The organism is Rudanella lutea DSM 19387 (genome assembly GCF_000383955.1).
Lineage (GTDB): Bacteria > Bacteroidota > Bacteroidia > Cytophagales > Spirosomataceae > Rudanella > Rudanella lutea.
In genome coordinates this window covers 5,751,844-5,809,514 of the sequence record NZ_KB913013.1, presented here as the reverse complement: position 1 = coordinate 5,809,514, position 57,671 = coordinate 5,751,844, and the positions used below count along the sequence as shown (strand labels likewise).

The 57,671-nt window shown below is 52.6% G+C and carries 52 protein-coding genes and 1 pseudogene (1 of these 53 running past the window's edge); 16 read left to right on the top strand and 37 right to left on the bottom strand.

What is annotated here, in order from left to right; genetic code table 11:
* A protein-coding gene (locus tag RUDLU_RS29785; RefSeq protein ID WP_157580381.1) for a hypothetical protein crosses the window boundary here: on the bottom strand, positions 1–229 show its 5' end (the start). The gene continues 1,394 nt to the left of window position 1, outside the view; 229 of the gene's 1,623 nt are visible here — the first part of the coding sequence; its start codon is at positions 227–229; its stop codon lies off the left edge, out of view.
* Between the two features lie 250 nt (positions 230–479).
* Here RUDLU_RS29785 and RUDLU_RS28060 point away from each other — a divergent pair, with 250 nt between their 5' ends.
* Entirely contained in the window at positions 480–1,469 is a 990-nt protein-coding gene (locus tag RUDLU_RS28060) for an IS110 family RNA-guided transposase (RefSeq protein ID WP_019990966.1), read from the top strand.
* Between the two features lie 33 nt (positions 1,470–1,502).
* Here the strand turns inward: RUDLU_RS28060 and RUDLU_RS0123860 are convergent, their stop codons facing one another.
* The 10 genes from RUDLU_RS0123860 to RUDLU_RS0123815 form a co-directional block, all read right to left on the bottom strand.
* A complete protein-coding gene (locus tag RUDLU_RS0123860) occupies positions 1,503–1,901 on the bottom strand; it encodes a hypothetical protein (RefSeq protein ID WP_019990965.1) in 399 nt (132 codons plus the stop codon).
* 30 nt (positions 1,902–1,931) lie between these two features.
* A complete protein-coding gene (locus tag RUDLU_RS0123855) occupies positions 1,932–2,840 on the bottom strand; it encodes a hypothetical protein (protein WP_019990964.1) in 909 nt (302 codons plus the stop codon).
* Between the two features lie 29 nt (positions 2,841–2,869).
* On the bottom strand, positions 2,870–4,033 hold the full coding sequence (locus tag RUDLU_RS28055; RefSeq protein WP_342663163.1) for a type IIL restriction-modification enzyme MmeI: 1,164 nt from the start codon (positions 4,031–4,033) through the stop codon (positions 2,870–2,872).
* An 18-nt stretch (positions 4,034–4,051) separates the two neighbouring features.
* Positions 4,052–5,149 (bottom strand): ISAs1 family transposase, encoded by a 1,098-nt coding sequence (locus tag RUDLU_RS0123845; protein ID WP_169578073.1) that lies wholly within the window; start codon positions 5,147–5,149, stop codon positions 4,052–4,054.
* 90 nt (positions 5,150–5,239) lie between these two features.
* A complete protein-coding gene (locus RUDLU_RS0123840) occupies positions 5,240–6,922 on the bottom strand; it encodes a DNA methyltransferase (RefSeq protein ID WP_019990961.1) in 1,683 nt (560 codons plus the stop codon).
* Between the two features lie 207 nt (positions 6,923–7,129).
* Complete coding sequence (locus RUDLU_RS0123835; RefSeq protein WP_019990960.1) at positions 7,130–7,588, bottom strand: hypothetical protein; 459 nt, start codon at positions 7,586–7,588, stop codon at positions 7,130–7,132.
* A 25-nt stretch (positions 7,589–7,613) separates the two neighbouring features.
* Entirely contained in the window at positions 7,614–8,192 is a 579-nt protein-coding gene (locus RUDLU_RS0123830) for a hypothetical protein (protein WP_019990959.1), read from the bottom strand.
* A gap of 35 nt (positions 8,193–8,227) precedes the next feature.
* Entirely contained in the window at positions 8,228–8,572 is a 345-nt protein-coding gene (locus tag RUDLU_RS0123825) for a hypothetical protein (protein ID WP_245581711.1), read from the bottom strand.
* Between the two features lie 79 nt (positions 8,573–8,651).
* Positions 8,652–9,620, bottom strand: a complete 969-nt coding sequence (locus RUDLU_RS0123820) for a site-specific integrase (protein WP_027303345.1) — start codon at positions 9,618–9,620, stop codon at positions 8,652–8,654.
* A gap of 13 nt (positions 9,621–9,633) precedes the next feature.
* On the bottom strand, positions 9,634–10,020 hold the full coding sequence (locus RUDLU_RS0123815; RefSeq protein WP_019990956.1) for a hypothetical protein: 387 nt from the start codon (positions 10,018–10,020) through the stop codon (positions 9,634–9,636).
* Between the two features lie 177 nt (positions 10,021–10,197).
* On the opposite strand from RUDLU_RS0123815, the gene RUDLU_RS0123810 reads away from it, so the two are divergent.
* Entirely contained in the window at positions 10,198–10,551 is a 354-nt protein-coding gene (locus tag RUDLU_RS0123810) for a hypothetical protein (protein WP_019990955.1), read from the top strand.
* An 18-nt stretch (positions 10,552–10,569) separates the two neighbouring features.
* On the opposite strand, the gene RUDLU_RS0123805 is transcribed toward RUDLU_RS0123810, so the two are convergent.
* Positions 10,570–11,553 carry a replication initiation protein gene (locus RUDLU_RS0123805; RefSeq protein WP_019990954.1) on the bottom strand — a complete coding sequence of 328 codons (984 nt, stop codon included), beginning with the start codon at positions 11,551–11,553 and terminating at the stop codon, positions 10,570–10,572.
* Between the two features lie 638 nt (positions 11,554–12,191).
* Here RUDLU_RS0123805 and RUDLU_RS0123800 point away from each other — a divergent pair.
* From RUDLU_RS0123800 to RUDLU_RS0123775, 5 genes are all read left to right on the top strand, one after another.
* The gene (locus RUDLU_RS0123800) at positions 12,192–13,073 is read left to right on the top strand and encodes a hypothetical protein (RefSeq protein WP_019990953.1); all 882 of its coding nucleotides are present in this window, start codon (positions 12,192–12,194) and stop codon (positions 13,071–13,073) included.
* A 146-nt stretch (positions 13,074–13,219) separates the two neighbouring features.
* Positions 13,220–13,681 carry a hypothetical protein gene (locus RUDLU_RS0123795; protein WP_019990952.1) on the top strand — a complete coding sequence of 154 codons (462 nt, stop codon included), beginning with the start codon at positions 13,220–13,222 and terminating at the stop codon, positions 13,679–13,681.
* 27 nt (positions 13,682–13,708) lie between these two features.
* Positions 13,709–14,965 carry a sensor histidine kinase gene (locus tag RUDLU_RS0123790; RefSeq protein ID WP_019990951.1) on the top strand — a complete coding sequence of 419 codons (1,257 nt, stop codon included), beginning with the start codon at positions 13,709–13,711 and terminating at the stop codon, positions 14,963–14,965.
* Complete coding sequence (locus RUDLU_RS0123785; RefSeq protein ID WP_019990950.1) at positions 14,934–15,671, top strand: LytR/AlgR family response regulator transcription factor; 738 nt, start codon at positions 14,934–14,936, stop codon at positions 15,669–15,671. Before RUDLU_RS0123790 ends, RUDLU_RS0123785 begins: the two co-directional genes overlap by 32 nt.
* 226 nt (positions 15,672–15,897) lie before the next feature.
* A complete protein-coding gene (locus RUDLU_RS0123775; RefSeq protein WP_044129676.1) occupies positions 15,898–18,984 on the top strand; it encodes a lantibiotic dehydratase in 3,087 nt (1,028 codons plus the stop codon).
* Positions 18,985–19,163: 179 nt separating this feature from the next.
* On the opposite strand, the gene RUDLU_RS0123770 is transcribed toward RUDLU_RS0123775, so the two are convergent.
* Positions 19,164–20,753, bottom strand: a complete 1,590-nt coding sequence (locus RUDLU_RS0123770) for a DUF6035 family protein (RefSeq protein ID WP_019990947.1) — start codon at positions 20,751–20,753, stop codon at positions 19,164–19,166.
* An 81-nt stretch (positions 20,754–20,834) separates the two neighbouring features.
* Here RUDLU_RS0123770 and RUDLU_RS0123765 point away from each other — a divergent pair, with 81 nt between their 5' ends.
* Positions 20,835–21,698 (top strand): DUF2726 domain-containing protein, encoded by an 864-nt coding sequence (locus tag RUDLU_RS0123765; RefSeq protein WP_019990946.1) that lies wholly within the window; start codon positions 20,835–20,837, stop codon positions 21,696–21,698.
* A 26-nt stretch (positions 21,699–21,724) separates the two neighbouring features.
* Here the strand turns inward: RUDLU_RS0123765 and RUDLU_RS0123760 are convergent, their stop codons facing one another.
* Together RUDLU_RS0123760 and RUDLU_RS0123755 are read right to left on the bottom strand one after the other, a co-directional pair.
* Positions 21,725–21,991 (bottom strand): hypothetical protein, encoded by a 267-nt coding sequence (locus RUDLU_RS0123760; protein ID WP_019990945.1) that lies wholly within the window; start codon positions 21,989–21,991, stop codon positions 21,725–21,727.
* A 25-nt stretch (positions 21,992–22,016) separates the two neighbouring features.
* The gene (locus RUDLU_RS0123755) at positions 22,017–23,267 is read right to left on the bottom strand and encodes a hypothetical protein (RefSeq protein WP_019990944.1); all 1,251 of its coding nucleotides are present in this window, start codon (positions 23,265–23,267) and stop codon (positions 22,017–22,019) included.
* Between the two features lie 177 nt (positions 23,268–23,444).
* Here RUDLU_RS0123755 and RUDLU_RS0123750 point away from each other — a divergent pair, with 177 nt between their 5' ends.
* Both RUDLU_RS0123750 and RUDLU_RS0123745 read left to right on the top strand, forming a co-directional pair.
* Positions 23,445–24,068: a DUF305 domain-containing protein gene (locus tag RUDLU_RS0123750; protein ID WP_044130799.1), complete on the top strand. Its 624-nt coding sequence runs from the start codon at positions 23,445–23,447 to the stop codon at positions 24,066–24,068.
* 47 nt (positions 24,069–24,115) lie between these two features.
* Positions 24,116–24,706: a DUF305 domain-containing protein gene (locus RUDLU_RS0123745; protein WP_044130797.1), complete on the top strand. Its 591-nt coding sequence runs from the start codon at positions 24,116–24,118 to the stop codon at positions 24,704–24,706.
* A 79-nt stretch (positions 24,707–24,785) separates the two neighbouring features.
* On the opposite strand, the gene RUDLU_RS0123740 is transcribed toward RUDLU_RS0123745, so the two are convergent.
* From RUDLU_RS0123740 to RUDLU_RS0123725, 4 genes are all read right to left on the bottom strand, one after another.
* Complete coding sequence (locus RUDLU_RS0123740) at positions 24,786–27,611, bottom strand: multicopper oxidase domain-containing protein (RefSeq protein ID WP_027303343.1); 2,826 nt, start codon at positions 27,609–27,611, stop codon at positions 24,786–24,788.
* A gap of 129 nt (positions 27,612–27,740) precedes the next feature.
* The gene (locus RUDLU_RS0123735; protein ID WP_019990940.1) at positions 27,741–28,253 is read right to left on the bottom strand and encodes a DUF305 domain-containing protein; all 513 of its coding nucleotides are present in this window, start codon (positions 28,251–28,253) and stop codon (positions 27,741–27,743) included.
* Positions 28,254–28,395: 142 nt separating this feature from the next.
* Positions 28,396–28,617 carry a heavy-metal-associated domain-containing protein gene (locus RUDLU_RS0123730; protein WP_019990939.1) on the bottom strand — a complete coding sequence of 74 codons (222 nt, stop codon included), beginning with the start codon at positions 28,615–28,617 and terminating at the stop codon, positions 28,396–28,398.
* Between the two features lie 46 nt (positions 28,618–28,663).
* Positions 28,664–30,961 (bottom strand): heavy metal translocating P-type ATPase, encoded by a 2,298-nt coding sequence (locus RUDLU_RS0123725; RefSeq protein WP_027303342.1) that lies wholly within the window; start codon positions 30,959–30,961, stop codon positions 28,664–28,666.
* Between the two features lie 118 nt (positions 30,962–31,079).
* Here RUDLU_RS0123725 and RUDLU_RS0123720 point away from each other — a divergent pair, with 118 nt between their 5' ends.
* A complete protein-coding gene (locus RUDLU_RS0123720; RefSeq protein ID WP_019990937.1) occupies positions 31,080–32,183 on the top strand; it encodes a hypothetical protein in 1,104 nt (367 codons plus the stop codon).
* 4 nt (positions 32,184–32,187) lie between these two features.
* Here RUDLU_RS0123720 and RUDLU_RS0123715 read toward each other — a convergent pair whose 3' ends face one another.
* Entirely contained in the window at positions 32,188–32,826 is a 639-nt protein-coding gene (locus RUDLU_RS0123715) for a helix-turn-helix domain-containing protein (protein ID WP_245581710.1), read from the bottom strand.
* Positions 32,827–33,062: 236 nt separating this feature from the next.
* Here RUDLU_RS0123715 and RUDLU_RS0123710 point away from each other — a divergent pair, with 236 nt between their 5' ends.
* Complete coding sequence (locus RUDLU_RS0123710; protein ID WP_027303341.1) at positions 33,063–35,195, top strand: heavy metal translocating P-type ATPase; 2,133 nt, start codon at positions 33,063–33,065, stop codon at positions 35,193–35,195.
* Positions 35,196–35,204: 9 nt separating this feature from the next.
* Here RUDLU_RS0123710 and RUDLU_RS0123705 read toward each other — a convergent pair whose 3' ends face one another.
* From RUDLU_RS0123705 to RUDLU_RS0123625, 17 genes are all read right to left on the bottom strand, one after another.
* Positions 35,205–35,747 carry a Pycsar system effector family protein gene (locus tag RUDLU_RS0123705; protein WP_019990933.1) on the bottom strand — a complete coding sequence of 181 codons (543 nt, stop codon included), beginning with the start codon at positions 35,745–35,747 and terminating at the stop codon, positions 35,205–35,207.
* A gap of 14 nt (positions 35,748–35,761) precedes the next feature.
* Positions 35,762–36,760: an adenylate/guanylate cyclase domain-containing protein gene (locus RUDLU_RS0123700; protein WP_019990932.1), complete on the bottom strand. Its 999-nt coding sequence runs from the start codon at positions 36,758–36,760 to the stop codon at positions 35,762–35,764.
* Positions 36,757–37,527, bottom strand: coding sequence for an adenylate/guanylate cyclase domain-containing protein (locus RUDLU_RS0123695; protein ID WP_019990931.1), 771 nt, complete (start codon positions 37,525–37,527; stop codon positions 36,757–36,759). Before RUDLU_RS0123695 ends, RUDLU_RS0123700 begins: the two co-directional genes overlap by 4 nt.
* Positions 37,528–37,774: 247 nt before the next feature.
* Positions 37,775–39,589 carry a DUF3347 domain-containing protein gene (locus RUDLU_RS0123690; RefSeq protein WP_083940631.1) on the bottom strand — a complete coding sequence of 605 codons (1,815 nt, stop codon included), beginning with the start codon at positions 39,587–39,589 and terminating at the stop codon, positions 37,775–37,777.
* The gene (locus tag RUDLU_RS0123685; protein ID WP_027303339.1) at positions 39,579–41,003 is read right to left on the bottom strand and encodes a heavy metal-binding domain-containing protein; all 1,425 of its coding nucleotides are present in this window, start codon (positions 41,001–41,003) and stop codon (positions 39,579–39,581) included. The genes RUDLU_RS0123690 and RUDLU_RS0123685 overlap by 11 nt, the downstream gene beginning before the upstream one ends.
* Positions 40,981–42,291: a TolC family protein gene (locus RUDLU_RS0123680; RefSeq protein ID WP_019990928.1), complete on the bottom strand. Its 1,311-nt coding sequence runs from the start codon at positions 42,289–42,291 to the stop codon at positions 40,981–40,983. The genes RUDLU_RS0123685 and RUDLU_RS0123680 overlap by 23 nt, the downstream gene beginning before the upstream one ends.
* On the bottom strand, positions 42,242–44,185 hold the full coding sequence (locus RUDLU_RS0123675; protein ID WP_019990927.1) for an efflux RND transporter permease subunit: 1,944 nt from the start codon (positions 44,183–44,185) through the stop codon (positions 42,242–42,244). Before RUDLU_RS0123675 ends, RUDLU_RS0123680 begins: the two co-directional genes overlap by 50 nt.
* Before the next feature lie 10 nt (positions 44,186–44,195).
* On the bottom strand, positions 44,196–44,825 hold the full coding sequence (locus tag RUDLU_RS0123670; RefSeq protein ID WP_019990926.1) for a class I SAM-dependent methyltransferase: 630 nt from the start codon (positions 44,823–44,825) through the stop codon (positions 44,196–44,198).
* Positions 44,806–46,149 (bottom strand): efflux RND transporter permease subunit, encoded by a 1,344-nt coding sequence (locus RUDLU_RS0123665; protein ID WP_019990925.1) that lies wholly within the window; start codon positions 46,147–46,149, stop codon positions 44,806–44,808. The genes RUDLU_RS0123670 and RUDLU_RS0123665 overlap by 20 nt, the downstream gene beginning before the upstream one ends.
* 77 nt (positions 46,150–46,226) lie before the next feature.
* Complete coding sequence (locus RUDLU_RS0123660) at positions 46,227–46,439, bottom strand: heavy-metal-associated domain-containing protein (RefSeq protein ID WP_019990924.1); 213 nt, start codon at positions 46,437–46,439, stop codon at positions 46,227–46,229.
* 91 nt (positions 46,440–46,530) lie between these two features.
* Entirely contained in the window at positions 46,531–47,058 is a 528-nt protein-coding gene (locus tag RUDLU_RS0123655; protein WP_019990923.1) for a Spy/CpxP family protein refolding chaperone, read from the bottom strand.
* A 38-nt stretch (positions 47,059–47,096) separates the two neighbouring features.
* A complete protein-coding gene (locus RUDLU_RS0123650) occupies positions 47,097–47,678 on the bottom strand; it encodes a helix-turn-helix domain-containing protein (protein ID WP_019990922.1) in 582 nt (193 codons plus the stop codon).
* 57 nt (positions 47,679–47,735) lie between these two features.
* Positions 47,736–48,212 carry a DUF3347 domain-containing protein gene (locus RUDLU_RS0123645; protein WP_019990921.1) on the bottom strand — a complete coding sequence of 159 codons (477 nt, stop codon included), beginning with the start codon at positions 48,210–48,212 and terminating at the stop codon, positions 47,736–47,738.
* A gap of 53 nt (positions 48,213–48,265) precedes the next feature.
* A complete protein-coding gene (locus RUDLU_RS0123640) occupies positions 48,266–49,744 on the bottom strand; it encodes a multicopper oxidase family protein (RefSeq protein WP_019990920.1) in 1,479 nt (492 codons plus the stop codon).
* Between the two features lie 13 nt (positions 49,745–49,757).
* The gene (locus RUDLU_RS0123635; RefSeq protein WP_019990919.1) at positions 49,758–50,201 is read right to left on the bottom strand and encodes an LURP-one-related/scramblase family protein; all 444 of its coding nucleotides are present in this window, start codon (positions 50,199–50,201) and stop codon (positions 49,758–49,760) included.
* Positions 50,202–50,223: 22 nt separating this feature from the next.
* The gene (locus RUDLU_RS0123630; protein WP_019990918.1) at positions 50,224–51,084 is read right to left on the bottom strand and encodes a DUF2911 domain-containing protein; all 861 of its coding nucleotides are present in this window, start codon (positions 51,082–51,084) and stop codon (positions 50,224–50,226) included.
* A 214-nt stretch (positions 51,085–51,298) separates the two neighbouring features.
* Positions 51,299–51,745 (bottom strand): HYC_CC_PP family protein, encoded by a 447-nt coding sequence (locus RUDLU_RS0123625; RefSeq protein ID WP_019990917.1) that lies wholly within the window; start codon positions 51,743–51,745, stop codon positions 51,299–51,301.
* 175 nt (positions 51,746–51,920) lie between these two features.
* Between RUDLU_RS0123625 and RUDLU_RS0123620 the strand changes: the two genes are divergently transcribed.
* From RUDLU_RS0123620 to RUDLU_RS28050, 4 genes and pseudogenes are all read left to right on the top strand, one after another.
* The gene (locus tag RUDLU_RS0123620; protein ID WP_019990916.1) at positions 51,921–52,277 is read left to right on the top strand and encodes a four-helix bundle copper-binding protein; all 357 of its coding nucleotides are present in this window, start codon (positions 51,921–51,923) and stop codon (positions 52,275–52,277) included.
* 116 nt (positions 52,278–52,393) lie between these two features.
* The gene (locus RUDLU_RS0123615; RefSeq protein ID WP_019990915.1) at positions 52,394–52,735 is read left to right on the top strand and encodes a DUF6660 family protein; all 342 of its coding nucleotides are present in this window, start codon (positions 52,394–52,396) and stop codon (positions 52,733–52,735) included.
* A 109-nt stretch (positions 52,736–52,844) separates the two neighbouring features.
* On the top strand, positions 52,845–57,263 hold the full coding sequence (locus tag RUDLU_RS0123610; RefSeq protein ID WP_019990914.1) for a CusA/CzcA family heavy metal efflux RND transporter: 4,419 nt from the start codon (positions 52,845–52,847) through the stop codon (positions 57,261–57,263).
* Positions 57,264–57,276: 13 nt separating this feature from the next.
* Positions 57,277–57,671, top strand: a pseudogene (locus RUDLU_RS28050) (efflux RND transporter periplasmic adaptor subunit); the annotation flags it as partial.

Sequence of the window (57,671 nt, the reverse complement as noted above, 5' to 3'; positions counted from 1 at the left end):
GGTGCCGGTAGGTTTCGTTTGAGAACGTGCATTTGCGTTCGATCTTGACGTCGGTAACGTGATGCCTGAAGTACCAGCTTCTATCATAATCGCTGTGGCAGGCTACCATCTCCCCTTCACAGTCGATGCAGTAGTACCCCTTACGGCCCCGTTCTACCTCAGAAATATGAAACTCTTCCCCCTTTATGTTTTTGGCATATTGCGTTTCCTCACGCTGCTTGTTTTCCATCTTAAGTTTGTCTAAAGCAAATTTTGTTTGGTCAAGACCTCAACCGACGGGTTGATCGACAGCCGGATCAAGACTATTCGTTTTCATTGGTCCACCAAGACTGTAAACTATGTAAGTCCCGGCTGTCACTTTGTTGTAAACCTTGAACAGTTCAATGGGCCGGGCCGCGTAGGCTTCGAGCTTGCTTTCAAGATTGATAGGGCCCTGCAGCAGACTCGTCACCTTTAATCAATTCGTTATCAGTTCGCTCATGGAAACGATTTATGTGGGCCTGGACATGGCCAAAGATACGTTTGACGCTTACTGGCCTGATCAGGCCCATGCTGCCCTGACCAACGACGAAACAGGCTGGCAAAAACTACAGACCCTGTTGCCGCCCCAGGCCCATTGTATCCTGGAGTATACCGGTGTTTACTCGTTAGGACTGGCCAGTTTCCTCCATCAGCAGGGCATCCCTGTTTCGGTCATCAACCCCCTGAGCCTAAACCACTACGGGGCCATGCAATTACGCCGGGCTAAAACCGATGCCGCCGATGCTCGGTTGCTGTCGGCGTACGGTCAGCAGATGAGACCACCTCTTTGGCAACCACAACCAACTCATAGTCAACAGATTCGCCAACTCTTCGCCCTGCTCAATCAGTTCAACAAGCAGTACCGTTCACTGGATAATTTTGCCCAGCAACAACAGCGGCAAGTGGTCAAAACTGACTTAGTCGATGCAGGGCTGACAACGATGCTGACCCAGTTACAAACCCAAATCGACAAGTTGGAGACCGAATTGCGTCGGCTGGTTGAACAACATCATGGCGATCTGTTTGAACGCCTACAAACTATTCCCGGTATCGGCCCCAAGACAGCGATGCTGCTCATCGGCTTGACTCAGGGCTTTGCGGGCTTCGCCACAGCCAAACAGCTTATTGCCTATGTGGGGCTGGCTCCGCGGATTCACCAGTCGGGCAAGTCGATCAACCGCCCGGCCCGCATCTGCAAGATGGGCACCGCCCGTGTTCGCAAAGCCATTTATATGGCTACCTGGTCAGCCATGCGCTTCAATGCGCCCGCCAAAGCCTTGTATGAGCGGCTGTTGCAGAAGGGTAAAGCCAAGCGTCAGGCATTGATGGCGGTCGCTAACAAGTTGCTCAAACAGGCCTTCGCCATTGCTAAATCAGGGAGGAGCTTTGAGAAAGATTACAATCGGACCGCCGAGCGGCCGACAAAATTTTCTTTGCCAAATGCTTGACTCGTTAACACAGTTCATAGTTAAAGCGCGGGTTTAATCCGCTACTACAACGTACAGGTAGTTCATGCCGTTGATCTGTGCCAGGCGACCGGTACTGTTTTCGTGCTTGTTATCGAGCCGCTGGGCAAATGCCTTGATGAAGTAGGACTCGTAGTGGCAAATGAACGCATCGCTGCTCGTCTTATACACCAGATACATCGTCTGATACTCCCGGTAGTCAGTTGCCTGGAACCGTTTGGCAGGTTGTACGGTCTTGCCAATCTTGGCGTACCGGTGTTTCTCTAAGATAGTCTCGACTGAGTGCCGAATCTTTAGGGTCGTTGAACGCCCCTGACGGCCGGTTGTCAGGTATTCTTCTGACACGGAACGGGCTTTATCTTCGGCTTGGCCTAAAATAAGACTGAACAGCCCGTTTAGAAATGATTTTGCCATGATCGGAATTAGTTACGGTGTTAGCACCAATTAATCGGTCTGCTCAAAAGAAAAAACAAGATTCTGAATGGATACGTTGATTTTCTCGCAGTCTTCAATCCCTTCTTTATCGAAGAAGTGAATGGCAAAATGGGTGGTTTCGTCGTCAGGTTTGTACATCATCACCTGACGGTAGTAAACCATGTTGTAGATGAGATTTGCGCAGAAAAGGGTCATTTTAAAGTCACGCTCCGAATCAAACAGTTTCGTTTCAATTCGCACACTGCCCGGCTTCTTAGCTTTTACGTAGTACGACATTGACTGACTAATGTCCCACTCGATGCGGACTTCCATTGTCTCCGGGTCTGCCAGCATCAGCTTCTGCGAAGCCGGTATTAACCGAAGACCATGTTTATAAGCGTTGTATTCCTCGCGGTCAATGAAGTCCGACGCGATCATGCGAATCCCGTATTTTGCCGCGTCAAGGCTTTCCCGGATGTGCTTAAAAAGATCCTCTGGTAACTTACCGGTTGGGGAGATACAGGGATAGAATAAATAGTGGGCTGCGCTGATTGTGTGCCCTTGGAAGGTGATTTGCTCGTCCAGAAAATTCAAAGCAGCGTCGTTTTCGGCTATATCCCGAATCATTTTATAGTTGTCCTGCCATTTTGCATTCGTGAGTCTGACCATTACCGATTGGTCGTCCTGGAGGTGGCCGTTTATAGGCTTTAGAGCGAAGAACAATTCAAAAAAGGTTTCTATTGCGTGGAAGTAGGTCTGCCGAAGATCGCTACGGAGCGTAAGCTGTAACTCCGCCCGGTTTTCATGAAGATGATCGGTGGTCAATATGGCATCTTCATACCGGCTCAGGTTGTCGAGCAACTCTTTCAAATAAATTGCCTTATGCCTATGGTAGTTTTTGAGATAAGTTTTGAAAAACAGTTTTGGATCAACAATCATAGTGCTTTATTGATTACGGATTAATTGATTTATACAAGGCTTTTAACTGTTTTAGACTTTTTCTTCCCGCCTACTCCTGCCGCAGCTACGAGCGGAGCCGTATACTGATCGTATAACTCGAACAGATACTCGATCCGGCGGGTCTCGTTAGTGAAAGCTTGCTTGCGGTAGCATTGGTCGACGGCCCGGTCGAGGTCCTGGTGTGCTTTGACCAGCGCGGGCGGCATGGTCAGCGGATCGTAGAGATCGGCCAGGCTACTGCCAACAAATGAGGCCCGCACGTCGAGTACCTTCTGCGCGGCTGCTTCTACGTCTTTAACCTGCTTGTCGGTCGGCGACTGTGGCCACGGGAAGTTGTTGTAAACGATGTCTTTTGAGTATCGGTAGTCGCTTTTTAACCGGCCACACACGTAACGTACCCACGTCATGTGCATCTCTGAAGTCAGCACGCCGAAATGAAATAAACTGGCATTCGGTACAATCTTGACCAGATTGCTGGAAAGCGTTTCGGGGCTTTCGTAGCCAATCGGAATATAGCGCCTACGTTCTGAAGAAACTTCAGGAACAATTAGGTAGCTGCTCTTTGGCATGTTTTCTACTTGAAATCTTGTCGGTGTATTTGCAAGCTTCTTTGTAGATGCCCTACTACTTGCAGAACGCATTGAACGAACAGCTTGCACCCGTTTCATTGCTTCCGGCATTTGTCTGAGTTCGCCAGGCGGACAGTCGCCCAACCAAAGACACCATCGCTCATAACCGTTGATAAACTCATCAGAACCTAACCACCGGCGAAACCATTTTTTCGATTGTGGTTCCTGTATAATGAACAGTTCCTTTTTTTCGGTTGTGAAAAGATAGTTTCCACCATCAATTGGCTGATTACCAATACCTATTTCAGGTACAGCACAAAGCGGTTTTTGCCGACGGGAAATGATAACGTCGTTTCCCTCAACCAAATACGGATTGATATTTTTTACGGTTAGTACTGTTGGGTCGCCTTTGATATCGTCATAGTGGTACAGATGTTTGACAGTAGTGTCATAACCTGCAAAACCGATGATAACGCAGTACACAGCCGCATTACCTTTAGCCTCATTATTCCACTTGAATGTTTGATGGGCGAAATGAATTTTGATATTATACTTCCTCAACATTTCTCCCCACAATACTCCAACTTGTTCACCTTGAGTCAGGGCTTTTTCATAAAACGATTAACTGGGTTTCCAACAAGCCATTGCCCGCTCTCGACTGGCCGTGCAGTCTTCCCAGTAGGCTCGCAGGTTGCCCCTTCGATCTTCAGCACGCAGTAAGTTGATCCCAACCGTTAACAGGCTCGATACCGTCCGAAGCCGAGCCCCATGCCCACAACGCAGCCCATCTTCGCCAGCAGTCGTATCCCGCACATGGTGATCGGCTTCAATCACCCAATGCTCGCGAATCGCTCGACATAGGCCTGTATCCGTATGCGGCAGATTACTCACAAAATAGGCCTGCTCTTGCCTGATCTGACCGTCCTTCAAGCGCGTAGTGTGGCGTTCCACCACAATTAGCGTGCACAAACCCGCCCCTTGCCACCGCTCTTCCAGCAACCAACTCGGCAAGGGGTAGAGCCGATACGACCGCTTTTCCAGACGGCCATGAGCTTTGGTCCATTCCATGGATTGAGTGATGGCAGCCTGATTGGACCAGGCCGTAAGTTGCCCCAGCAACTGGGCCTGATTGGCTTTTGCTCCGACTAAATAACCACTCCCTCCGCCATGCAGCCAAGTCAACAACTCAGGTGTGAGGTGCAAGGCATCCAGTGTAAAACGACGACCTGCTAACGCACTCACGGGTAGTGCTTTAAAGTAAGCAGCGACCACCTTGCGTTCCGACTCTTTGTCCCCTTCATAATAGCCCATCAACTGAGCTTGGCTATCTTCATGGCACACTAACTGCACGATCGCCTGGCCGCGCTTTTGGCCGCCTACTGAGTCGATGCTGCCGCGTAGTTCTTTGCCATCCACACTGTACCACACCCCAGTTTGGGTTTGTGACCAGTTAAAAAACTGCGCGTTAAGCGTATTATAACAGGTATAGTCCAAGCCTGCCAGCACCCGCCGAAGTTGTGGATCAGAAATGGGCTTTCTGCTAGCTTGTCCAGTTTGCTTGACTAACCAGTCGTGTTCGCGTACCAGCCAACGGTGTAACTTACTCAGACTTAGCTGGCCTCCTGAGCGCAGTAAGGCCCACAGCAATCCAGTCAGCACAAAGGCTAAGTCATGGCGTTTGCCTCGATTGTCGCGGCTATCTGGCAGGTGATTTTGCAAAAACTGGCAGTAGCGGCTAACTTCGTTTTTTGGGATTGGGCAATCATAGGTGAAGAATCTCTTTGGTCGGAGAAAAAACACAAAGGTCGCTCAATCCCTACTTTTATGAAAAAGCCCTACACCTTGAGTGATCGAGTTTGTTGAAACAAACGCAGTTTTTGATTCAATCTGATGAATGTATTGCGCTGCTTTCAGATACCAGCCTGATACGTAGTCAAGTATTCCGGACCCATCAACCCCTACAAAAATTTCTTTTAGCTCCTGTTTTTGCAAATCGGAAGTATAACGTGAACCAATGAAAGGCGGATTCCCCACGATGTAGCTGTAACGGATTGGCTCTTCCCCTTCTTTAGGTTTAGGCAGAAGTGATTGCCAGTCAGTGCGGAGGGCGTTGCCGTGCACGATGGTCGCCGACTTGCGGAGCGGTAGCCGGATGTAGTATTGCCCGAATTCTTCGGATATCCGCATATTCATCTGGTGGTCGATGAGCCACATGGCCACCTGGGCGATCTGCGCTGGGAATTCCTCGTATTCGATGCCGTAGAATCGGTCCACGTCCACGATCACAAGGTCGTTAACGCTCACGTACTGCTGTCCTTTCTGCAACGCCTTGATAACCTCGACTTCCAGCATCCGCAATTCGCGATACGTAATGATTAGGAAGTTGCCGCAGCCACAAGCCGGGTCCAGAAACCGCAGGCCCGACAATTTCTTGTGGAAAGCCGTCAGCTTCTTGCGGTCATTTTGTACACTTTGGAACTCCAGCCACAGTTCATCCAGAAACAGCGGCTTGATAACCTTGAGGATATTCTTCTCCGAGGTATAGTGCGCCCCCAGGTTGCGCCGTTCGACCGGGTTCATGACCGACTGGAACAGCGAACCGAAGATTGCCGGCGAGATACGTCCCCAATCCAACCCGCAGCAGTCGAGCAGAATTTGCCGCATCTCCCGGTCGAACGTAGGAATCGTCAGGTTCTCCGCGAATAGCTTACCGTTGACGTAAGGAAACTGCGCCAGGGCATCGTCTAAGTTCTTTGGTCGTTTGTCGGTGGGCGAGTTGAGCACCTGAAACATCATAGCCATCTGCTGCCCCAGATCGAAGCCGTCTTCGCGGGTGTTCTGCGCCAGGTAGTCCTGGAAGATGCCCTTTTCGAAGATACTGGTGTCATCGGCAAATAGGCAGAACAGTAACCGAACCAGATACACTTCGAGCGTGTGCCCCTCGTAACCAACCTCTTTAAGTTTGTCGTGCAGGCTACCCATCATCTGAGCCGCCTTGATGTTGACTGGGTCCTCTTCTTTGTATGTACGTTTCTGATAACCCAGCATGAAGCCGAACTCCTTGACGTGTTGGTGCAGCTCGGCCAGTGGTATTTCGTGGTAGGTACGTTCACTACCCACTGTCGATTTCTCTTCCAAGTCGTAGAGCCTGAAACGGGCGAAATCCGACACCAGAACGTAACGAGGCAGTTCATGATCTTTCAGCCCGATGAAGTAATCGACCGCTTGTTTGTATGCATCATCTAAGCTACGTCCCCGCGACTTGTGTTCGACTACCAATGTGCCTGGCCAGAATAGATCGACGAAGCCTTTGCTCCGACCCGGCCGCTCGACTGCTTTTTCAAATTGGGCCAACCGTCGGCGCGATACGCCGAATACGTTGAAGAAGTCGTCCCAAAACGATTTAGCTTCGGCATCTTCTGATGCTTCTGTTTTCCATTCGTTGGCGAAACGTAGGGCGCGGTCTTTAATTTCAGTCCAGCTAAGGGCCATTACCAAGCAGGGGGATGTTTAGTAAGTGAAAACCTAAAATAGTAAAATTACATTAATGCTCTTTCGTAGGCTCTGATTCCGCCGTAAATACACCGACCGATTTGTTATCAGGGATAAAAATAGCCAGACGAAACCTCGAGCTGTCGTTGGCGGAGTACTTTAACCACCTCGTCTAATGCTTCACAGAACTTAGTGTCCTTAAATAGCTCAAAGTGGTTCACTGGACCATTTATAATACGCGTAATCCTCCTCGCTTAGGTTCAGACGCATAAATTCGTCCATCCCAAAGTCATTTCGTTCTAACACGTACCGCCGGAATGGCCAACTCCGTTTAGCTTCTCCCAACCCTCTGGTTCGTTCGCCCTCGCGAATCCGCTCATTGGGTAAACCACTCAGATATTCTTCAAAATAGATTTGAAGCAATTCGTCTGCTGTTCGACTTTCCTGTTTGGCGGTCAATTGTCCTTCCAGCCATTCGGCCAAATCTTCCGGTACGTTGACGGTACTGTGCTCGGTTAGGCCAGCTACGTTGTTGAATTGATACTGATAGCAGTAGGCTGCGTTACCGATCCGATATTGCCGCGCCCAGAACTCACGCTCTTCCGGGGCAAAATGGGCTAATTGCTCGGCCTGTATCTGATTGTATTTTTCAATAGGATGGCGCATACTGAATTGATCTTGCTATTTCTAATTAAAAAAGAGGTATGCCAAAATCGTATCCGGCTTCATCTTCATGCTCAATAAGTTGACGAAGTAGAGGTTCAGGATTGGTCAGCGACAAGATGTAATCGCCCCAATTAGCTGAATTACCAAACCTCTTATCCTCGTCAGGCAACTCAGTCAATCTTATCTGCTCGGTAAGTTGTTCGTTGATGCCGTAGTTCTCAAAGAATTTAAGCAATTGATGCAGTTGCAATGCTTTGGCGGGAGGGCGACCTGTCAGCCGAAAGACAAGATTTCGTAGTGCCGTACCCACGTATTCTTCGTCCTGCCAATCACGAATGTCCCAAAAATGGAGCAGGTTAATTTGGCGATAATGAGGCAGGTTCAAGTAAAACGAGCCAAAGTGGCGCTGTTTGCTATACCAATGGTTACGAAAATGCTGACAAAGGTCTTTCATGGCCTGTTCATCCTCGCCCAATACAACAGGTGAGATAGCCCTTAAATGAGCAAAGCCGTCTTCCAGAGGCATTTGCTCTAACGCCCTGTAGCATTGGATAAATTGAAAGATGTCATCAAGTGGAATAGGTTTTACGGGAGATTTGTACATTTTTAGGTTGTAAATTTTAGTGTGATGTAAGCCAGTTAGTCGTCTCCGTCTACAGGCGGCATTCGTAATTTGGCCGAGTTATGATAAAGCATCCGTTCCGATTCAGAGGATGTGCTTTGACTCTTGTACAAGCGTTGCAGCGACCAGATTTGCCCGTATTCGATACGGATTCGCTCGTGAACAGCCGGTAGCTGATTACGTAAAATAACGTCGATCAGGATGGCATCTTCCTCAAAAGCTGGATGCCATAATGCATCATAGTCGAGGAACAGGGGAGCCTGGCACCATCGGGTTACGGTTCTATCGGTGGGTTGCACGATGTCGAAGTAGTTCGTGTGGAGCCAATAGTAGCAATCCGGCTCTTTGATATCTTCGATCATCCGTCGCAGTAGCCCTGGTAGTGCCGATTCATCTTGGCCCAGCGTTTCGGTCGTCATTGGTATAAAAAGGCATTGACAGCTATAATCCTAACTTCATGGCCGCATTGTGTTTGACCACTTCCTGCACCCGTGTGTAGCGGTCGATCATAGCGCGGGTCCGGTGTTTAGTCTGTTGCATAATCTGCGAATCGTCGGCCCCGTTGAGCTTGGCGATGGTGACGAAGGAGGCCCGGTGCGAGTGCGCCGAGTAGTCTTCGCCCAGATACTGTTTCGTGACGCGGGCCACCTGCTTATCCGAAAGTCGTTCATCTGTAATCTGCTCGCCTTTGCGGATGCGAATAAACAACGGACCCGTCGTACGACTTAGTAACGACAGATAATCCTGCAAGGCCCGTACCGGGCAGGTCTCCGGGTCTGGGCTGAAGAAGAGGGCTTTCTGTTCGGTGTGACCGTGTTGATTGGTCTTGCTCCCCCGGTAGCTCAACACCGCTCCCTGCCGGGTAAACTGAACACTCTCGATATCCAAAGCGACCAACTCCGACCGGCGAAAGGCACCGGCAAAACAGACCAGTAGCATCGCCCGGTCGCGCAGGCCCGTCGGTGTAGGAGGTATAGCCCGAACCGATTGTTTATAGGAATCTATTTCAAAAGCAGGAGCCTGCTGCGGCTCGGTGCCAATGCTCCGTTTGATGCCTTCCATCACCAACCGGACTGCTTCATCGTGTCCGGGGTCCGGGTGTTTACGTAGCCGGTGCCACTTGCGGATGGCCGCCAGCTTTCGGCTGATGGTTGCCCATTTCTGGTGCCCGGCCAGATCAGACAGGTAAGCGGCCAGCGGAGCAGGGCCAATAGGCAGAACGCCCATGCCGTTTTCCTGTAGCCAGCTTTCCAGCCCGGCAATGTCTGCCCGGTAGGCTTTACGGGTATTGGCGGCTCCTTCCAGGCCCTTCTGCAAGAAGGTCGCCGTCTTGGCGGCCAGTTCCTCCTGCGTTGGGCGTGAGTGGACAGAAGTCGAGTCGCTTTTAGTCGATATAAGGCTGGTGTTCATTCTGGAATCAACGTTACAGGTTAGGTAGCATATGCTGTTTGCCAGTGGTATCGGTTCGGAACGTACCCGCTCTGGCTGCGGCTACAGACGAGTCCACCTCAGCCTCGGTAAGTTCATCTAACTCGTTAACGAACAGCCGTGGCGACGGACCGTCTGGCTCGCCGTCATCCTCTAAATAGCCTGTATCTATCCGCAACCAGAAATTCCACTCCGGTACTTGCATATGCGTGATGGTTCCCACGCTGTTAAGGTGAGTGGGTCGGTTCTGGTGGTAGATTGGGCGGTATCGCTCGGCCATGCGGGGCAGTTCCTCAAGCAACGCGGCCTGCACGTCGGCGGGCATTCGCTCGAAGGTCAATCGGGCGGCTGGTGACCATACCAGATCGGGATCACTGTTCATAATGAATTGGCTTACAATCTTGCAAGTTTACTAATAAATCATTACGTCCGATAAGAAAAGTTTATCGGACATAAAAGTTACCCAATACCTTGTATGTAAGAATTCGTGTGGTTATCTTGAGGCATGTAAACGCTACGTTCATTTTTCTCTTTAACGGAGGGCTTTACACCGAGCAACATGAATAAAGAACAGTTCACCCTTGAATACAAAGCACCCAACCGCTTTCCCAGCACCTGCTTCATTACCGTTTACCGGGACATTCCGTTGGTGATCGCTTCCGAGACGGGCGTGGGCATGAGCGTGACCAACGCAGCAGAGTTGATTGCTACCGAAGTAGTCAATCGCTGCAAACTCGATCCAGTGCGCTTGCTATTTGTCGAGCATTATCCAGAAAGTCAGCGGCCAAAGCCCTACGGCGAGTCATTCGACCTCGTCACATTTACCTGGGATGGCACCACGGCCCGTAACCCAGACTGGCGTAACCTGCCCAACGATGAGTTTGAGCAGATTTTACAAGCCATTAACGTGTAGTCTTCGCAGGTAAGCGGGTTAGTTGCTCTTCCGCTTCTTTGATTTAGGGCCTGACGGGTCTTTAAACAGTATACCAGCTATGTAGCGCGTGGGCGTCGTGGCCACCGTAACCGCTCCGTGAGTCACCATACTATCCAAACGCAGAAACTCATTGAGGTACTGCTCGCTACTAAGAATAGTTTTCTTCTGACTATCGGTAAATTGATAATTGTAAAGGAACTCCTCCGCCTTCTTCTGCTTATCAGCAAAGGATAGTTCGCTGGCTTTCTGCAAATCTTTGTTGACGAGCGCGTAGTACGTCGCTTTGGGACTGGTCTTACCCTTTCGGCGAATAATAAAATTGATCCATTTCACAGCCCGCCCCTCTTTTTGCTCGGTAATGACAATGTCGAGGTACGTCTTTCGGTTGATCTCTGAAATGGCATTGGAGAGTACCATCTGCTTGAAGTTGGAGTAACGAACATACTTTTGTGCATTGAGCAGCTCCCGCAGTTCGGTTACCTCGACGCGCCACAAGCCGGTATCGATAAAGCGGGTCAGTCGAGGAAAAAGGAGTTGGGAGTATTCACTACTAAGCGATACAGCCGCGCTCAGTTCATATTGTGAATAGCCTTTGCTCAGGTCGATAAAATAGGGCAGAACCATCGAGTTGACAACGATGTCAAAATACCCCTTATGCGACTCGTAGTGAATATACGGAATGGGGACGATGAACGTGTACTTGCCCCGATCCTGGTCAAATATCTTAATCTTACGAGAGGTAACCCGATCCAGGATTTTGAGGATGACGTTCGTCTGGGCGTGGGAGTTTTCGCCTACAAAAACATCCGAATAATGAATCCGAAATTGTCGATCCTCAACTCGGTAAGATTTCACATCAAACGTCTGCTCTCCCTTCAGGGCTTTCAGAATGTTCCAGTAAAGCCGACGTTCATGCAGCGAAAATTCGGAACGCCCCAGCAACAGAGTTAGGGGTTCGCGGATAACAATTTCATCATTCATGGGCCTAAGTAGAACGAAGAAAGCGAGAAAAGCAATTTTTGAAGACAATTCCTTGCCTGTGATCAATTGACGGAATTAGCTTCATTACTTATTTTTATTGCCTTATCATGGTTAAGTCATTGATTATTAAGTGCTTTAGCGTTAAAAATATATTTAAAAAATTAAACATTTATGTCGTTTTTTTCTTGCTTAACACTTTCACACTGGCAGGTATTTGGTGCTTGATTATGCCATTACTCTATTTCATTGCCCTTCTACTCTAATTCATTGCCCTTCCGACTCTAATCCATTGCCGATCTAACTTAGATCTATTGCCTTTACCCCCCAATGTTGACTTTTATTTATTGCCCTTTTACTCTAATCTATTGCCGAACTACTCTAATACATTGCCAATGTACCACTTATACACACTACTAATTACTGATCCAGAGGAGTTTAGCAAAAGTTTATCCACAGCTACTATTATCAATCTCAGAACAATTTTAAAAATACAACTTTTGATTTTGAGCGAGGGCATCGAAAGCGGTTTGCTAAAAAAATCAATAAATAGTGCGGAGCCATCAAGAGAATTTGGCGAAATGAACAAATTAAGTTTACTTTAAAAGTAAACTTATGCGCCCTGTACTCTTTTGCTAACGATGGCTGCTCAGAAGATCTCCCGCAAACGTAAAACCTACGAACCCACCGACTACGCCCGCCTACTCCGGGGGCTTATTCAATTGATGAAAGTCGTGAACAAGCTCCAACCTGATCGCAACACCTGGGACATTGAAGGTGAGTGGAACGGTACAGGTGTCATCTATTTTGTCGATAGCCGCGACCAATCCCTCTTTGCTGAGTATGAGCATTTCGACTGCCGTACCATCAAGCTCGTAAATTTTGGCAAACCCGCAACCCGGCTGACGTTCTTCAAGAAGCACAAATACATTTTGCTAAAGAACAGTGACCTCACAAGGGAGGATAAAGAGCAACGGATAACCAACTATATCAACGAACTCACCGTGAAACGGGCTATCAAGCTCGACAAAATTAACAAACTGACAGGAGCCGCCCTCTCTGATGAGCGGGGCATGATTGGGATGATGGAACAGGAGATAAAGACATGGCAGGATGTTCTGCGTAATCTTGAACACTACGATTTTGCTGTTTCTAACTACCGGCGTGATTACCAATACGTAACACTCAATTACAAATACCGCACGTCGGAGCAGGAGTACGCCAATGCCCAGGAGCATCTACTAAACCCACAGCGCGACGGACAGGGTGTTATTACACAGCAACGCTACAACCTGATTTTTGTGGATACTCGGGAAATTAGTCGTGAGCATCCGCACCAGCACAAGGAGATTGAAAATTTTCTCAACAACTTTAGCTTGATCACCCAGACAGGCAAGCAGCAGTTATACGCCCGACCTAAACCACCCGAATCCCTTGATGAGGAGCTTAACAGTGTTGCTTCTTCACAGAAAATAGACGTTACACAGCCTAAACAGGATTTTCCAAAGTCATTATTTGATTAGTCATCAGAGCCTGATTTATAAGTTGCTAATACTCAATAATATCGAAAAAAAGATAATTAATTAAATAATTTGAGCAATATACACGGTTTGTTGTACGTTACTCTATTATGTGGGTATTGATAATAGAGTAAAACCCGCCGTGCTTTATGACTCTTGTTTCCTTGTTTTTTAAAGTAGCGTTGCCGGTGAGCGTACTGGCAACCACAAGCCTTACAACCAGTATTACGCACACGCCCAAAAACGACTCGACGCAACAACGACTTGCTCCACCTGATTCCACGCTGAAGGTCCCTATTGCAGTAGTCAACAAAGACAGGCTGCCGACCGTGGTGGTCGAAAAGGAAGTGGACATCCCTAAGGGCTACGCGTATGTGCAGCACAGTTTATCGTTGGTAAGTGCCTTCCCAATAGAAGGAGCTGAGCAGGCTACGGACTGGATTGCCGGTCCTAACAAGTCCTGGAGCATTTACGCGAAACTGGAAGTAAACTGCAAGCAGCCTGATCGTATTGCCATCAGAGCAACCGCAGCACCAGGCCGGAAAAATGAAGAGATCGGCGCACAGGCGGTCTTGTTAGTCGGCATTCGCAAGTTGGGTAACGCGAACTAATACCAACTGTTTTCTTACTATTTACCAGTGGTACCTTCGTTACGGAAGGGTGCCCGGAAAGCCATTGCCTTCCGGCGTCCAATTACCTGGCAGCGCGTGCTTTGGCACATTGTCTTTTGGAGTCTGAGTTATGTTCTCACGTTCAGTCAGTTTCGGCGGGCTTTTTCGAGTCAACCCAACGCGGGTTTGCTACACGTAGTCAATACGCATCATTTCCTGACGACCTTAGTATCGTTTGGCCTGTTGGGATACGTGTTGATTCCGCGTATTCTGTACAGACACCGCAGACTCTCGGAACGTTTGCTACTGACCACGGCTACACTCGGCGGCTACTACGGCATTATGTGTGTCAATACGTATGGGCTGCTGATGTTGGTGAACAGGTTCTACGCGCCTTTACCGGAATATCTGGCCCGGCGGGTTACCCTGTTTGCGCAGGCGCGTTGGTATGATTACGTCGTCGATCCGGCCATTATGTTCTTTGTTTTCGGGCAGTTTATATCCTACATCCTGATTCCATTGCTGATTAAAGCGATTCGGGATGGGTACGCCCGAAATCAGGCTCAACTGGCCATTGAAAAGGAACGGCAGCAACTGGAACTGAACAATCTCCTGCTGGAAAAAGAAAACGCTACCAAGGATTTGCAGTTTCTGCGACAACAGATCAATCCGCATTTCCTGCTCAATGCGTTTAACAACATCTATGCGCTGATTCACCGGCAAGATGGCAGGGCAGCCGAGACGCTGGCCAACCTTTCTACGCTGATGCGCTACACGCTGTACCGAACCAGCCAGGAGTTTGTGCCGCTACCCGATGAACTGCTATTTATTCAGGGGTACGTCGACATGGAACGGATTCGGCACTCACCGCCCGAAGCGGTCGATTGCTCCCTGCCGGAACCTACCGAAGCCATGCAATACTGGCTTATTCCACCTCTGTTACTGGTTACGTTCGTGGAGAATGCGTTTAAGCATGGATTGAACGCCGTTTATGAAGGCGGATGGGTACAAATACGCCTGACCACAGAGCTGGGGCAGAACGGTACCCTCATCCTCACGGTGGTAAATAACAAAGGCGAGACGCCGACTTCTCATACCGCCGATAGTGGCATTGGGCTGACGAATGTCAGACGCCGGTTAGCCTTGCTATACCCGGAACATCAGTATGAACTGATTATACAAGACCAGCCCGAGCGGTATTCCGTCCGGCTGACTATCCCGCTCAAAAGGAAGGGCGAAACTACTCCAACTTATGAATACGCACCTACGCTGTCTGCTAATTGATGATGAACCCCTGGCTCAAGAACTGCTCCTTGACCATATCGCACAGGTTCCTAATTTGGAAATAGTTGGTGTGGCCAGCAACGCCTTACAAGCCATTGAGCTGTATCAGTCGTTGAAACCAGACCTGTTATTGCTGGACATCAATTTGCCCCGAATGAACGGCTACGAACTCCTGCGTAGTCTTCCGGGCAAAGCTCTGTGGGTAATTGCCGTGTCTGGTTATCAGGAGTTTGCTTTTGAAGGATTTGAAAATAACGTCGTGGATTTTCTGCTCAAGCCCGTTACGTTCAGCCGTTTTGTACGCGCCATCGCTAAAGTGCATGAGCGCATTCAGGCTCTGGACACAGGTGGAGCAACGGCCAGCCTGGCTACGACTGTCGGCGCAGCATCTGGTCAATTAGCTATCAAGGAAGGCAAAAACATGGTGAACGTGGCCTGTCAGGACATTATTCTTATCGAGGCCATGAGTGACTACGTAAAAATCACCTTACCTGACCGCACACTGGTCAGTCATCAGCGCGTCTCGGCACTGGAAAAACTGCTTCCTGCTCCTCTCTTTGTTCGTGTCAACCGGTCGTTCATCGTCAATACGGCGAGGATTCGGCAGACGGACGGCCAGCAAATCGAGATGCAGAGCGGACAGCGCGTACCGGTTGGCACTACGTACCGATCCGTAGTAAGCAGCATCATCCGGGGTGCCCTTTAATCATACAAGTACCTGTTTTTTTATATTGTTCACTATCAATTTTTTAACCCATGTCAACTTCAGCAAAACGCCTGAAAACAAAGGCGGTTGGAACCCGAATGCCCGTCGCAAAGCCCCGGCCCATCAAGTACCCAACCACAATTGATTTAACAATTATTTTCACCGTGTAATCCTTCAAGGCCTGCTGGTATGCTACCGGCGGGCCTTGTTGTCCTCAGGGCATTGTATGCGTTTCTCTTTAGTTACCCACCCATTTGCCCTCGTCCGTTCTCCGCTGCTGCCCATCAGCACATTGCTTAATCACCTTCCACGAATCGAAGCCGCTACCGATGAGGTATTGTGGAACTGGCTGAATCAGCCAACGGTGGCGCAGGCATTACTGGTTGCTTCTCCGTCGTTATACGATGTGTGGTTACGCTGGAGACAACAACGGGCTATACTGCCGTCAGAAGAAGCCCGGTTGGCGATGTGGCGGTATCTCTTACGGATGAGTGGCCGGAGTACGCCTTTCGGGATGTTTGCGGGTGTTAGTGTTGCCGCTACAGGCCCGCAAACGACCGGAACCATCAATAGCGACGTACACCGTTTATGCATTCGCCCGGATGCAGCCTGGCTATCCGTGTTGACAGAAAAACTGCTTACCCAACCTCAAACTCGCTCGGAACTTCGCTATAAGGTGAATAACAGCCTGTACCGATTGGGTAGTCAGTTACGCTATTCCGACTACACTCTACAGGCAGGGCAGCGGGCTTTTTATATCAATTCTGTGGCAGGTGATGATCTCATCGACGCTGTATTGCACTTTGTGGATGTTAGCTCTGGAGGAGCACGAGGACAGACTATCGTGGGTTTTCTCGTCGATACGCTCCACGAGGAGCCGGAAGCTGCCCAGGAACTGGTAAATGAACTCATTGACGCGCACATCCTGGTGAGCGAACTGGAATTACCAGTAACCGACCCCGACGCTTTAGGGCTGGTTCTGCACCACGTTGCCAACGTACCTGCACTTAATGCACTGACTGCTGAATTGACGCAGATTCAGGAACAGCTTCGGATGGGCTGTTTAGCCACGTTGGGGGCGCATCAGACCGAGCAACGGATGCGGGCACTGGTTGGCGACGGTTATACCGAGAAAAGCGTGTACCAAGTGGACCTTCTTCGACCCACGGAAATAGTGGAGCTAAGCCGGTCAGTATTACGGCAGATCGGTCAGGAACTGCTGCAACTGAGTCCACTGCGTAGCGACAATCAGCCCCCTGCCCTATTAGCTTTTGCCCAACGCTTACACGACCGATATGGAAATCAGGCGGTTCCTTTGCTCACCGTGCTCGACCACGAAACGGGTATCGGCTACGGTGATTCTGGCCCCCGCGCGGGTCAGTTGACCCTACTGAGCGAGTTGAGTCAACAGCAGATCACTCGCCCTTCAAAAGCCGACCGACTGGACGGATTTCGGCTTGAGAAACTGACCCATTTTTTGGAAACAGGGCGGTTGATTCAGCCGATTACGGACGAAGACCTGAATAATGCTGCCCAAACAGAGCCAGATAAACCGTTGGCTCGTAGCTGGGCTGTGCTGGGCGAATTATATGGCACCGACGGAACGGCCATCGACGCAGGAAACTACCAATTTCTGGTAAAGAGTGTGTCAGGCCCTTCTGGTGCCAGCCTGATGGCCCGGTTTGGCACGCATAACCCGCCGTTAACGCATCAGCTCGAACAACTAACTGCCTGGGAGGCTCAACAGCACCCCGATGCCCTGCTGGCCGAGATAGTCCACCTGCCAGCGGGACGTGTGGGTAATGTGCTGTGTCGCCCCGCGCTGCGGCAATACGAAATTCCCTACGTCACACAATCAGCCCTTGACGAAGAACACACAATTGCCCTGAAAGACCTTTGGGTAAGAACCGGGAACGCAACGACAGTCGAACTCTGGTCGAAACAGCACAACCGTCGCGTAATACCACGTAACACCACCGCGCATAACTACCATCAATCGGACGACATTTACCGATTCTTAACCGACCTGAGCCATCAGGACGAAGGGTTTTCGCTTCGCTGGTCGTGGGGCACGTTGGCCAATCAGCCCCGGTTGCCTCGTATCATTTACAAGCACCTGATCGTGGCCAGAGCCGAGTGGAACCTTATGAGACGGGCAAACTGGCTGTCGGCCGCAACGATGGCCCACGACATGCAACAGAAACTTTCTGTCCCCCAATTGATTACATTGGTGGAGGGTGATCATGAATTGCTACTCGATTTAAGCAGCCCACCCTGCCAACAAATACTTTTTACAGAACTAAGCAGGCGAGATAGTGTCCGGGTTGTCGAATGGCTTGGCAGTCCTGACCAGTGTTGGGTACACCGCGCCGGGCAGCAATATTCGAGTGAATTGGTCATACCGTTTGGAATAGCGCAGACTCCTTCCCTCCCCCAACATTCTCCATTCAAGACAAGTGGCAGCTTTATACAGCGTTCGTTTGGGCCGGGTAGTGAGTGGCTATACGTAAAAGTGTACGTCGGGGAACTGACAGCCAACGACGTGCTGACTCAGATCGTTGGGCCGTTGGTTCAGCAGGCCACAGCACAGGCGTGGATTGACCATTGGTTCTTTATACGGTATTACGATCCTGAGCCTCATCTGCGGCTCCGGTTTCATGGTTCAGCAGAAACCTATCATCTCCTTCTGACAGAACTTACCCAACGACTGATTCCTTGGCAGGAGGCTGGCCTTGTCCATTCGGTAAGTGTGGATACGTACCAACGAGAACTGGAGCGGTATGGCTATCAAAGCATGCCGCTCGTTGAGCGTATATTTTGGTGGGATAGTGCGTGGAATTTACAGTGGATTGAGCAAAGCGCTGCCCTTGATGAGGATGCATATTGGTGGGTAGCCTGTCAGCGAGCAGATCGGTTACTCGATGCTTTCGGTCTATCCGTTCGTGATAAACAGGCGTTGACGGAAGAACTTCAAGCCCGTTTTCTGCGCGAGAACAAACACAATGAACGGCTCCGCAAAGAATTGAACGCACAGTACAGGGCTTGGCAGGAGCGGTTATCAACTTTTGAACAGACAGAATTGGAGTCAGTGGACATGCTGTTGCCCGATGAATTAATTCAGCAGTTGCGAGTACAATATCAGGCAGATGCATTCGACCTTTCCGATTTGTTACGCGCCCTTCTGCACATGATGTTCAACCGGTTTTTTGTGAGCAACCAACGGATAAGTGAGGGTGTGATATACCACTTTTTGCTGCGGCAATACACGACTTTACAGGGTAAGGAACGTACCAACAAAGCGAAAGTGTGCTGAAATAATCTTTATTTTAGGTATTCAGAAGCAGAAGTCCCACAACCTGTACTTTATAGAGGTTGCCGCCGACAGCATTTTTCTGGATTATGGCCGATGTAAATACCAACGCCTATTACGCTCATGGCAGGAGGTAGGTTATAAGCCGAGGTCTTGGAACAAATAAAGTCGGTTAGATTTGCTTATTGTGCGAAAAGTTCAGGAAATAACTCCCTGAAAACGTCGTCATAGCTGTGGTCAGGCGGGACGTTCTTCTCCAGGAAAACGGTTATCTTCTTAGCCAATTTACCCCCCGATTGAATATCCTGACGGTCGAACTCGGCATTAGGATATTTTTCTAATAACCTGAAAAATAGGTATGAATAGTTGCCAAAGAAAGCTGTGTGGGCTACCTGAATAAGTTTAGTGAATTTCTGACCGACCACACAGTTTAATTTGAAGGATAAGAGGGCAAATACAGTTCCGTACACCTTCTTTAACCGGTGTGCTTTCTGCGGACTTTTCAGTTTTACCAAACAAGTTGCCAGACACAAGCACGTCAATAAATCATTGCGTTCCAAATGAGAACGCTTAGTGCGTTCCTGCTCAAAAGCGGTTTTGAGAAATGCCCGGTCCTGTTCTGTGGTTTGGTAGCCCTGTTCTTGCCAGAACAGTTCAAATAGATGATTGTACGTGTTCTCCGAAAATGCGGCAAACTCATTCAGTAAAGGGCTTCTTCGTTCGGGATAAGCGTGTATCTCGTTAAGTATTTGAAGAATCGACGAGCGGGCGCGGGAGAAGCCTTCTTCAAGTTCTTCTTGGTAAGCCTGTCGGCGTTGCTCATACACTTGTTGACGTTGCTCAATTTCGTGTTGCCGCACCCATTCGGCTCGTTCCTCGTCCTCAATTTCTTGCTTAATCAAGTTGGTAGCTCCTTCTACATCAAACAGGAACACTTTGTAGGTCTTATCATCAAACGTTAAGTCGTGCAGGCCAACTAACCGTTCCTGCCATCGGTAAGCTATCTGCTGACCAGATCGGTAAGGCTCACGGTACAGGCATTTGAGGATAAGGTCCTGTTGGCATTTGGACTCACTGATAGCTTCCCCATCAAAAACAAACGCGTTCTGATTATTTCCGTAGAAAACGTCCTTTTCGGTGAATCGCTGTTTGTCGAATTCTTCGGAGAAGAATTTGAAAATCCAGATAATACACGTTTGGTTTTGTTGGTAGAAGTATTCCCGATCTGCAATGACGCTCAAAAACGTAGTTGAAAGCTGAATCTCAAACACGACTTGGCGCGACTGGTAAACCGCGCTTACATCGGGCTTACGCCAGGTCAATAGTCCAGAGGTATCCCGTCTAACCGTTTCGGTAGCCACTTCGGTTATACCTTTGCCTGTCAACCGATTGGACTCCAAAGAGGCTGCTACTAACTCCTTTGTTCGTTCGTGCAGCTTGCTTTCTTTCTGCCCATTGTATTTAATTGCCCGAATCTGTGGTTGGGTTAACTCCTGGCTGGTCTTTATGGGGCAATCGTCACTGTCCCACTGGTGGGCAAAGTGCATCCGCTTTAGCTTTGTCTCATTTTCGGCTTTACCCCGAATTTTGATAAGCTGATTGCAGTAGTAGCATTTGTATTTCGGGTCGCGTCGGTTGCGGATAGCATCTTCTAACTGTCTGCGTATCTCGAAAATTGCAGCTTCGTCTTGGTTGAAGAATGGCCCTGCGAAAACCTCCTCACCTGTTTCACAGTCTAATACTGACGGAATGGTAAATTGAAATCCTTTCATTTAAGTATCGAATCTAAAGAAAATGCTACATTCTTATACCGAAGGGAAACAGTTATCTTCACAGCCCAATTCATATAATAAATGCTCTACGACCGCGAAACCATATTCAAGCTTCTTCAGCAGCGTAATTGGATGGCTCTCATCGAGTTGTTTAAAAATAATAAGATTTATGACCAACTTCGGCAGGACGATATTACAAGGAGTATTCTTGAATCGCAGTTCATCCGGGAACTAATCGACGGAAGTAGCTTTGACAAAGACCCTGATTATCTCTTTTATTTAGAGCAGTTCCATATGCTTCACACAGGGCCTAATTTTCACTTTGTTCTACCCTCCGTAGATGTGGAACGCCTTGTAGAAAAAATTATACTTGGATATCGCTCGACTCAAGTTCAGTCAGCTTTGCTTTATGCCAGGAAATATCCGCATCTGTCTACCAGTACTGAATTGCTTCAGGAGTTTGAACGGACACAGCCCAAAGTAGTCGAACACAGTCAGCAACGAACGATTCACGTGACTGTAAACCGCGAAGTAGAAGCTGTAAACCATACAATTAGCTTATTTAAATCAAAGCAGGAGTATGAGTTCTACCGGGCAGTTCGGGAGGTGTACAGCACGTACCTCGTCTTCCCCAATGTAGCGGTTTCGGCACTGGTTGATTTTGAGCAGATCAAACACTTTTTGGAACCGCATGAGCGAAATTACTTTTTCAAAGCCTTAGTAGATTGCGTTGTCTTCGACGCAGAAAATGCGTTTAAGCCATTCAAGATGCTGGAGATTGACAGCGAATATCATGATAGTGAAAAGCAGCAAGCTAAGGATAAAATAAAAGACAAAATCATGGCTAAGGCAGGCCAACGTCTGCTTCGCATTCGTGTGAAAGCAAGAATGTCAGAGCAAGACCTAACCCGCTTAATTCGTGAAGTTTCTCGCGAACAGCCCTGATACTTGAAGCTATTACGTCTCTCAAACTAAAGTGCTTCCCCGTGCTTCAGACGTAGCGAGTTGGTCATTTCTAAAACACGATCTTGGTATTGCTGTTGTTGGGTCGAATCCTTCAGCTTCCAATCGAACCGCCAATCGTGTAAATCATAGATACCTAAAGGCTCGGCTCCTTGTTTGGCTACATCTTCTAAATCCTCTACGGCGTTGAGGTAACTGCTGGCGGAACGGGTACAATATTCCCCGTTGAAGATGTATAGGCTATAATAGCGAGTGGCAAACTTTGTTCGGTTCATAACGGCTTCAAATTAGCTGTTGCATTCAAACAGACCGTGCAATTTTCTCCAATACCCGGTGGCTATCCCCAAATCGACATAATGCGTCGCAGTGGGTGCGTAACTCAGACGTCAGGATATAACGGATCGGCGTATTAGTCTGTCTGATGGAAGGGCGTGTTAACTGCATCTCAACTTCTTTGCGTCGGCTGTCGGGAACTACCAGATAGAGTGTTGTTGCATGGTCGGGTAGAGAGCAGGTTAGGTCGGTCAGGCGCAAGATACCGGAGTAGATCGACGTGCTTTTCTCCACCTCGAAGGCGCAAATAATCCGACCCGTACCTTTCTCCAGCCATACAATATCAATCAGGCCAATGGTTTGAGCCGTTTCGGGCGCAACGGGCAGTGCGGGTAGGCTGGGCAGGCTCAGAAACGAAAAGGAATGGCCATTATATTGCCGGGACATATCATTCCGGGCAGCCGCGACATCGTAGCCTAATGCCCGCCCAATGGTCAGCAAATGATACTGCATCTCGCTGTGCGTTTGTTCCTCCTGCTGTTCATTGACAACTTCTTTATGACGCTTAGATAATTGCTTTTCGAGTTTTTCGCGCTCAACAAGGGGTTGATCGGCCAGGCCTGGCACCAGTAGATTACCTGCCCCAATCTCGAACAACAAACCCGCCAACGCCCCTAAGTCATTCGATAAAACGTGTCGGTATTCAGCATTCACTGCCAGCATCTTATCCCGAATGGCTAAGTACTCCAACCATGAACCCAACTTGCGCTTTTCATTAAAAAGTCGGTTGTAACCATTAATAATGGCCGTATTGAAGGGTGGCACCCAGGTCGGATGCAGGAAGTAGAGGATACTGGCTACGGCAGGGCCTAAGCCCTTAATCTTATACGCATCAAGCCGATTTATTTCGCTCACAACCGTTTCGGGCTTCGTAGCCTTCAGGCAGCATTCTAAAAACTGACCGAAATACCGCTTATGATCCTGATTCTCATAAATATCTGGGATACGAAGCTTTGGCTTCCAGTAAAATGGGTGGGATGCTCCCTCAAAAACCTGCTTCTGCTCGGTGATGCAACTCAGCACAAATTCGAGTGAACTGCCCTTGAAGTCGTTGGGAAAAGAACCTTCTTTGATGTCGCTGATAACCTGTAACACGCCACGCCGGATAGAACGGAAAGCTTTCAGGCGATCTTCGTTGTGCAGAAACCAGCTTTGATACGTAAGGTCCGGGTTTCGTTTATAGTCGTCAATCAGGTCAATTAAAGAAGTAGCGGGCATAGGTATTGTCAATGAATACACCAATAAAGGGCTAAGTTGAGGAATATACAGTGATTTGCCAAGCAATGAAAGTACTTATATAACCCCGGAAATTCTGTAATCTACAAGGAGAATCTTGTAATAACCCTCTTGGGGAACCGCCCGTTAATCATAGACGCAATAAGCGTACTCAACTATATGGAAAATTCACTTCAACGGGCAACTTCTGTCTTATTCCTGGCAGGGGTCATGCTGGGCTGCGACAACAAAGAGGGCTTACAGCCACAGGCTCATGATGCCAACGTGTATCAACAAATTAACCATCGTATGATGACAGAGATGGACAAAATGAAGGATACCAACGACCCTGACAACGATTTCTCAATGATGATGCGGATGCACCATCAGGGGGCCATTGATATGTCGAACGAAGAACTTAAATCTGGCGATAACCAGGCTATGAAAGCGATGGCGCAGCAGGTGATCACCGCTCAGACTTCGGAAATCAGCCAGTTCAATCAATTTCTTCAAAGTCATACGCCTGTTCCAATTACGGCTGGTGCGACTTACAACGCGGAAGAAATGGAGTCGATGATGAAGATGATGCGGGCGCAGGATATCCGTATTCTGACAGGTGACTCGGATGTAGACTACGCCCAGCTTTTGATCGATCATCATCAAAGTGCCATAGAAATGGCTATGTCGGAGCTTAAATATGGTGACGATGTCCAAATCCGCCAGATGGCCACGAAGATCATCGAGGATCAAAAAAAGGAAATTGGAATGCTACAGGACTGGCTGAAAACCAATAAAAATTATTAATCGCTAACCTGCCAGTGTTCGCACTGGCTTAATCGATGTTCTCCTTTATGAAAATTAATCCGTTTTATGGGGTGGCACTCAGTGTAGCCCTGTATATAGCTCAACCGGCTGTTGCACAAACCGGGCAGACATCGGCCAGCAACGCCATGATGAAGTCCATGCAGTCAGGCATGAACAAGATGATGAGCATGAAAATGACTGGTGACCCCGACCACGATTTTGCTATGATGCTCAAGATGCACCATCAGTCTGCTGTTGAGATGGCTGATATGGAAGTTAAGCAAGGCAGAAACGCGCAGGTCAAGGCATTAGCCAGCAAAATCAAAGTCTCCAACCAAAAGGAGATAAAAGAACTCGACCAGTTCCTGAGCAGTCACAAGCCACAATTATCTTCGTCGAAACTGGGTCAGAAGGGCATGGAGATTATGCACAGTGGAACCCACTCAATGAACGGGAACGTGGACCACGATTTTGCCAGCATGATGGCTCAACACCATCAGCAGGGCATCGATATGGCCCGTGCATTCCTGAAAGAAGGGAAGACCGAGAAGATGAAGGCAATGGCCAATAACGTTGTCAAGATGCAGACTAAAGAGATGGCCGAGTTGAAAAAGCTGGAGAGCAGCCTGAAAAGCTAACTATCGGCTATCAACGAAAAAAGACCGCTATCATTGAGTTAGCGGTCTTTTTTCGTTGGTATGGTCACCTCCAAACGCTTCAAAAGTTGTAGCCCAACCCACCGGCAAACGTCTTATACCGGGTGTCGTAATCGGTGTGCAGAAACAGATTCTTGGTTACTGTGTATTGCAGTTCCACGTGCGCCCGCACGTAGCTACCCACCAGCCACTGCGCCTGATACTGGAAGTCTAACCGGGGAAACAACATCTGCTGCCCGTTGAGTTGAAACCGGACGTTGCCGCGTGTGTCGAGTTTCACTTCCGATTGAATTAGAAATGGCAGCATATAGCGGATACCAGCTACGGCCCGAACAATGCGCCGACTGCTAACGGGCTGTCCCCCATCTTCAGGGCGTACCCGGCGCAGAAACTCTTCATTGCCTCCGTCAATACCGGCAAAGACCCGGAACCAGTCGCCAAAATATCGTTCGTAATCCAGATCGAACTCGAATCGGTTGGTGCGCCAGTCGTGATCCCCCCCGGCCACAATCGCGTTTTTGTTATTGGACACGTTCAGGGCAAAATAGTTGAGAGGATAACCCGGTTGCAGGTAGCCCCATATAAAGGGCTGGTTATCGCGCATGTCGCGCAGGTGCAGCTTCTGAATACTGGCAATTGAGGAGTCGGGCTGGTCGCCGTAGCTCACTACGCGGGCCATGCCACTCAACATATGGTAGAGCAGGTGACAGTGAAAAAACCAGTCTTTCTCGTCGTCGGCCATAAACTCAATTGTGACGCTTTCCATCGGCGATACGTTCACCGTATGCTTCAACGGGGAATACTGCCCCTGCCCGTTCAGCACCCGAAAGTAATGCCCGTGTAGGTGAATAGGGTGCATCATCATCGTGTTATTTATCATGCGGATACGCACGATTTCACCCCGCCGGATCTGGATCATATCGGCCCGTGATAGGGGTTGCCCGTTGAAGCCCCAGATGTAGCGGAACATATTCCCCGTCAGCGTGAGCGGTATTTCTCGAATCGGGCGGTTAGTGGGAAACACAATCGGTTCTGGGGATTTAAGAATGCTGTAGTCGATAGTATTCTGCTCGTCCATCATGCTCATACCGGCCATTCCTCCATGATCCATTCCCTTCATACCGGCCATAGTACTGGTCTTGCTATCCATATTCATCTGGCTGTGATCCATCCCAGCCATCGAATCCGGCTTTTTGCTGTCTATTTTTTTAGCGGGCACTGAGTCCATTTTAATGGACAAATTGCTGTGATCCATGCCGGGCATGGATGAATCATCCATTTGCCCGTGATTCATCCCCGTCATGTCCATTTTGCCGTCTTTACCCATGTTCATGCCCGCCATATTCATCTTCGTGTCCCCCCTATTCATACCCGCCGTTGAGCCGGTCGCTTTAGTTGGCTTAGGGGCTTTTTTAGCCGAACCCGCCCCTTTCTTCGTCGGTTGTTTGCCCATGTTCATCTGGCTGTGATCCATACCCACCATATTGCCCATGCTCTCCATCGAATCGGGCTTTTTAGGCGTAACAGGGGCTTGTTTTGCTGGTTTACCTTGTCCCATAGCCATTTGGCTATGGTCCACTTGACCCGAAGCGGACTCCGCTTTGCCGGGTTTGGAATCCATGCCGGGCATATCGTGCATCATGGGGCCGTTCATGTCCACATTGGCCTGAGCTGTCGTGTCGCTTTTCCCCATGTTCATCCTACCCATGCCCATGCCTCCCATTTGGCTCATGTTGGCTGTTAACTTGTACAGGTCGGGGCGGGGAATCGTCGGGGCATACTTCGCCGGGCCATTTCCGAGCAAGGCCGTTGCGTAGCCAGACCCATCCTGAGCAGTAGCCCGCACTTCAAAAGCTCCGCCTTTGGGTACAGTGACTATAAAATCGTAGGTCTCCGCAATGGCAATCAGCCGCCGGTCAACCTCCAGCGGCTGCACATCAAGGCCATCGGCGGAAATCAGTTTCATGGAGCCGCCGGCATAATTGACGTGAAAATAGGTGGACGCACTGGCGTTGATAACCCGCAGCCGAACAGTTTGGCCCGCTTTGATGTCCGGGTAACGCACGGTGTCTTTTCCATTAACTAAGAACCGGTCGTAATACACATCCGAGATGTCCATTGGTGCCATTTTCATCATCGACTGCCGCAGGTACGCCCCTACCGCCTTATGCTGAATAATGCGGTTGAGTGATTGGACATTATTTTTTTTGATGGAGTACCATTCGTTGCGCCGTTTCAGGTTTTTCAGAATGTACGCTGGATTCTCATTCGTCCAATCCGATAGCAACAGCACTAAATCATGATCCGCCTTGTGGGTGGGCTGCTGAGGTAGAATCGCGATGGAGCCGTACACCCCGACTTGTTCCTGGTAGCGGGTATGGGAGTGAAACCAGTACGTGCCGGACTGCACCAGTGGGTACTCGAACGTATAGGTATCACCCGCATGAATGGGGGGGGTGTTCAGGTACGAAACGCCATCCTGTATGTTGGGGAGCAGTATGCCATGCCAGTGCAGCGAGGTTTCGGTTTTTAATTTGTTGTGTACCCGGATAACGGCTACATCGCCTTCGGTAAACCGCATCGTCGGGCCAGGGATGCCCCCGTTTATGGTCATGGCCCTCTTCGGTTTGCCCGTGATGTTAACCATCTGCTCGTCAATGGTGAGGTCATACTCAACCCGCTTGCCGGTTGGCTTCACCTTCGCAAGGGCTTGGGGCCGGGTGACGGGTAGGGATGTTTTAACTACCGGAAAGTTGGATTTGTCGGGATTGGCAGGGGGACTGGCAACCAAGTTGCCAGCCGCCATTGTATGCTGTTGGTGTTGCCCATAACTGGCTATTTGTAGCAACACCAGCAGACTTAACGTCGCAAAAAAAGTGTTTTTCATCATTGTCGTACCAAGTGCATCTATAGTAATAAAACCAAAAAGCAGCCCTGCATGATGGAAGGGCTGCTTGTAATATTGACCAGTGATATTGTGAAACTTTTGGACATTAGCCCTGATGCCAATCAATTCCTATTTGTCTAACTGAGCCAGTTTGTCCTTCATTTGCTTTATCTCTTTTTCCTGAGCGGTAATAATATCTTGCTGTAGTTTTTGCAGATCAGGATCGGTCAGGTTTGCTTCCTTAGCCATCAGGATAGCCGCAGCATGGTGCGGAATCATTGACTTGGCGAACTCTTTGTCCCCAACAAAGCCCTGCTGACGGATAAGCAGAAAGAAACCGACAATCGCAATGGCACTCACGGCGACAACGAACGCATTCCGTCGTTTGTCGGTGTACATGGCCGACATCAACAAGACTTCGATGATAATCATGGGCATCGTCATCAGGCCCGCCATGTAAAACTGATTGACATTCGGAATGACGTTAGCAAAGGTGTTCACCATTGCGTACATCAGTGCGTACATGGAAATGAACGATAGAACAGCCATAATTGCCAACTTGCCATAGTGCTGTCCGTGGGCCGTTGAGTGGTCGCCCTGTTTGTGCTGTGCCTGGCCAGTGTATTGTTTGTGTGCTTCCATAAATTTGTTGGGTCAGCTCACTCCGCTAAACGGCCAGCGGCTGTACCGATTGTTGAGTACTTCTATAAACAAGTAAGCTGCCCAACCGGACGGCCGGGCAGCTTATAAGATTCGGCCCATTACGTTGCAAAACTTTTGGAAATCACGGCCGTGGCATTGGCTCTGCTTTATAGCCTGCCCGCTCAACAGCTTTTTGGACTACTTCGCCGATCCGGTTATCCGTTGTTTGTACGGTCAGAATTTTCTCGGGACTGTCGGTGTCCACATTCCACCCGTCCACCTGTTCGATGTCGTTCAGGAAGGGCGTGACGGCCGCTACGCAACCGCTGCATTTAATATTCGTCTTGAAATTTAATGTTTCCATAACTGTTAGTTTTAAGGTAAAACCCTATTGAAATGCTCTCTTTTTCTCAGAGTTTTGCGGCCCTTAATCGTAGGCTATTACTAACCACCGACACCGAGCTAAGGGCCATTGCTGCCCCGGCAATCATTGGGTTGAGTAAGAAGCCATTGACGGGATACAGTAGCCCGGCTGCAATGGGAATGCCGATCAGATTGTAGATGAACGCCCAGAACAGGTTCTGCCGGATAGCTTGTACCGTTTTCTTCGAGAGTTGCAGGGCTTTGGGTACGCTGTTGAGGTCGGAGGTGATGAGGGTCATCTTGGCTACGTCCATCGCAATATCGGAACCCCGACCCATTGCGATGCTCACGTCGGCCTGCGCCAGGGCCTGCGAATCGTTGATGCCATCACCGATCATGGCCACCACCTTTCCCTGCGCCTGTAGCTCTTTGACAAATTCGGCTTTATCGGCGGGCAGTGCCTCAGCGCGGAAGTCGCTCAGGCCAACCGCTTTGGCCACGGCCCCGGCTGTCTGTGCGTTGTCGCCGGTCATCATGTACACGGCAATCCCCCGTTTTCTGAGCGTATGAATGGCTTCGCGGGAGGTTTGTTTCACCGGGTCGGCAATGGCAATCACGGCCAGCACCCGTTGCTCATCCGCAAAATAGACAACGGTTTTAGCTTCGTCCTGCCAGCGGGTGACCATGCCGTTTACCTTAACCAGTTCATTTGCCAGACCCTTCTCCACCAGTAGTCGCCGGTTGCCAACCAGATACGTTTGCCCGTTGGAGCGGCCCGACACGCCCCGGCCCGTTAAGCTCTCGAAGCGGTCGAGAACCGTGCCGACAATGCCGTTGGCCCGCAGTCGCTCAACTACCGCGTCGGCCAGCGGGTGTTCAGACTGGGCTTCCAGGGCATAGAGCACGGGCGCAAGGCCGGGAATTTCTGCTTCGCTTATCTGCCAGGCCAGATCCGTTACGGTCGGTCTGCCTTCGGTGATAGTGCCGGTTTTGTCCAGCACTACCGCGTTCACCCGATACCCCCGTTCCAGACTCTCCGCGTCTTTGATAAGGATGTTGTTATCAGCTCCTTTACCGACGCCGACCATGATGGCCGTGGGTGTAGCCAGGCCCAGCGCACAGGGGCAGGCAATGACCAGTACCGTTACGGACGTTAGCAGGGCGTGGGTGAAGGCGTTCTCACCCGCTCCGGCGTACCGGCCAAACAGCATCCAGGCCGCAAACGTTAGCAGGGCAATGCCAATCACGACTGGTACGAAGATGCCCGCAATTTTATCAACAAGTTTCTGCACGGGGGCTTTGCTGCCCTGCGCCTGCTGCACCATGCGGATGATCTGCGCCAGCACGGTATCCCCCCCTACTTTCTCAGCCCGGAATCGGAAGGAGCCTTTCTGATTGATCGTACCGGCAAAGATTTTCTCACCCGCCCGCTTCTCTACCGGTACCGGTTCGCCCGAAATCATGCTTTCGTCCACGAAGGACGTACCTGAATCGACTACGCCATCGACAGGAATCTTCTCGCCCGGACGTACCACGATCAGTTGACCCACCTGCACCTGCGCCACGGGAATCTCCCGTTCGGTAGCACCGTCCACAATACGGACGGTCTTGGGTTGCAGCCCCATCAACTTTTTCAGGGCCGAGGTCGTGTTCGATTTAGCCCGTTCTTCAAGCAGCTTACCCAGTGAAATAAAGGCAATGACGACGGCTGCGGCTTCAAAGTACACGTGCGGGTGCAGGCCGCGCTGGTGCCAGAAGTTGGGGTACAGCGTGTTGAACGTACTGAAAAAAAAAGCAATCCCCGTTGAAAGCGCGACCAGCGTATCCATATTCGCTTTGCCGTGACGGGCCTGCTTCCAGGCATTGACGAAGTAAGACCGGCCCAGCCAGAACACGACCGGTGCCGATAACACCATCATAATGTAGTTGGCGTAGGGGGCCGCTCCGGCGTTCCGGTTCATGAAGAACATGCCCAGCACCACCACCGGCAGCGACAGAATACCTGCCCAGATGGTCCGGTTTTTCAGGGATTCGTACTGCCGCTGCCGGGCTTCCTGCTGCACGGCCTGCGGGTCTTCTACGTCAACAACCAGATCGTAGCCAATGGATTGCAGCACCTGCTGCATACCCTGTGGCGTAATGACCTTCGGGTCATAGGCGACCGTGGCTGACTGATTGGCATAGTTGACCCCCACCTCCGCTACGCCGGGCGTATTTTTCAGCATCGATTCGACGCTCACGGCGCAGGCCGCACAGGTCATTTCGAGCACGGGAAAGGTGTGCCTGGTTAATGAACCGCCCCGCGTTAGATGAGGGCGAGATAGCGTATCGAGATTCGTTTCCATTGTTGTGGTCGCGCATTAGCTACCACAAAAGTAGAAGGTCGAACTGGCCGCCGTGTTACACAATTCTTCCTCCAAACTGTAGAATTTAGTAGCTTTAATTATCAACGTAAACACTCGTATGCTCCTCATCGAAGAAGGCCAGCAATCGCATCTGCCCAAAAAATATCGACCCGTCAATAATCTGTGCGCCGTCATCTATGATCAGTTCACCAGCATCCTGACCCAAAAGCACTTTCTGGAACACATTAATGTCGAAATCGCTATTGATCCCGCAAACCAGCAATTCGTCGAGGACTTACAAAATGGGTCCATGCACGCCCTCGATTTTATGAAGGCAAATGGGCAACACATTGAATTAGCCGAAATCCTCACCAAGCACATCACCCTATCGGTACTGAGCGACTTCGCCAACTTCATGTATGAATCGCTGAGCTGCGCTCAACGGGGAAAGATGACCGTTGCCTATGCGTTGCTCCGTAAGCCGCTTACGGATGAACTGGTCATCTTCGAGCGGCTCCTGACTAATCCGGCCGAATTCATTCAATTATACTTCCACGTCGGCAATCCAAAGGGCTACGATCCGAGCGAACCGAATCTGAACCGACAACAAATCATTCAGGAAGTGTTCAGAATGGCCAATCCGGGGCCTTTGTTCGTGCCTGACCTTGTGTATGGGTTACGGTATGATAAGCACAATCCGGCTGGGATTAACGGCATCAGTAATCAGGCCCTGCACATCGTTACCAACCATCCTGCCTACCGTACCGAAGAAGCCGAACTGAATTTCGTGTTCTCCAACTATCACGACTATCGGCGGTACTGGCGTCATTACTATTACTTTGTGCCTTACCTACTGATTTACGCGGCCCACGTGGTCGACGAGTTGGTCTTCAGTTGGATGCCCGGTTACGAGCACCTGAAGGCAGTTCGGGCTTTTCAACGTTTCGTGGGTACGTTGTTCTGGTCCAAATGGATGCAGGGCGGTGGCCGACGAACAAAAGCATCACAACAACTATTGATGCAGGCTATTTCGGAGAGCTTAAGTGGTATCTGCGATCAATGCGGCAAAGACCACACTATCGACGAGGCCGATCTGACTTTGTTCTTCAACGAGCAGCTATTGCTATGCCCGCATTGCCTTTGCAACCACATGGCTTCAGAGGCAACCATTGAGCGGATTATGGACCTCGTGACTATTCTTCATGGCGGGGCGGAAGCCTGAACCGCTACGTTGTAGATTGGGCAGGGCTTGACTGTAGTTCCTGTTTTTGCCGACGTAGCTGCCGGAAGTGTGAGGGGGTCAGGCCGGTCTGCTGCCGAAACTGGTTGGAGAGGTGCTGTACACTGCTATATCCGGTGCGGTAGGCAATCTCTGTCAGTGTCTCACCGGAGTAAACCAACCACTCTTTCACTTTATTTAGTCGGCACCGAATGATATACTTCTCCAACGTAATGCCTTCTTCTTTAGCAAATTGGCTGCTGATCGTCGCGTAATCTGCTTTCAAAGCTTCCTGAAGTTGCACCGACAACCGTCCGCCGGTATTGCCGCTTTTGATTTCACTCAAATCGCTCTGAGCAAAATAGGCAGCTACCAGATCTTTGACCTGCTGCGGCAAAGGTACCGACGTTTCGAGCACACCAAAACCCAGCGAAGCCAGCAGCTTGCTGATCTGCTTTTCTTTATCGGCCGTTAACGGCCCTTGTACCGATACGTACCCTAATCGGACGTCGAGCACCGAAAAACCTGCTTTTGTCAATTCGCTCCGAACCTCTTCCACGCAGCGTTGGCATACCATGCCTTTCACGCGAAAAGGAACCGCTGAATACGCTTTGGCAGGTGGCAAAACAGTTTCTGTGTCAAACACGGATGTGTGCGTTTATAGCGTATTTGGATGCTGTTGCAGGCGCTGGGCGATAAATACCTGACCCTGGCCGCCACTTATTGAATAACAAACAAAATTACACTTGCAGACCGGCAGGCGGCTTGCAAAATTCGGCCGTACTGTTGCAGAATTTTTGTAGAACGCTCCATTTCACCGAGTTGGCTGTTAAGCTCAAAAAGCCTTTCTACTTTAAGCGTTTAACTAAACAGCCAACGGGTATGGAACACCATCACCACCACCCCGACCACCATAAGCCGGAACCACCCGCCGAGAAGCAGCGAAGCGTCGCCCGGGCACTACAGCATATCGGCCATGATGGGCATAGCGGCCCAGTGAATCATCGGGCGTATCAGGGAAGCACAGGCATGAAACAGAAACATGGTCACGCCGGGCATGATCACGGGGCTATGATTGCCGACTTCCTGCGCCGGTTCTGGATTTGTCTGGTGCTATCGGTGCCGGTCGTGGCGCTGTCGATGATGTTTCAGGACGTAGCGGGTTATCAACTGGACTTTCCCTACCGGGAGCCGCTCGTGGTCGTGCTGGCGACCATCATCTACGTGTACGGAGGATGGCCATTCCTGACGGGCATGGTAGGCGAGTTACGAACCCGTCAGCCCGGTCCATCCAGACCGGGCATGATGACGCTCGTCGCCGTGGCCATCACGGCGGCTTATGTCTATAGTGTGGCCGTGTCGGTAGGCTGGCTGCACGGAATGGACTTCTTTTGGGAACTGGCTACATTAATCGACATCATGCTGCTGGGCCACTACCTGGAGATGAAGTCGGTGGCGGGTGCATCGCGGTCGCTCGAACTGATCGTGCAGATGCTGCCGGCCGAAGCGCACAAGGTAGAGGGTGGCACCGTGAAGGACGTGAAGGTGGATGTCCTCTCGGTCGGCGATGTGGTACTAATTCGTCCCGGTGAGCGCATTCCGACGGACGGTGAGGTGATCGAAGGCGGCAGCGCGGTAAACGAAAGTATGCTAACGGGCGAGAGTGTGCCGGTCGAGAAAAAACAGCGGGACAGTGTGATCGCAGGGGCCGTTAACGGTGAAGGGTCGCTGACGGTTCGGGTAACGCATAAGGGTGAGGATAGCTACCTCAATAAAGTCGTTCGCATGGTGGAAGAGGCTCAGAATGCCAAATCACAAACGCAGACGCTGGCCGACCGGGCTGCTGGCTGGTTAACCCTAATCTCACTCACAGTGGGTGTACTAACGCTCATCGTCTGGTTAGCAGTCGGTAAAGAACCGTCGTTTGCCATCGAACGGATGGTAACGGTGATGGTTACGGCCTGCCCCCACGCACTGGGTGTGGCTATTCCGCTGGTGGTGGCTATCTCAACGGCCATTTCCGCGCAGAAGGGGCTGCTCATCCGAAACCGCACTGCTTTTGAGGAATCTCGAAAAATCACCGCAATGGTGTTTGATAAAACCGGTACGCTAACCGAGGGTGAGTTTGGCGTTACGCGCATGAGCGTGCTCCAGCCCGGTCTGGATAAAACGGCTCTGCTCAGCACGGCAGCAGCCCTCGAACAGCAGTCTCAGCACCCCATTGCCCAGGGCATTGTCCGGGAAGCCAATAAACGCGGGCTTCACCTGCCGGAGGTCAGCGATTTCCAGTCAATTACGGGCAAAGGCGTATCGGCCACCGTCGATGGGGCAACGGTACGTATCGTCAGCCCGCGCTACTTACAGGAAAAAGGTATCCAACTACCCCAGGATGCTTACGGCAGTGAAGCCGAGACCGTAGTTTTTGTGCTGATCAACGAGCAGTTGGCGGGCTACGTTGCGCTGGCCGACAGGATTCGGGAAGATTCCAGAGAAGCGGCTCGGCGATTGCAGCAGGCGGGTATCAAGGTCTACATGGCCACCGGCGATAACCAGAAGGTAGCAGATGCGGTAGCGAAAAAGTTAGGGTTAGACGGCGTCTATGCCGAAGTTTTGCCCGACCAGAAAGTGAACATAGTGAAGGACTTGCAACGGCAAGGCCAGTTTGTGGCTATGACCGGCGACGGGGTAAATGATGCCCCCGCGCTGGCTCAGGCCAACGTGGGTATTGCCGTCGGGTCTAGTACCGATGTCGCTGCCGAGACCGCCGACATCATCCTCGTCAACAGCAAGCCCACCGACATCACCAATTTAGTTGAATTTGGCCGGGCTACTTACCGTAAAATGATTCAAAACCTGTTTTGGGCAACAGGGTATAATGTAATCGCTATTCCTCTGGCAGCCGGGGTGCTATATCCCAATTTTGTTCTCAGCCCGGCCATCGGCGCGGTACTGATGAGTGCCAGCACGGTGATCGTGGCGTTGAACGCGCAGTTGCTGAAGCGGAGTATGAAGTAATTGTGTAGCTCACAGCTTCAACCAATCGAAAATTAAATGGGAGCCATAGAGCAAGTTCAACAGAATAGTAATAATTGAGATGCGTACCGCAGTTTTAAACCAACGATGTTTGTTTAAAGCAATTCCTGAGTTTACAAGTATCTGATTGATAACGTTCAGGTCCATTGGGGAGGGCTGGTAAGGAACGGGTTGCTGGGTCAGTTCACCATACAGTTCGATAAACTGAGAGGTGGAAAGCTTAGATACATCCCCAAAAAACAGTATGTTGATGCTCGTCTTCGCACGGGGCCAGTCTTGAACACTTATTTTTGAGGATTTCAGGATGGTGGAAAGCTGAGGAGTAAATGATATGATGGCGAGTAGGCTTGATGTCGCCAGCAGCAGAACGTTGACAGTAACAATTTCGTGAGGCAGGATATGCCAGGCTTGTAGTAGCCCGAAGATAGCGGCTCCGTTGAATGCAGTTAATGTAGCATTCTTTGTTTCAGCGTATTTCAACCAATCATTCACGTTGGCGAAAATAATTTTCAAGTCGTCACTCATGTAATTCATAATTGCAATACTGATTATACCCAAACAAGACTTGCACCGTACACTTTACCGCTAAAATTCGGAATCTTGACTTGCTGAGGTGTCCACCAGCCTTTAATAATGTCGTTTGCTCCGGTATTATGAGCTTTATACCCATTATAAACAGATTCTGTGATAAGAATAGACTTTGTCGTGGTTTTTATTTCCAATATTCCGAAACTTTCCAATTCGCCAGGAAGATGATTTAGTTTACTGTATGCATCTGACCACCATAGATTTCTAACAAACTCATCCGTTGTAAATTCCTTCTCAACCTTTTCCGGAATCGGCTTTGGGGATTGGAGTAACTTGCCAAGTGTTGGGGAGGTATAGCCGTAGCCCAACAAACCTCTTCCCAAAAAAGACTGAATGGCTTTATAGGCAACTTTGACCTTGGATTCCTTGATGTCCTTGTTTGCCAAATCCGTTAATTTCGAGGCAATGTTTGCCGGTTGCCCCAGCCAGACCAAGTTACGTGTTGAGTTACGTTCTTCCCCTCTGCGATACAGTCCTGTTTTTAGAACAAGCATCTGCCCGTAATCAATACCGATGCCGCATTTGAACGTGATCGTAGGGAATTGCCGGTTAATATCCTGAGCGACCATATTCATGGTAATTGCACAGTGAACCGCCGAAGTGAAACAGGCTTCTTTAGGAAAAACAACCATGATTCGGTCGCCAATAATATTCCTCACTCTTCCGCCATGATACTCGGCAGCCTTCATCATTCCTTTCGTGAAGGCAACATAGAGCCGCCCTAAGAATTCCGGATGGTGTTTGTGCGTGAGGCTAATCTGTGTCGAATTACGTATGTCGATGTATAGAACGCAAGTTTCGATCTGCTTGGCGCGCTTGGTCTCTCCATATTCGAACGTTAAATCATCGTCATCAAAACTGGGGACACTTTTCGTGTTTGAGACAGTAAACTGAAACCCTGTATTGATTATGTCTGCAACATCGCTGGATATTTCAATGACAGCATCTTTTGCGCTCATAAATGTTGAATGTGCTTAATGTGATTGAAGTCAACTCCTTTTAAACTTGAAATAATTGGTTGGCTGCCCGTACATATCCAATTACGATGGTTGTAAACCGGCAGCTTTCCTATCTCTATAAGATGCTCTATGCTCTGGTCAACTAATGATCCACTGTAATACGTAATTGAGTTGTCACACGAAATCGATTCAAGTCTGTAGAGTTCGGTGACCGGCTTACCAATGATTGTGTACTCAGGATATTGTGTACTCTTATTGCGGTAGTATCGAATCTTACCAGCGTGTAAAGCGATTTTGGAAAAAAACTTCGTATTGGTTGTCAGAACAATAGTTTTTAATGAACACGCTAACGCTTTGATAATAGCATTACTTGTAGTGGGCTTAAGGAATGGAGGCCCGAAAATTGCAATAATACCATCGCCCATGATTCGGTCAATTTCACCTCCATGTTCGTAGATGATTGGAATTAATCGTTCATAGTAAGCATCTAAAAAAGTAGATAAATCCTCCGAAGAAAGTTGTGCGTACCGGGTTGAGAACGAGCAGATATCAATGAACAGCAAAGCAACATCTGCGTCGGAACCCATATCAAAATAGGTCTCAAACTCTGGCCCTAATCGGTTCGAAATAGTAAGAAACGCTTTTTCTAAACGGTCTGGATTAAGCGATTCCTTGAGTAGAAAGGATGACACATCACCTAACTTAGCAATCTCGCTTTGTGGCTTGTACCGCTTATGAAGTGCCTGAACATGAGCAAGGTTTGGCATAGGCTACGTGGATTAACTGACAATCTTTGTAACAAACTTTTGCGATAAAAAAGTTACAGCCATTATACATATTTACTCCGACATGCTGAACACTACCTTTTTCAAAGCACCCCCGGACTGAAAGTGGGCGTTTTATGTTAAGTATTTCTACCGAATTGCACAGACGCATGTAGCTCTAAAATGAGCACGGCGGAAACCATTTTCAAGGGTTGCCGCCGTGCTCATACCAAGTGAACCCAACTATAATTTAGCGAATCTCCTCCTTGGTTTCTCCACAGGTCAGCATCTGATCGCCAAAATAGGGGTTGCGAATCGGTTTTTTGTCGCTGAGCCAGTAACTGCCCTTGTTGTTCAGGGCCATCGGGCAGTACTGCCGGTAGATGGGTTTGTCCGTTACGCCGAATGCCTTGACGCTACGGTATAGCGCGTCTTCAAACCCGGCGTAGGCAGTACGTTGTTTGTCGAGATCGTTTGCGCTACGCAGGGTTTTCAAAGCTCCATTCATGGCGTTCAGGTACGTCATCCAGTCCGTGTGGGCTTTTCCTTTCAGTAATAGCATATCCACGCCGGTGAGAGCTTTTTCAACGCCAGTGGCTGCGGCTTTGGCCCCAGACGGGTTAGACGCTACCAACGCTTCGGTCAGTTTCAGCGACGCTTCATACACACCCGTTAGCTGCTTCTTAAACGCATCCGGTGCACCATGCGATTGGGGCGTAGCCGATGCTTCCGCTCTCGGGGCCGGTGTCGGATTGGCTTCCGTGTTTGCGGTAGATTTAACCCCTTCGCTTAAATCAGCCGTGATGGGGTTAATGCCTTTCTTTAAAATCAGCTCGCTGTAGAGCAGGTACGCCCCGGACATGGCCACCGACTCGTCGCCCGTCAGCCCGCTCGTGATGGCAACCTGCTGGTCGGTTTCAGTGCCGGTTTGTACCCGGCGCGGCTGAAATGTACCGGGGCCCTTCTGCACGAACACCACGGCTCCCCCGCCCGCCCGCACGACGGCATCGACGGGTAGCATCAGCCCCCGCTGTACGCCGTGCCGGAGCAGTACCCGCGCCTGCTGACCGGGCTGGAACCGCCCACCGGGATTCGGAAGTACAGCCCGCATCACCAGCACCTGGCTTCCGGCCCGGTACTCGGGGTTGATAAACGCTACCCGCGCGGATAGCCGCTGCCCCTCGCTGCCCACCACGTCCACCGGCACCTGATCGCCAACCTTCACGTACCGGGCTTCACCGGCGTATAGTTCAGCTTCAACCCAAAGCTGGCTTAGGTTCACCAGCCGGTACAGCAAGGTTCCTTCGCCCACGTACTGGCCCTCACTGGCGGCAATTTCGGTAACGGTACCGCCTGCCGGGGCTACAAACGGGATGCGCGGCTGCACCGTTTTGGTGCGGGCCAACTGCACGATTTGTTCGGGAGTCATGCCGTAGAGCCGTAGCTTCTGTTCGGCAGCCCTTCGGAAGTCGTCGTAACGGGGTTCCTTCAACTCCTCCGCCTGCCGAAGGGCCAGTAGGTACTCCTGCTGTTGCGTCAGCAAAGGCTCGCTGTAGATTTCGTACAGAACCTGCCCTTTGCGGACTGCCTGACCGGTCTCCTTAACGTATAAGCGTTCGATGCGCCCGGCTACCCGGCTGCTGATGACGTCGGTGAGCTGCTCGTTGGCGGCTAAGCGGGCGTTCAGCACGGTGCTGTTGCCGATGCTACCCGACGCTACTGGCTGCACCACCACGTTGGCAAGCTGCATCTGGCTTTCGCTCAACATGATTTCGCTGGCTGCCTCACCGGTTTTTACCACCGGCACCAGGTCCATGCCACAGATAGGACACGTACCCGGTTTATCCTGCACAATTTGTGGGTGCATCGGGCAGGTATAGGTCGTTTGCCCACCCTCGCCTGTTTCGTGATTATGGCCGCTATGATCGTGGTCGCTCCTGGCTACGGCAGTTGAATCGGCCTGTTGGGTGGTCTCGCTCCCCCTTTGCCGACAAGCTGCCCCAAGCAGCATCAGCCCGGTTAACGCTCCGTATAGCCATCGGTTAAGTATGACGTTATTTCTCATTAGACACGTTGACAAAGCTTTCGCTATCAATTAAAAACTGTGCGTTGCGGGCCACCGTCTGCCCGGCATCAAGGCCGCTGGCAATGGCTACGTAGCCATCCGTCCGGGGGCCGGTTTCAACCCGCACGGGCCGGAACGTATTGGGCGTATCGCCCTGTATAAACACCACCTGCTGATTGCCGAGGTCGAGCACCGCCGTGGCCGGGAGCCACAACGCATCGATCCGTCGGCCCCGGATGGTAGCGCGGGCCAGTTGCCCCACGCGCAGGTTACTGCTACCGGGCAGGTACGCCCGAATGGTGACGAACGGGCTACCGCCTTCAATGAACGGTACCACGAAATTCACCCGTGCCTGTCGGGGCGGTTGCCCGGTCTGGTCAAACGAGACGGTCAGCGCATCGCCGGGTTTGATGCCGGCTGCATCGCGGGCGTAGAGCCGGAACTCGGCCCACAACCGACCAGGATTTACGACCCGAAACAGAGTTTGGCCGGTCTGTACGTATTGCCCCTCCCGAATGAGTAGTGAACCACCGATGGCCCCGCCCCCGGTTGGGGGAGCGGGCTGGCTGAACGTGATTTCGTCGGTGGCGGACGGGGTCATCCCGCCCCCTCCACCCCCCATGCCGCTACTGCCCATACCAGCCCCTCCGCCACCGCCCATACCTCCGGCAGCAGGCGTTGGTGCGGCAGGCGTAATCGTGTTTTCCTCCACGACGTACCCGTCGTAAGGGCTGTACACGGCCAGCGAATAGCTGGGCTTTCGGCTACGTTGCAGGTCGGCAAGCTGCGCGTCGGTTACGCCCAGCAGCCGGAGTTTTTGCTTCGCCGAGGCAATCAGGGCGGTATTACCCGCATCGGCGTCGAGCAGGTAAAGTAGTTCGCGCTGGGCCGTCACGATGTCGGGGCTGTAAAGTTCCAGCAGCTTCTGTCCCTTGCGGATTGGCTGATATTGGTAGCGCACGTACAGCTTCTCGATCCGTCCGCCGAAGCGGGCCGGAATGGAGTAGAGCCGACGCGTATCGTAGGTAACGAGGCCGTTGGCTTCGGCCTGCGTGGGCAGACTGCGCGCTTCGGGCTGCACGGTGGCCATGTTGGCGACCACAACCGAATTAGTCGGTTGCAGCAGGGCTTTGAGTTCTTCGCTCACCGTAAGGCTGTCCCCCCCCGTGCTGGCCTTTTTCACCAGATCCATGCCGCAGATGGGGCACGTACCCGGCTCCTTCTGTACGATTTGCGGGTGCATCGGGCAGGTGTACGTTTCCTCGGTAGAAGTGTGGCCGTGCCCTTCGTGGCCCGCAACGTTTGGATTGGCAGGGGCCTGGGATTCTTTATTTTCTGTCCCCCGGTTGCAGCCTATCAGCAGCGTAATGGCCAGCAACCCGCCGAGAGCTTTATTTCTCCAGTTCGCGTTCATATTGGACGATCATGCGGTAATACTCCTGTAAGCGCGTCAGGTAATCCATCTGGGTCATGTTGAGCGTCTCCCAGGCGTCGATCACCACGGGCAGGTCGGCCTTGTTCTGCTCGTAGGCAATGAGCTGGGTGTCGTAATTCTTCCGAAGCGTCGGAATGACCCGCCGTTCGTAGTTTTCTAACTGAGTACGCATGTTTTGAAGGTCGGTGAGCATCTGAGCTACCATGCCCTGCGTTTCGATGAGCATCCCCTCCCGTTCGTAGCGCATAGCCGCGATGTCCTGCTGCATCCCTTTGATTTCCGCCTTGTACATCCGCGAGGCCCACGGCACAATCGGAATCGAGATCATGCCCATCAGCGTAAACTGCGTGGGCATCATGCTCTTCACACCGGCGAAAGGCTGCATGTGGTCGAAGCGGACGCGGAAGTCAGGCCGGGCCTGCGCCCGCTGCGCTTCAATGCCCGCCTGCATACTCAGGATTTGCCGGTCCATGCGCAGAATGTCGCTGCGCCGACTGCCGATTTCTTCTGTCGTGGGCAGGCCGGTCGTGGGTGGGGCCGGGCGGTACGTGGTATCGATCTGCAACGGGTCGCCTGTGGGCCGGTTCATCAGCGTGTTCAGCCCAATGCGCCGACGGGCAATCTCGGCCTCGGTCATCGTAACCATATTGTCCAGCTCATACAGGCGGCCTTCGGCCTTGTAGATGTTGCCTAAGCTGCCCTGTTGATATGGATAGCGGATGTCGGCCAGCTTCTTCATTGTTTGCAGAATGCGCCGGTTCTCGGCCAGCACGCCCCGCCGTTTTTCCAGCACCAGCCAGTCGAAATAGAGTCCTTTGGCATCCTGCCGGAGTCGGTTGAGCGTGACGCCCCGCCCGGCTTCCTCCACGGCCGCTTTTGATTCCTGATACACCCGCGTAGCCCGCTGTTTGACCGGGTTGGGAATGTCTTGTTCGACCGATACCATGCCGTAACCCCGGTCGCGGTCGTCCATGACCATCTGCGCCGGGTAGGGAGCCATGAACGTACCTATGCCCACCATCGGAGCCATCCAGCTCCGCGCGCCCTCAGCGTAGGCGCGGGCCGCAGCCGCCCGGCTCCCGAACGGCTTCAGCAGGGGGTTGTTCTGATCAATCCGAATCAGTACCGTATCCAGCGACAGCACCGGAACCGGCCCGGTCGGCGCGGGCGATTGCCCCCAGGCCGCGCCCAGCAGGCCGACCGCCAGGAGCCCCCCGTTAATGAGACGCTTCCAGTACGTCGAGCTTACCGAATTTCTTGAGTTCATATTCTTTCGTCATCAGAAAAATCAGGGGCGTCACCAGCAGAATGTGTGTCGATGAAGTCAGTACACCCCCGATCATGGGTAAGACAATGGGCAGCATCACGTCGGAGCCAACGCCCGATGCCCACAGCACGGGTACCAGCCCGAAGAGAGCCACCGAGACGGTCATGATCTTAGGCCGGAGCCGTTTGGCCGCCCCGTGAATGACCGACTCGCGCAGTTCGTCGAGGGAGATGGTCTCGCGGGAATTGCCCCGCCGGGCCACCAGTTGCTTCATAGCATCGTTGAGGTAGATGACCATCACCACGCCCGTTTCCACGGCGATGCCGAAGAGCGCAATGAAGCCCACGGCCACCGCTACCGACAGATTCACGCCGTAGAAATAGACCATGTAGGCCCCGCCGATGAGCGCGAACGGAATGGTAATCAGGCTCAGAAAGGCTTCCCGCGCCGAACCGAAGGCCAGATAGAGCGAAAGGAAAATGACGACCAGCACGATGGGCGCAATCAGCAGCAGAGTCCGCTGCCCCCGGATGAGATTTTCGTACTGCCCGCTCCATTCCAGATAGTAGCCATTGGGCAGCTTGAGGTCGCGTCCTACCTTGTCGATGGCTTCCTGCACGGTACTGCCCAGATCGCGGTCCCGCACGTTGAACATCACCGCGCCCCGGAGCAGGGCGTTGTCGGAAGTAATCATGGGCGGGCCGTCTTCAAAGCGTACCGTCGCCACCGCCGAGAGGGGAATCGTACCGAACCCCGCCGTGGCAATGGGAATACGCCGGATGCGCTCGACCGAGTTGCGATAATCCTGTGCCAGCCGCACGTTGATCGAAAACCGCCTGCGCCCTTCGATGGTCTGGCCGATAGGTGAGCCGCCGATGGCTGATTCAACCACGCCGTTGACGTCGTCTACGGTCAGCCCATAACGACCCAGCGCGTCGCGGTTCACGTCCACGGTCAGGTACTTGCCGCCCGTAACCGGCTCCACATAAAGGTCTTTCACGCCCGGTACGCCTTCCAGTGCGGCCTTCACCTGCTCCGATACGGCGTAGATGCTGTCCAAGCTCTGCCCGTGTACCTTGATGCCCACGTCGGTACGAATGCCCGTGGCCAGCATGTTGATGCGGTTGATGATGGGCTGCGTCCAGCCGTTGACCACGCCCGGAATCTGCAACTTGGCGTCGAGTTCGTTGATGAGGTCTTTTTTGGTCAGCCCCGCCCGCCATTCCGACTTGGGTTTGAGCATGATGATGGTCTCGATCATGCTGATTGGTGAGTTGTCGGTGGCCGTCGAAGCCCGGCCCGCCTTGCCCAGCACCTTGTCCACTTCCGGCACCGACTTGATGAGCTTGTCCTGCACCTGCAAAATGCGCTTGGCTTCGGCGTTCGACACGTCGGGCAACGTAACGGGCATGAACAAAATACTTTGTTCGTCGAGGGGCGGCATGAACTCGGAGCCCAGACTCAACAGCATGGGTACGCTGACGGCCAGGGCCAGAATATTGATGCCGATGGTTGTCTTGCGCCAGCGCATTACCCAATGAATGAGTGGCTCGTAGATGCGTTCCAGAACGCGGGTTATGGGGTTGGCGTGGTCGTCTTTGAAGCGGCCCTTCATGAAAAAGGAGATCAGCACCGGGGCCAGCGTGACCACCAGCAAGGCATCCACCAGCAGGATGAACGTCTTGGTCCAGGCCAGGGGGTGAAACAGTTTGCCTTCCTGCCCCGTCAGCAGGAACACGGGCAGAAACGACGTAATGATGATGACCGTCGAGTAAAACACGCCCCGCGAGACCTGAAGACTCGACCGCTCGATGATCGCCAGCCGCTCTTCGTCGGGGATGTCGACGTAGTTTTTATGGCCAAAGCCAAAGAAGCGTTTTAGATTCTTCCACATGAGTTCGCTTTCAGTTTTGCCCTTCTCGCTGAAACGAGCAGAAGAGGAAGTTCTGGCTCGTCTGGAAAGGGGTGATATGGTTTTCAGTTAGGCACCGGAGTTTGCGGAAGCCCCGCGTTAGTTCATCGGTCAGCGCCTGTTCGCTGTAGCGACGCACAGGCAGACCGCTGCACTTTTCGGGGCCATTTTCCGAAAAGGTGCCGATGGTAACGTACCCACCCGGTACTACGCTCGCCCGGGCCGTCGCTACGTAGCGGTTAATTTGCCCACGAGTCGTCAGAAAATGAAAAGCCGCCCGGTCGTGCCAGAAATCGAAGGGTTGAACCGGTGTGTAGGCGGTAATGTCGCTTACAATCCATTCCACCCGGTCGGCCCGGTTGCCCAGCCGCTCTTTGGCCCGTATCAGAGCCGCTTCACTCATATCCAGGACGCTGATGTGCTCGTAGCCCTCATCCAGCAGGAAATCCACCAGGGTGCTGTCCCCGCCACCGATATCAATGATACGCGCCGATTTGGGCAGTTGAGCCTGTTGAATAAAAGCCAGCGACGTAGCGGGAATAGCCTGCGTCCAGCTTAGCTGGTCAGCCTGCTTTGTACGGTAAATGGCTTCCCAATGGTTCTTAGGTACGTTCGCTTCCATACTCTTCAACGGGTTTAGAGGTGACCGAGGAAACTTTCGATTCATGCTGTCCGGCGGTCAGTTCCGCCTGCCGCACGGCCAGGTTCTTATAGGCATTCTCGGCCATGATGATGCCGTTGTCGACGATGACACCAATAGCCAGCGCAATGCCCGTCAGGGACATGATATTGGACGAGATATCGAAGGCGTTGAGCAGAATGAAACTGGTGGCAATGGTGATCGGAATCTGAATGATGATGCTGATGGCCGACCGCCAGTGCAGCAGAAACAGGATTACGACCAACGACACGACAATCATTTCCTCGATGAGTGTATGAGTGATGGACGCGACCGACTCCTGAATCAACCCGCTGCGGTCATAAACGATGTTGAACTTTACCCCGTCGGGCAGTCCACGGGCGACCTCTTCCATCTTCTTTTTGACGTTGCCGATGACCTCGTCGGCGTTTTCACCGTAGCGCATCACCACGATGCCGCCCACAGCCTCGCCCTCGCCGTTGAGGTCGAAGATGCCCAGCCGGGTCTCGCCCGTCATCTGCACCGTCGCTACGTCGGCCACGCGCACGGGTACGCTGCTGACGGTCCTAAGCGGTATGTTCTGAATCTGCTCCACGGATTGCAGATACCCCGTCGTTTTGATAATGTAGCCGATGCCGCTCAACTCGAACTTGCGCCCCCCGGCTTCGTTGTTGTTGGCCCGGATCGCGCCAATGACCTGCGGCACCGACAAACCGTAGTAGGTTAGTTTATTGGGGTCGAGCGTGACCTGGTACTGTTTTTGAAAGCCGCCAAAGGACGCGATTTCGGCCACGCCGGGTACGTTCTGAAGGCCGAACTTGACGTACCAGTCCTGCACGGCCCGCTGCTCGCCGAGGTCCATGCCCGGTGCGTCAAGCGTGTACCAGAGAATATGTCCTACGCCCGTTCCGTCGGGGCCGAGCGTCGGCGAAACACCATCGGGCAGCAGCCGGGCCGCGTAGTTCAGGCGTTCCAATACCCGCTCTCTGGCCCAGTAAACCTCCGTGTCGTCGTTGAAGATGACGTAGACGAAGCTCATGCCAAACATCGACGTACCGCGCACGTACTTGACCTGCGGCAGGCCCTGTAGGTTCGTTACCAGCGGGTACGTAATCTGGTCTTCGATAAGCTGCGGGGAGCGGCCCATCCACTCGGTGAAGACGATCACCTGATTCTCCGAGAGGTCGGGAATCGCGTCGATTTTACTGGTTCTGACCGAGTAGGCTCCCCAGCCAAACAGACCGGCGGCAATGAGCAGCACCAGAAACCGGTTCCGAAGCGAAAATTTGATTAAGCCTTCTATCATCTGCCAGGTTGTTTTGGTGAAGGCGGCAACAAAAAAGCCGCCCGGTGTGGCGGCTTTCGGCAGAACGTAGTGTCCACTCAGGACAGTGGTTCGGCCTTGAAACCCGCCTGCTGAACGGCCTGTTGCACGGTTTCGGGCGTGGCCTCCTCCGTCGTTACCGTCAGCACTTTATCGGGGTTTTGCGTGTCCACCTGCCAGTTGCCGTCCCCAACCGTCTGGTTTAAAAAAGGCGTCACCGTTGCCACACAGCCCCCACACTTGATGTTGGTTTTGAGTTTAATTGTTTCCATGACTGTTTACAGGTTTGTCTGAATTACCCTGCAAAAGTCGCTACCGGGCCGGGTCGGTGCATTACACAATTCCGGCCCTCTGTTGCAATTTTTACTTCGTATAGCCCCGAAGCCGATTGTACTGGTTTACCTGTTCTACCGCCAATATTTGTTTGGCTTTCAGGTGTGCGTCGAGGTGGGTCAGCCGAAGCTGCCCCTGAAGCTGTGCCAGCTTCTCGACCGTCGTTTGTACCGCTTCCGGCGTAGCCTCATTGGCCGAAAACAGCCGGTTCAGGGCGGTTTCCTGCTCGACAATCTGTTTGCCGAGGACCACGGCCCGCTCGTGCATGACGTTGTAGGCCATTTGCATTTGGGCTTTTTGGGTGGCGGTTAGTGCCAATTCCTTTTCCAGTTCCAGTACGTGCATCGGTCCCGGATACCCGTTTAGTTCAGCCGCTTTGGCCAGGCCCATGCCCCGTCCGTTGAGGTAGCCGCTAATGTCTGCTTCCGACAGGGTTTTAATGGTCCGGCCCGCTTCGGCCTGATAGGGTGATGTGTGGGCATTGTGCTGGGCCACTACGTTGAAACCGGTTACGCTCAGCCAGATGGGAAGCGAAAGCCGAATGAATAAGGATACCATTTTATAATCGTTTAACGTGGTTGTCAATCATATAACAGTCAAATCCAGTCGATGGAATTGCGATCATTGGTATTCCGGCTGCGGTAGGCAGCCGGTGTCAATCCTGTGATTTGTTTGAACTGATTGGTCAGGTAAGCCACGCTACTATACCCTAACTGACGGGCAATGTCGCTAATTGATATTTCGTCGTAGCTGAGCAGTTCTTTGGCCCGCTCGACCCGCTGCATAATCCAAAACTTTTCAATGGTCAGATTCTCAGTTGTAGAAAACAAATGGCTCAAATGGGCGTAATCCATTCCTACGTTTTCAGACAGGTAATCTGAGAGCGTTGTCCGAAGCTCGGCTACCCGTCCGCCGTGAATCAGGTCGATGATCAGCGTCTTAACCTGATTTACCACCCGGGTTGTTTTATCAGTTAGCAACGCAAAGCCATGCTCCTGAAGCATAGGGCCGATAGTGGTCAGATCTATGGGCAGGCGAGCGTCGCCCCGGTCGTCAATCACGGCCCGGCCCAGTTCAATCTGGGATACGGTATAACCAAGTCTTTCCAACTCCCGGCGCACTACCCAGATGCAGCGGTCGCAGACCATATTTTTAATATAAATTTCCTGTTGAGCCATCGCTGATAGAAGTTCCCCGGAAGCAGTTCTGTCGGCTGCTTCCGGGGTGATTTAGGGTTAGATCTCTTCTTTCACCGACCCGCACTTCAGCATCTTATCGCCGTAATAGGGGTTACGTACCTCACGCTTGTCGCTGAGCCATGACGCGCCCTTGCCCTCAGCGGCCATCGGGCAGAACTGCACGAACGTTTTGGCGGGTTTAGTCGCTTTGGCCAGCGCAATCATGCTGGTCGATAAGCCTTCAAACGCTGCACGCTGCGTATCAACGTCGTCGGTCTTGCTGATGGCAGCGGCTTTGCTTTTGGCGGTAGCCAGTGCCTTTTTCTCGCTGGCAGCGAGTTTGGCGGCATCGACTTTACCCAGTGCGGCTACTAAGGTACTGGCCCCGGTTTTGGCTTTGGCCCCGTTAGTTGCCACCAGCGCATCTTTGACGCCGTAGTAGGCCGTCAGGGCCGGGGTAGTGTTCTGGGCCGCAGCGGTCAGCGAAACGGTCAGCGCAGTCATGGCTGCAAGCAGGAAACGAGCGGTTTTCATGGAAATATGACTTGTTGGTTTTAGTGAAAAATTGACAAATTCAGAAGCGCAGATTAGCTCACGCTGTAGTTGAGCATCATGCCGTCGTCTTCGTGTTCGAGGTTATGGCAGTGGAAAACAAACAGGCCGGGCGTGTTGAACTGCGTCAGAATCCGCACCCGCTCGCCGGGCATGACCAGGACCGTATCTTTCAGGCCCTTCTCGGTGGCGGTGAGGGCATTACGGCCTCCAGTGCGGCTCAGCACCTGAAAGAATGTACCGTGCAGGTGCATGGGGTGCGGCTCGTCGCCCGCGCTATTGTCGAACTCCCAGATTTCGGTGGCACCCAACTTTACCTGCTCATCCACCCGGTTCATGCTGTACACCTTTCCGTTGATGGTGTGCATCCCCTTCATGGCCCCCATGTTCATGCCGCTCATGGCTACCCCAATATTGAACGTGCGTGTTTGTGTAGCGGCACCGGCTGATAGCGTGGGAGCAGTACCCAGCGAAGCAGGCAGTCGAAACGGCTCGGCTTCTGTGCGGTTAACGACAAACCGAAGGATGTTGAAGCCCTGACGGCCCTGCGCGGAGGCACCACCGAATGGATTGCTCCGCAGAAAGACCTCCGTGCCGACCGTTGCTTTGGAGAAATCGACCAGCAGGTCGGCCCGCTCACCGGGAGCCAACAGCAGGGAGGTCACCGATTCGGGAGCCGCCAGCAGCCCCCCGTCGGTCCCGATAAGCCAGAATGGGCTATCGTTGCTCAGAGCCAGGTTGTACAGACGACCATTGGAGCCGTTGACGATTCGTAATCGGTAAAACCGGGTAGCGACGTTATGGAGGGCACCGGCCACGCCATTGACCGTCACGGTTTCCCCCATATACCCCATCATCACGTCGTTCATGGTGGGGGCGTAGGTGGGCGTACCGGTCGCATCTAAGCGTTTGTCCTGAATGACCAGCGGCAGTTCGTAGGCCCCTGAGGGTAGGCCAAGGGCTTTCTCGGCGGGTGTTTCGACGATAAACAAGCCCGCCAGCCCCTGATGCACCTGTTTGGCGGTTTTCTCGTGGGGGTGTGGGTGATACCACGCCATCGTAGCGGCCTGATTGAGCCGAAACGAATAGGTGAACGATTGTCCGGCGGCTACCATCTGCGTAGGATGACCATCCATTGCGGCCGGCACCAGCAGGCCATGCCAGTGGATGTTGGTTTTCTCGGTCAGATTATTCTGAAAGCGCAGACTGACGTCGGTACCGCTGCTTACCCGAATGGTAGGTCCCAGCACCCCTTCGCGGTAGCCCAGTACCCGACCAGCTTTTCCCTTAAGCATTGATTCGGTGGCGGCACGGGCCGACAGCGTGGTGGTGCCGTTTACGGTTTCGGGAAAGCGCAGGGGCGTGTCGAACGGTAGCTCGTTGATTGTTGGAGCCGTTTCGGCGGCATCCATGCCACTCATGTCGTGCGTGTTGCAGCCCGTCAGCAGGGCCTGACCACTCAACGTAGCGACCGTACCCAGCCCGAGGGTTCGGAGAAAGTGTTGCCGATTCATCAGAATAAAAAAGTTAGTGCTTGTGGGTGTGGCCGCTCTGAAAGCAGTGCAGTGCACAGGCCGTTCCCTTCAAGTTGTCGTGAACATTGCCAATCTTCTCCCCTTTAGCGTTGATAATGTCGCAGGTAGGCCCGTCCACATCGTTGACGGTAAACAAGAGTTGCCCCGTGGCATCGTAGTAGGTCTTACCATCTTTCCCCATACGCCCCATTTTTTTGCCAGTCCTGGCATCGACCAGATTGCCCTGACCGTCCACAAAGGCGAGCTTCTGCCCGTTGGCGTCTTTGATAATCTGATCTTTAGTGACCATACCGATGGTTTTACCACCGGCATCCCGGACTAACCCCTTGGCATCGATGGTCATGGGTTGCTTGTAGTTCGACTGCGCCACCAGCAGCATAGGCGTCAGCACCAGCAGGAAGAGTAGTGTCGTTCGCACGATGTTATTCTTGTGCATGAGATGGGTTGTTTTAAAGGGTTTAAAGTTTCTTTTCCCATTCGGCAATGAGCCGGTTGTTGAGCGTGACGTAGTCGTTGAACTTCTCTTTTCGGGCCGCTTCTGCCGACAGGCGAGCCGCATTGATAGCTTGTTTGTAGTCGCCAGCACGGGCCAGCAGCTTGGCCTGAAGGTGGAGGTAATTGAACGCGGGGTTCAAGGCCACAGCACGAGAAGCCCAGGCCAATGCCTGCTTCGTATCCTTTTCCTGATCGAAGTAATAAAGAGCCGCCTGGTAATACAGACCGGGCTTATCCTCCTTTTTGACATTGATACGGTTTAAAATTTCAGCCGTAATCCGGTCGTCTGCATTGCTGACTAAGGGGAAGCGTACCGACGTATTGGCCCAGAGTAGATACAGGTTGGCCTGGTTGCGGACGATGTCGCCTACCTCAATGGTGAACGACTCATAGAAGCGCTGCGAGGAGTCGGCTTTAACCACAAACCGCATGACATCATTTTTGGGGTCGTAGCCATCCAGCCCGTGCCCGCCTACATGGCTGTTAAGCACAACCGTCCACTCCATTCGGCCGGGAATGGTAAACAGGGAGTAGCTCCCGGCTGGCAGGGGTTTGCCCGCCAGCGTGACCGGGTCGGTCAGCGTCAGGATAGTCGCGTCGGATGCTCCCGTGCGCCACAGTTCACCATAAGGTACCAGTCCGCCGAAGATCACGCGCCCCCTCGCAGCGGGGCGGGAATAAGCAATGGTCAGGTCGGTAAAGCCGATTCGCTGCTTCACCGTAGCTGGAGGGCTGGGTTCCGGAAGATTCAGTTGCGCCTGAACAAACCGTGGGGAGATTAGCAGGGCCAGCAGGCAAAAGCCTACAAGAAGGGGTGTACGCATAAGAGTACAGTGCGCCTGAATGACCGCAGGCACTCGGTGTTAACAGGAGTTGATCGGGGAAGCAGGAGAACAGGGCTGGGACAAACTTGCCCACTATTGGCCCGAAAGCTGAAAGGATGTGCTGAACCAGAAATGGGCATACAGCAACACCAACGGCTCATCCTCGACCGTTACAAAGAGGGGTCAAGGATAAGTCGATTAGGAAAAAGGAGGCCTAAATCAGCCAGGTACAAAGGGAAATCTGCCGGAAACGCCCCGTTCGATGAAGCGGGGTTTCGGCCGCCGGCAGCGGAGGTTCAGCGTTGGGAACCACCAGGAGTGCTGCCAGCAGGAAATGAAAAGCAGAATTAGGTATAAATTCTGCTGTTACCGGAGCCGGGAGAGGGTGGTAATCGGCCACGAAGCTGCTTACATCGAGGTGTTCATAACTCAATGTCGTCTTGCAGCAGGCCTGCTTCTTCACGACCGGGCCACTGGGTGTCGTAGTCGACCCGTCTTCTGACTGACAGGGTTTAGGACACACCTTGGCAACTGTCAGCAGCGACTTCGAATGACCGCGCATCTGGCACCAGTGCTCCACCATACCAAAGCCCGTGCTGGTAAGCAGGACCAACAGGGCCAGCCAGCAACAGACGATACGGGTATAGAGGGGTGCTCTCATCAGGATACACGATTACGGGAACAAAGGTAGTGGCTTTCGTGAATAGATACTTTACAGGATTATTCGGGTGTATTACAAAATTTATGGAATAAGGTCAAATCCTGATTCTATGGCCTCGTCCTTTTAACCTATTGCAGACTACTCAGTTAAATCGAAAACCAACTTTTCTCAACGAATGGCAACGACCTTAGCACCTCAACAGTATCAGGCTTGTATTGAAGCCTGTCAGGACTGCGCGGTTTCCTGTGATGCCTGCGCCAACGCCTGCCTCCACGAGCAGGACGTACAGATGATGGCCCGCTGCATCGAACTGGACCGCGACTGTGCCAAACTATGTTACACAGCAGTTTCGTTTATGGCTTCGGGCAGTGGGTTTGCCCAGCAGGTCTGTGAACTGTGCGCCCAAATCTGCGAAGCCTGCGCCGAGGAGTGTGAAAAACACGCCGACCACATGGACCACTGCCGGCAGTGCGCCGAAGCGTGTCGGCGGTGCGCCGAGGCCTGCCGAGCTATGATGGGAATGTCGGCTTGACACGCAGGTATGAGTAAGGACTATAGAAGCCGTACCCCTGAAAAGTGTGCGGCTTCTATAATTCAGCTTTCTTTTTGACTCCCTGTTGCACAAGTTGTTTACGTACCTTTGCCGCCGTGAAGTGGCTCACTACCCTACTGGCCCTTTATCTGCTGGCCCTTTCGCTGTGGCCCTGTGCAGATGAACCCCTGCTTACCAGCGAGCAGGCCGGGTCGGCTGTGGTGTCGGCATTGGCTCACGACTCGGAGCGGTCTCAGCACCACGAACACGATACGTGCACGCCGTTCTGTACCTGCGCCTGCTGCGCCACGACGATTACCGTAGTCCCCCGCTTCCAGTACACCCCTTCCACCCCGGTCGAGACGCTATTGACCTTTGTCGCTGCATTTAGCGACGCGCCGGAACATCCCCTCGACCCAATTACGGCCATCTGGCAACCCCCCAAACACCGGGTCTGAACACCCTTCGCCGTTTGCGATGGACTGCTTTACTATGCCCTAACCAGCGTAGTTAGGCGGTCTGTGCGCGTTCGGCAGCTTCCTATTGTCCATTTGTTCAGACACGATCATGCTGGATCGACTCATCTATTTTTCCATTCAAAATAAGCTTATCATCGGGCTGTTCACCCTCGCGCTCGTCGTGTGGGGTGGCTATTCGCTGACCCGACTGCCCATCGATGCCCTGCCCGACATCACCAACAATCAGGTGCAGGTCATCACCCAAAGCCCGGCCCTGTCGGCCCCCGACGTAGAGCGGCTCATTAGCTTTCCCATCGAGCAGACAATGGCCACCCTGCCCGATCTGGTCGAGGTACGTTCCATTTCCCGCTTCGGTTTATCTGTCGTCACCATCGTTTTTACCGATGCGGTTGACGTACTAACAGCCCGCCAGCAGGTCTTTGAACGACTGCAACAGGCCCGCGCCCAGATACCAGCCGGTGCGGGCAACCCCGAACTGGCTCCCGTCACGACGGGGCTTGGCGAAATCTACCAGTACGTGATTCGGGCGAAACCCGGCTACGAAAAACGCTATAACGGTATGGAACTGCGCTCGATTCAGGACTGGATCGTTCGGCGGCAACTGTTGGGCACCAAGGGCGTGGCTGACGTAAGTAGTTTCGGGGGCCTGTTGAAACAGTACGAGGTGGCCGTCGATCCGCAGCGGCTCCGGGCGACCGGCGTAACGATGGACGAATTGTTCACCGCCCTCGAACGCAACAACCAGAACGCGGGCGGGGCTTACATCGACCGTCGGCCCAACGCCTACTTTATCCGCTCCGAAGGGCTAATCGGCACGTTAGGAGACATCGGCAAGATCGTCGTGCGCCGAACCGATGAGGGCGTACCCGTGCTGGTACGCGACGTGGCGCAAGTGCAGTTCGGCTCGGCGATTCGCTACGGAGCCATGACCCGAAACGACGAAGGCGAGGTCGTGGGGGCCATCGTGATGATGCTCAAGGGGGCCAATTCGTCCGAAGTGATCGGCAACGTCAAGGCCCGCATCGAGCAGATCAAAAAATCGCTGCCCGAAGGGGTTGAGATTCACGCCTTTTTAGACCGCACCAAACTCGTCAACCGCGCCATCGGTACCGTCGAGCGCAACCTCATCGAAGGTGCCCTGATCGTGGTGTTCGTGCTGGTGCTGATGCTGGGTAACTGGCGGGCGGGTTTGGTCGTCGCGTCGGTCATCCCTTTGTCGATGCTTTTTGCCGTCTCGATGATGAACCTCTTCGGCGTGTCGGGCAACCTGATGAGCTTAGGTGCCATCGACTTTGGGCTGATCGTGGACGGGGCCGTCATTATCGTCGAGGCCACCCTGCACCACATCGCCCTGAAGAACTATAGGCATAACCTGACCCAGGCCGAAATGGACGAAGAAGTGTATGAATCGGCCAGCCGCATCCGCTCGTCGGCAGCGTTCGGTGAAATCATCATCCTGATCGTCTATCTGCCCATTCTGGCCCTGGTCGGCATCGAGGGCAAGATGTTTCGCCCGATGGCCCAGACCGTCGCCTTTGCCATTGCCGGGGCCTTCATCCTTTCCCTGACCTACGTACCGATGGTGTCGGCCCTGTTGCTCAGCAAGAAACCTGTGCGTGAAGGAACCCGCACTATCTCCGACCGGATCATGGCCTTCTTCCACCGGCTCTACGACCCGGCTATCCGCTGGACATTAAACCACAAGGGTATCGTCGTCGGGCTGTCGGTCGCCCTGTTCGCCGTTTCGCTATTCGTCTTTAGCCGGTTAGGGGGCGAGTTCATTCCGCAATTGGACGAGGGCGATTTTGCGGTGGAAACCCGCGTGATGACCGGCTCCTCGCTGGCCCAATCGTCGGATGCCGCGTTACAGGCCGGACGGGTGCTCAAACAAAACTTCCCGGAAGTCATTGAGGTGGTCGGCAAAACCGGCGCGGGTGAGATTCCCACCGACCCCATGCCCATCGAAGCCACTGATCTGATGGTGATTCTGAAAGACCGCAGGGAATGGACTTCGGCCAACAGCCGGGAGGAATTGGCCGAAAAGATGCAGGCCAAATTAGAGCAGATACCGGGGGTGAGTTTCGGCTTTCTCCAACCCATTCAGATGCGCTTCAGCGAGTTGATGACGGGCGTCAAGCAGGACGTAGCCGTGAAGCTCTACGGCGAGGATTTGGGGATTCTGGCCGACTATGCCGCCCGCATTGGCCGGGTGGTCAGCACGGTGCCAGGGGCCAAAGACCTCTACGTCGAGCAGGTATCGGGGTTGTCGCAGATTGTGGTCAGGTTCGACCGGGATGCCCTGGCTCGCTTCGGGATGAGCATTGAGGAGGCCAATCGAAGTTTGCAGGCCGCCTTCGCGGGGGCCTCGGCGGGGCTGGTGTACGAAGGCGAACGACGCTATGACCTGGTGGTGCGGTTGCAGCAACAAAGCCGCCAACGACTTGAAGATGTGCAGAACCTATTGGTGACGACGGTTAATAATCAGGCAGTGCCGTTAGGTCAGATCGCCGACGTATCGTTTCAGAACAGCGTCAACCAGATTCAGCGCGAGAATGCCCAACGGCGCATTACGGTAGCCTTCAACGTGCGCGAACGTGACGTAGAAAGTGTCGTGCGCGAGTTGCAGCAGAAGTTGGACAGCCAGGTAAAGCTGCCCCCCGGCTACTACGTGACCTACGGCGGCCAGTTTCAGAACCTTCAGGAAGCCAAAGACCGCCTGAGCATCGCCGTACCCGTCGCCCTGGGACTGATTTTCCTCCTGCTGTTCTTCACCTTCGGCTCGGTACGGCAAAGCCTGCTGATCTTCTCGGCCATTCCGCTGTCGGCCATCGGGGGCGTAGTTGCCCTCTGGCTCCGGGATATGCCCTTTAGTATTTCGGCGGGCGTGGGCTTCATTGCTCTGTTTGGCGTAGCGGTGCTCAACGGCATCGTGCTGATCGGGGAGTTCAATCACCTCAAAGCAGGGGGCCTGGCTGATTTACGGACGATTATTCTGCAAGGCACGGCTACCCGGCTGCGGCCCGTGATGATGACCGCGCTGGTGGCTTCGCTCGGGTTTCTGCCGATGGCCTTGGCCCAGACCGCCGGGGCCGAAGTGCAACGCCCGCTGGCTACGGTCGTCATCGGTGGGCTGGTATCGGCTACGTTGCTGACCCTGCTGGTCCTGCCCTGCCTCTACTGGTGGGAGCAAACCCGCTGGGGCGCGAAGAAATCGGGCAACGTACCCCGCCCTGCGCCCGCGACGAGCTGGCTGCTGGTAGGTACGTTGCTGGGTGGACTTGGCCTGTCGGCCCAGGCGCAAACGCCCCCGACGGGCAACACGGGCAACCCAACGACCGGCCCGCTGACGCTCGAAGCGGCTTTGAACCAGGCAATTGCCAATAATGGGTCAAGCCGGGTGAGCAGCCTGAACATCGCTATCCAGCAAACCGCCCGGCGCACGGCCCGCGACATTGGCCGGACCGACGTATCGCTGGTGAGCGGGCAGTACAATTCGCTTAATTGGGATAACAACCTTACCATCTCCCAAAGTATTCCCAACGGCAAGCTGATCCGGGGGCTGGAACGACTGGCCGATGCAACCATCCGGGGGGGTGAATTACAACGCCAGTTGACCCAAACCGAGCTAAGGGCGCGGGTAAAAGGCACGTACCTGGAACTAACGTACCTCATTGAACGGCTCAACCTATTGGCCCGGCAGGATAGTCTGCTCGTCGCCTTTCGCCGGGCCACTGAAGTGCGGCAGCGCACCGGCGAGGGGACGGCACTCGAAGTAGCCACCGCCGACAACCTCATCGGCGAACTACGCAACCAACTGGCCCTGACCGAAGCCGACCGGCAAATTGCCCTGACAAGTCTGCAAACGCTGCTTAATACGACGAGTCCGTTAACGCTCCCGACCAGCCCGCTGGCACGTCGCCCACTACCGTTGCTGACCGATTCGGCCCTGGCCCAGAACCCGACCCTGGCTTTGCTGCGGCAGCAGGTGTTCATTGCCGGGGGGCAAATCGCCGTCGAGCAGGCCCGTTTACGGCCCGATTATTCGGTGGGCTACTTCAATCAGTCACTGATCGGTATGCAGAACATCGACGGGCAGGACCGGTATTTTGGCGCGGGAAGGCGGTTTCATGGGGTGCAGGTGGGCGTGGCGATTCCGCTGTTTCAGAAAGCTCAGCGCGCCCGCATCGAATCGGCCCGGCTGGGGCAGCAACTCGCCGAAGCCGCACTCGACTTTAACCAGCGGAATCTGCAAGGCAATTTGGCCGCCGTTGTGCAGGAGGTACGCAAGCAGCAGGCGAGCCTGACCTATTATGAGCAGACCGGCCTGCCCGTTGCCCGCCGACTGGCCGAGGGAGCCGAAAAGGCGTTCCGGGCCGGTGAAGCCGGTTATTTAGACTACAGCCAGGCCCTGACCCGCGCCTACCAGACGCAGTCGGGCTATTTAGATACGATCAATCAATACAATCAGGCGGTCGTCCAACTGGAGCAACTTCTGGGCCTGCCATAACCCCACTGAATCCATGATTTTCAGACGAAGTGTATCATTTATCGCCCTATTGTTCAGCTTACTGGCTGTACCGATGGCCTGCCAGCAGCGCACCGGCGACGCGGCAAAACCAACCGGGGAAGCCGAGCATCCCCACGAAGAAGGCCCGACGGATGTGGTCGAACTGACCGACGATCAGCGACGTATTGCCGCCATAGCAGTAGGCAGCGTCGAATACCGCAACCTCGGCCAGACGCTACAGGTCAATGGCCGATTGGCCGTGCCGGCTCAGAGCCAGGTGAACATCACGGCCCTGCAAGGCGGGTTTGTACGGGCCATCCCCCTGCTACCCGGCCAGCCCGTGCGGAAGGGGCAGGTCCTGGCCCGCATTGAAAACCCCGACCTGATCGGGGTGCAGCAGGAATACGC

Coding starts and splice junctions, on each gene's coding strand:
- RUDLU_RS28060 (WP_019990966.1), top strand. CDS start 480: ATGGAAACGATTTATGTGGGCCTGGACATGGCCAAAGATACGTTTGAC.
- RUDLU_RS0123860 (WP_019990965.1), bottom strand. CDS start 1,901: ATGGCAAAATCATTTCTAAACGGGCTGTTCAGTCTTATTTTAGGCCAA.
- RUDLU_RS0123855 (WP_019990964.1), bottom strand. CDS start 2,840: ATGATTGTTGATCCAAAACTGTTTTTCAAAACTTATCTCAAAAACTAC.
- RUDLU_RS0123840 (WP_019990961.1), bottom strand. CDS start 6,922: ATGGCCCTTAGCTGGACTGAAATTAAAGACCGCGCCCTACGTTTCGCC.
- RUDLU_RS0123835 (WP_019990960.1), bottom strand. CDS start 7,588: ATGCGCCATCCTATTGAAAAATACAATCAGATACAGGCCGAGCAATTA.
- RUDLU_RS0123830 (WP_019990959.1), bottom strand. CDS start 8,192: ATGTACAAATCTCCCGTAAAACCTATTCCACTTGATGACATCTTTCAA.
- RUDLU_RS0123825 (WP_245581711.1), bottom strand. CDS start 8,572: ATGATCGAAGATATCAAAGAGCCGGATTGCTACTATTGGCTCCACACG.
- RUDLU_RS0123820 (WP_027303345.1), bottom strand. CDS start 9,620: ATGAACACCAGCCTTATATCGACTAAAAGCGACTCGACTTCTGTCCAC.
- RUDLU_RS0123815 (WP_019990956.1), bottom strand. CDS start 10,020: ATGAACAGTGATCCCGATCTGGTATGGTCACCAGCCGCCCGATTGACC.
- RUDLU_RS0123810 (WP_019990955.1), top strand. CDS start 10,198: ATGAATAAAGAACAGTTCACCCTTGAATACAAAGCACCCAACCGCTTT.
- RUDLU_RS0123805 (WP_019990954.1), bottom strand. CDS start 11,553: ATGAATGATGAAATTGTTATCCGCGAACCCCTAACTCTGTTGCTGGGG.
- RUDLU_RS0123800 (WP_019990953.1), top strand. CDS start 12,192: ATGGCTGCTCAGAAGATCTCCCGCAAACGTAAAACCTACGAACCCACC.
- RUDLU_RS0123795 (WP_019990952.1), top strand. CDS start 13,220: ATGACTCTTGTTTCCTTGTTTTTTAAAGTAGCGTTGCCGGTGAGCGTA.
- RUDLU_RS0123785 (WP_019990950.1), top strand. CDS start 14,934: ATGAATACGCACCTACGCTGTCTGCTAATTGATGATGAACCCCTGGCT.
- RUDLU_RS0123775 (WP_044129676.1), top strand. CDS start 15,898: ATGCGTTTCTCTTTAGTTACCCACCCATTTGCCCTCGTCCGTTCTCCG.
- RUDLU_RS0123770 (WP_019990947.1), bottom strand. CDS start 20,753: ATGAAAGGATTTCAATTTACCATTCCGTCAGTATTAGACTGTGAAACA.
- RUDLU_RS0123765 (WP_019990946.1), top strand. CDS start 20,835: ATGCTCTACGACCGCGAAACCATATTCAAGCTTCTTCAGCAGCGTAAT.
- RUDLU_RS0123760 (WP_019990945.1), bottom strand. CDS start 21,991: ATGAACCGAACAAAGTTTGCCACTCGCTATTATAGCCTATACATCTTC.
- RUDLU_RS0123755 (WP_019990944.1), bottom strand. CDS start 23,267: ATGCCCGCTACTTCTTTAATTGACCTGATTGACGACTATAAACGAAAC.
- RUDLU_RS0123750 (WP_044130799.1), top strand. CDS start 23,445: ATGGAAAATTCACTTCAACGGGCAACTTCTGTCTTATTCCTGGCAGGG.
- RUDLU_RS0123745 (WP_044130797.1), top strand. CDS start 24,116: ATGAAAATTAATCCGTTTTATGGGGTGGCACTCAGTGTAGCCCTGTAT.
- RUDLU_RS0123740 (WP_027303343.1), bottom strand. CDS start 27,611: ATGAAAAACACTTTTTTTGCGACGTTAAGTCTGCTGGTGTTGCTACAA.
- RUDLU_RS0123735 (WP_019990940.1), bottom strand. CDS start 28,253: ATGGAAGCACACAAACAATACACTGGCCAGGCACAGCACAAACAGGGC.
- RUDLU_RS0123730 (WP_019990939.1), bottom strand. CDS start 28,617: ATGGAAACATTAAATTTCAAGACGAATATTAAATGCAGCGGTTGCGTA.
- RUDLU_RS0123725 (WP_027303342.1), bottom strand. CDS start 30,961: ATGGAAACGAATCTCGATACGCTATCTCGCCCTCATCTAACGCGGGGC.
- RUDLU_RS0123720 (WP_019990937.1), top strand. CDS start 31,080: ATGCTCCTCATCGAAGAAGGCCAGCAATCGCATCTGCCCAAAAAATAT.
- RUDLU_RS0123710 (WP_027303341.1), top strand. CDS start 33,063: ATGGAACACCATCACCACCACCCCGACCACCATAAGCCGGAACCACCC.
- RUDLU_RS0123705 (WP_019990933.1), bottom strand. CDS start 35,747: ATGAATTACATGAGTGACGACTTGAAAATTATTTTCGCCAACGTGAAT.
- RUDLU_RS0123700 (WP_019990932.1), bottom strand. CDS start 36,760: ATGAGCGCAAAAGATGCTGTCATTGAAATATCCAGCGATGTTGCAGAC.
- RUDLU_RS0123695 (WP_019990931.1), bottom strand. CDS start 37,527: ATGCCAAACCTTGCTCATGTTCAGGCACTTCATAAGCGGTACAAGCCA.
- RUDLU_RS0123690 (WP_083940631.1), bottom strand. CDS start 39,589: ATGAGAAATAACGTCATACTTAACCGATGGCTATACGGAGCGTTAACC.
- RUDLU_RS0123685 (WP_027303339.1), bottom strand. CDS start 41,003: ATGAACGCGAACTGGAGAAATAAAGCTCTCGGCGGGTTGCTGGCCATT.
- RUDLU_RS0123680 (WP_019990928.1), bottom strand. CDS start 42,291: ATGAACTCAAGAAATTCGGTAAGCTCGACGTACTGGAAGCGTCTCATT.
- RUDLU_RS0123675 (WP_019990927.1), bottom strand. CDS start 44,185: ATGTGGAAGAATCTAAAACGCTTCTTTGGCTTTGGCCATAAAAACTAC.
- RUDLU_RS0123670 (WP_019990926.1), bottom strand. CDS start 44,825: ATGGAAGCGAACGTACCTAAGAACCATTGGGAAGCCATTTACCGTACA.
- RUDLU_RS0123665 (WP_019990925.1), bottom strand. CDS start 46,149: ATGATAGAAGGCTTAATCAAATTTTCGCTTCGGAACCGGTTTCTGGTG.
- RUDLU_RS0123660 (WP_019990924.1), bottom strand. CDS start 46,439: ATGGAAACAATTAAACTCAAAACCAACATCAAGTGTGGGGGCTGTGTG.
- RUDLU_RS0123655 (WP_019990923.1), bottom strand. CDS start 47,058: ATGGTATCCTTATTCATTCGGCTTTCGCTTCCCATCTGGCTGAGCGTA.
- RUDLU_RS0123650 (WP_019990922.1), bottom strand. CDS start 47,678: ATGGCTCAACAGGAAATTTATATTAAAAATATGGTCTGCGACCGCTGC.
- RUDLU_RS0123645 (WP_019990921.1), bottom strand. CDS start 48,212: ATGAAAACCGCTCGTTTCCTGCTTGCAGCCATGACTGCGCTGACCGTT.
- RUDLU_RS0123640 (WP_019990920.1), bottom strand. CDS start 49,744: ATGAATCGGCAACACTTTCTCCGAACCCTCGGGCTGGGTACGGTCGCT.
- RUDLU_RS0123635 (WP_019990919.1), bottom strand. CDS start 50,201: ATGCACAAGAATAACATCGTGCGAACGACACTACTCTTCCTGCTGGTG.
- RUDLU_RS0123630 (WP_019990918.1), bottom strand. CDS start 51,084: ATGCGTACACCCCTTCTTGTAGGCTTTTGCCTGCTGGCCCTGCTAATC.
- RUDLU_RS0123625 (WP_019990917.1), bottom strand. CDS start 51,745: ATGAGAGCACCCCTCTATACCCGTATCGTCTGTTGCTGGCTGGCCCTG.
- RUDLU_RS0123620 (WP_019990916.1), top strand. CDS start 51,921: ATGGCAACGACCTTAGCACCTCAACAGTATCAGGCTTGTATTGAAGCC.
- RUDLU_RS0123610 (WP_019990914.1), top strand. CDS start 52,845: ATGCTGGATCGACTCATCTATTTTTCCATTCAAAATAAGCTTATCATC.